At 72.2% G+C, this 57,671-nt stretch carries 47 protein-coding genes (1 of these 47 running past the window's edge); 31 read left to right on the forward strand and 16 right to left on the reverse strand.

Annotated elements, in window-relative coordinates:
* Positions 1 to 126: 126 nt before the first annotated feature.
* From ACWEK3_RS29170 to ACWEK3_RS29185, 4 genes are all read right to left on the reverse strand, one after another.
* A complete protein-coding gene (locus ACWEK3_RS29170; protein WP_453250969.1) occupies positions 127 to 2,463 on the reverse strand; it encodes a beta-xylosidase/alpha-l-arabinosidase in 2,337 nt (778 codons plus the stop codon).
* 84 nt (positions 2,464 to 2,547) lie between these two features.
* Positions 2,548 to 3,447, reverse strand: a complete 900-nt coding sequence (locus ACWEK3_RS29175) for a carbohydrate ABC transporter permease (RefSeq protein ID WP_453250970.1) — start codon at positions 3,445 to 3,447, stop codon at positions 2,548 to 2,550.
* A 4-nt stretch (positions 3,448 to 3,451) separates the two neighbouring features.
* Entirely contained in the window at positions 3,452 to 4,348 is an 897-nt protein-coding gene (locus ACWEK3_RS29180) for a carbohydrate ABC transporter permease (protein WP_450540862.1), read from the reverse strand.
* A complete protein-coding gene (locus ACWEK3_RS29185; protein WP_450540864.1) occupies positions 4,345 to 5,655 on the reverse strand; it encodes an ABC transporter substrate-binding protein in 1,311 nt (436 codons plus the stop codon). Before ACWEK3_RS29185 ends, ACWEK3_RS29180 begins: the two co-directional genes overlap by 4 nt.
* Positions 5,656 to 5,809: 154 nt before the next feature.
* On the opposite strand from ACWEK3_RS29185, the gene ACWEK3_RS29190 reads away from it, so the two are divergent.
* From ACWEK3_RS29190 to ACWEK3_RS29205, 4 genes are all read left to right on the forward strand, one after another.
* Positions 5,810 to 6,838, forward strand: coding sequence for a LacI family DNA-binding transcriptional regulator (locus ACWEK3_RS29190; RefSeq protein WP_376405472.1), 1,029 nt, complete (start codon positions 5,810 to 5,812; stop codon positions 6,836 to 6,838).
* A gap of 94 nt (positions 6,839 to 6,932) precedes the next feature.
* Positions 6,933 to 8,018, forward strand: a complete 1,086-nt coding sequence (locus ACWEK3_RS29195) for an LCP family protein (protein WP_453250971.1) — start codon at positions 6,933 to 6,935, stop codon at positions 8,016 to 8,018.
* A 118-nt stretch (positions 8,019 to 8,136) separates the two neighbouring features.
* A complete protein-coding gene (locus ACWEK3_RS29200; protein WP_376405469.1) occupies positions 8,137 to 8,493 on the forward strand; it encodes a YciI family protein in 357 nt (118 codons plus the stop codon).
* A 42-nt stretch (positions 8,494 to 8,535) separates the two neighbouring features.
* A complete protein-coding gene (locus tag ACWEK3_RS29205) occupies positions 8,536 to 9,792 on the forward strand; it encodes an RNA polymerase sigma factor (protein WP_450540868.1) in 1,257 nt (418 codons plus the stop codon).
* Between the two features lie 23 nt (positions 9,793 to 9,815).
* Here the strand turns inward: ACWEK3_RS29205 and ACWEK3_RS29210 are convergent, their stop codons facing one another.
* Positions 9,816 to 11,024: a class I SAM-dependent methyltransferase gene (locus ACWEK3_RS29210; protein WP_453250972.1), complete on the reverse strand. Its 1,209-nt coding sequence runs from the start codon at positions 11,022 to 11,024 to the stop codon at positions 9,816 to 9,818.
* Positions 11,025 to 11,114: 90 nt separating this feature from the next.
* Between ACWEK3_RS29210 and ACWEK3_RS29215 the strand changes: the two genes are divergently transcribed.
* The 7 genes from ACWEK3_RS29215 (at position 11,115) to ACWEK3_RS29245 (ending at position 18,272) form a co-directional block, all read left to right on the forward strand.
* Positions 11,115 to 12,059 carry a polysaccharide deacetylase family protein gene (locus tag ACWEK3_RS29215; protein WP_450540872.1) on the forward strand — a complete coding sequence of 315 codons (945 nt, stop codon included), beginning with the start codon at positions 11,115 to 11,117 and terminating at the stop codon, positions 12,057 to 12,059.
* The gene (locus ACWEK3_RS29220; RefSeq protein ID WP_450540874.1) at positions 12,056 to 12,901 is read left to right on the forward strand and encodes a polysaccharide deacetylase family protein; all 846 of its coding nucleotides are present in this window, start codon (positions 12,056 to 12,058) and stop codon (positions 12,899 to 12,901) included. Before ACWEK3_RS29215 ends, ACWEK3_RS29220 begins: the two co-directional genes overlap by 4 nt.
* A 350-nt stretch (positions 12,902 to 13,251) precedes the next feature.
* Positions 13,252 to 13,560, forward strand: coding sequence for a co-chaperone GroES (gene groES, locus ACWEK3_RS29225; protein ID WP_100569792.1), 309 nt, complete (start codon positions 13,252 to 13,254; stop codon positions 13,558 to 13,560).
* Between the two features lie 130 nt (positions 13,561 to 13,690).
* Positions 13,691 to 15,316 (forward strand): chaperonin GroEL, encoded by a 1,626-nt coding sequence (gene groL / locus ACWEK3_RS29230; RefSeq protein WP_361418660.1) that lies wholly within the window; start codon positions 13,691 to 13,693, stop codon positions 15,314 to 15,316.
* A 207-nt stretch (positions 15,317 to 15,523) separates the two neighbouring features.
* Entirely contained in the window at positions 15,524 to 16,303 is a 780-nt protein-coding gene (locus ACWEK3_RS29235) for a LamB/YcsF family protein (RefSeq protein ID WP_450540876.1), read from the forward strand.
* Positions 16,300 to 16,974: a 5-oxoprolinase subunit B family protein gene (locus tag ACWEK3_RS29240; RefSeq protein ID WP_450540878.1), complete on the forward strand. Its 675-nt coding sequence runs from the start codon at positions 16,300 to 16,302 to the stop codon at positions 16,972 to 16,974. Before ACWEK3_RS29235 ends, ACWEK3_RS29240 begins: the two co-directional genes overlap by 4 nt.
* A gap of 431 nt (positions 16,975 to 17,405) precedes the next feature.
* Complete coding sequence (locus ACWEK3_RS29245) at positions 17,406 to 18,272, forward strand: 5-oxoprolinase subunit C family protein (protein ID WP_450540933.1); 867 nt, start codon at positions 17,406 to 17,408, stop codon at positions 18,270 to 18,272.
* Between the two features lie 6 nt (positions 18,273 to 18,278).
* Here ACWEK3_RS29245 and ACWEK3_RS29250 read toward each other — a convergent pair whose 3' ends face one another.
* From ACWEK3_RS29250 to ACWEK3_RS29260, 3 genes are all read right to left on the reverse strand, one after another.
* Positions 18,279 to 18,986: an ester cyclase gene (locus ACWEK3_RS29250; protein ID WP_390727217.1), complete on the reverse strand. Its 708-nt coding sequence runs from the start codon at positions 18,984 to 18,986 to the stop codon at positions 18,279 to 18,281.
* Between the two features lie 126 nt (positions 18,987 to 19,112).
* The gene (locus tag ACWEK3_RS29255) at positions 19,113 to 19,886 is read right to left on the reverse strand and encodes an SDR family NAD(P)-dependent oxidoreductase (RefSeq protein WP_361418672.1); all 774 of its coding nucleotides are present in this window, start codon (positions 19,884 to 19,886) and stop codon (positions 19,113 to 19,115) included.
* Positions 19,887 to 20,006: 120 nt separating this feature from the next.
* On the reverse strand, positions 20,007 to 20,687 hold the full coding sequence (locus tag ACWEK3_RS29260) for an MOSC domain-containing protein (protein WP_450540880.1): 681 nt from the start codon (positions 20,685 to 20,687) through the stop codon (positions 20,007 to 20,009).
* Positions 20,688 to 20,768: 81 nt separating this feature from the next.
* On the opposite strand from ACWEK3_RS29260, the gene ACWEK3_RS29265 reads away from it, so the two are divergent.
* A complete protein-coding gene (locus ACWEK3_RS29265) occupies positions 20,769 to 21,677 on the forward strand; it encodes a LysR family transcriptional regulator (protein WP_361418679.1) in 909 nt (302 codons plus the stop codon).
* 94 nt (positions 21,678 to 21,771) lie between these two features.
* Here the strand turns inward: ACWEK3_RS29265 and ACWEK3_RS29270 are convergent, their stop codons facing one another.
* Complete coding sequence (locus ACWEK3_RS29270; RefSeq protein ID WP_402690267.1) at positions 21,772 to 22,101, reverse strand: WhiB family transcriptional regulator; 330 nt, start codon at positions 22,099 to 22,101, stop codon at positions 21,772 to 21,774.
* A gap of 381 nt (positions 22,102 to 22,482) precedes the next feature.
* On the opposite strand from ACWEK3_RS29270, the gene ACWEK3_RS29275 reads away from it, so the two are divergent.
* From ACWEK3_RS29275 to ACWEK3_RS29290, 4 genes are all read left to right on the forward strand, one after another.
* The gene (locus ACWEK3_RS29275; protein WP_003948568.1) at positions 22,483 to 23,094 is read left to right on the forward strand and encodes a response regulator transcription factor; all 612 of its coding nucleotides are present in this window, start codon (positions 22,483 to 22,485) and stop codon (positions 23,092 to 23,094) included.
* Between the two features lie 460 nt (positions 23,095 to 23,554).
* Positions 23,555 to 24,142: a sigma-70 family RNA polymerase sigma factor gene (locus ACWEK3_RS29280; protein ID WP_390727214.1), complete on the forward strand. Its 588-nt coding sequence runs from the start codon at positions 23,555 to 23,557 to the stop codon at positions 24,140 to 24,142.
* A gap of 163 nt (positions 24,143 to 24,305) precedes the next feature.
* Positions 24,306 to 25,808, forward strand: a complete 1,503-nt coding sequence (gene guaB / locus ACWEK3_RS29285) for an IMP dehydrogenase (RefSeq protein WP_361418683.1) — start codon at positions 24,306 to 24,308, stop codon at positions 25,806 to 25,808.
* A 105-nt stretch (positions 25,809 to 25,913) separates the two neighbouring features.
* Positions 25,914 to 27,038, forward strand: coding sequence for a GuaB3 family IMP dehydrogenase-related protein (locus tag ACWEK3_RS29290; RefSeq protein ID WP_365417072.1), 1,125 nt, complete (start codon positions 25,914 to 25,916; stop codon positions 27,036 to 27,038).
* Positions 27,039 to 27,267: 229 nt separating this feature from the next.
* Here the strand turns inward: ACWEK3_RS29290 and ACWEK3_RS29295 are convergent, their stop codons facing one another.
* Entirely contained in the window at positions 27,268 to 28,476 is a 1,209-nt protein-coding gene (locus ACWEK3_RS29295; protein ID WP_390727212.1) for a nucleotide sugar dehydrogenase, read from the reverse strand.
* A 300-nt stretch (positions 28,477 to 28,776) separates the two neighbouring features.
* Here ACWEK3_RS29295 and ACWEK3_RS29300 point away from each other — a divergent pair, with 300 nt between their 5' ends.
* The 8 genes from ACWEK3_RS29300 (at position 28,777) to ACWEK3_RS29335 (ending at position 44,599) form a co-directional block, all read left to right on the forward strand.
* Positions 28,777 to 30,483 carry a glycerol-3-phosphate dehydrogenase/oxidase gene (locus ACWEK3_RS29300; RefSeq protein ID WP_453250973.1) on the forward strand — a complete coding sequence of 569 codons (1,707 nt, stop codon included), beginning with the start codon at positions 28,777 to 28,779 and terminating at the stop codon, positions 30,481 to 30,483.
* 256 nt (positions 30,484 to 30,739) lie between these two features.
* Positions 30,740 to 32,863, forward strand: coding sequence for a protein kinase domain-containing protein (locus ACWEK3_RS29305; protein ID WP_450540885.1), 2,124 nt, complete (start codon positions 30,740 to 30,742; stop codon positions 32,861 to 32,863).
* A 177-nt stretch (positions 32,864 to 33,040) separates the two neighbouring features.
* The gene (locus ACWEK3_RS29310) at positions 33,041 to 35,797 is read left to right on the forward strand and encodes a protein kinase (RefSeq protein WP_453250974.1); all 2,757 of its coding nucleotides are present in this window, start codon (positions 33,041 to 33,043) and stop codon (positions 35,795 to 35,797) included.
* A gap of 160 nt (positions 35,798 to 35,957) precedes the next feature.
* Positions 35,958 to 37,586: a protein kinase domain-containing protein gene (locus ACWEK3_RS29315; protein WP_450540934.1), complete on the forward strand. Its 1,629-nt coding sequence runs from the start codon at positions 35,958 to 35,960 to the stop codon at positions 37,584 to 37,586.
* 74 nt (positions 37,587 to 37,660) lie between these two features.
* Entirely contained in the window at positions 37,661 to 39,319 is a 1,659-nt protein-coding gene (locus tag ACWEK3_RS29320) for a protein kinase domain-containing protein (RefSeq protein ID WP_453250975.1), read from the forward strand.
* A 69-nt stretch (positions 39,320 to 39,388) separates the two neighbouring features.
* A complete protein-coding gene (locus ACWEK3_RS29325; RefSeq protein WP_453250976.1) occupies positions 39,389 to 41,053 on the forward strand; it encodes a serine/threonine-protein kinase in 1,665 nt (554 codons plus the stop codon).
* Between the two features lie 124 nt (positions 41,054 to 41,177).
* Entirely contained in the window at positions 41,178 to 42,791 is a 1,614-nt protein-coding gene (locus ACWEK3_RS29330) for a succinic semialdehyde dehydrogenase (RefSeq protein ID WP_453250977.1), read from the forward strand.
* Positions 42,792 to 42,820: 29 nt separating this feature from the next.
* The gene (locus tag ACWEK3_RS29335) at positions 42,821 to 44,599 is read left to right on the forward strand and encodes a GMC family oxidoreductase N-terminal domain-containing protein (protein ID WP_450540893.1); all 1,779 of its coding nucleotides are present in this window, start codon (positions 42,821 to 42,823) and stop codon (positions 44,597 to 44,599) included.
* Between the two features lie 775 nt (positions 44,600 to 45,374).
* Here the strand turns inward: ACWEK3_RS29335 and ACWEK3_RS29340 are convergent.
* Positions 45,375 to 45,686 (reverse strand): chorismate mutase, encoded by a 312-nt coding sequence (locus tag ACWEK3_RS29340; protein WP_390727204.1) that lies wholly within the window; start codon positions 45,684 to 45,686, stop codon positions 45,375 to 45,377.
* 380 nt (positions 45,687 to 46,066) lie between these two features.
* Here ACWEK3_RS29340 and guaA point away from each other — a divergent pair, with 380 nt between their 5' ends.
* Positions 46,067 to 47,647, forward strand: a complete 1,581-nt coding sequence (gene guaA, locus ACWEK3_RS29345; protein ID WP_450540895.1) for a glutamine-hydrolyzing GMP synthase — start codon at positions 46,067 to 46,069, stop codon at positions 47,645 to 47,647.
* Between the two features lie 12 nt (positions 47,648 to 47,659).
* On the opposite strand, the gene ACWEK3_RS29350 is transcribed toward guaA, so the two are convergent.
* Positions 47,660 to 48,133 carry a pyridoxamine 5'-phosphate oxidase family protein gene (locus tag ACWEK3_RS29350; RefSeq protein WP_361418718.1) on the reverse strand — a complete coding sequence of 158 codons (474 nt, stop codon included), beginning with the start codon at positions 48,131 to 48,133 and terminating at the stop codon, positions 47,660 to 47,662.
* Positions 48,134 to 48,318: 185 nt separating this feature from the next.
* On the opposite strand from ACWEK3_RS29350, the gene ACWEK3_RS29355 reads away from it, so the two are divergent.
* From ACWEK3_RS29355 to ACWEK3_RS29365, 3 genes are all read left to right on the forward strand, one after another.
* A complete protein-coding gene (locus ACWEK3_RS29355) occupies positions 48,319 to 49,119 on the forward strand; it encodes a class II aldolase/adducin family protein (protein WP_453250978.1) in 801 nt (266 codons plus the stop codon).
* 193 nt (positions 49,120 to 49,312) lie between these two features.
* Complete coding sequence (locus tag ACWEK3_RS29360) at positions 49,313 to 50,584, forward strand: hypothetical protein (protein WP_450540900.1); 1,272 nt, start codon at positions 49,313 to 49,315, stop codon at positions 50,582 to 50,584.
* Between the two features lie 275 nt (positions 50,585 to 50,859).
* Positions 50,860 to 51,357 (forward strand): DoxX family membrane protein, encoded by a 498-nt coding sequence (locus ACWEK3_RS29365; protein ID WP_450540902.1) that lies wholly within the window; start codon positions 50,860 to 50,862, stop codon positions 51,355 to 51,357.
* Positions 51,358 to 51,382: 25 nt separating this feature from the next.
* Here ACWEK3_RS29365 and ACWEK3_RS29370 read toward each other — a convergent pair whose 3' ends face one another.
* Together ACWEK3_RS29370 and ACWEK3_RS29375 are read right to left on the reverse strand one after the other, a co-directional pair.
* The gene (locus tag ACWEK3_RS29370) at positions 51,383 to 51,622 is read right to left on the reverse strand and encodes a hypothetical protein (protein WP_450540904.1); all 240 of its coding nucleotides are present in this window, start codon (positions 51,620 to 51,622) and stop codon (positions 51,383 to 51,385) included.
* Complete coding sequence (locus ACWEK3_RS29375) at positions 51,609 to 53,195, reverse strand: PspC domain-containing protein (protein WP_450540906.1); 1,587 nt, start codon at positions 53,193 to 53,195, stop codon at positions 51,609 to 51,611. Before ACWEK3_RS29375 ends, ACWEK3_RS29370 begins: the two co-directional genes overlap by 14 nt.
* A gap of 223 nt (positions 53,196 to 53,418) precedes the next feature.
* On the opposite strand from ACWEK3_RS29375, the gene ACWEK3_RS29380 reads away from it, so the two are divergent.
* Together ACWEK3_RS29380 and ACWEK3_RS29385 are read left to right on the forward strand one after the other, a co-directional pair.
* Complete coding sequence (locus tag ACWEK3_RS29380; protein WP_450540908.1) at positions 53,419 to 54,708, forward strand: ATP-binding protein; 1,290 nt, start codon at positions 53,419 to 53,421, stop codon at positions 54,706 to 54,708.
* Entirely contained in the window at positions 54,708 to 55,427 is a 720-nt protein-coding gene (locus ACWEK3_RS29385; protein ID WP_376405414.1) for a LuxR C-terminal-related transcriptional regulator, read from the forward strand. The genes ACWEK3_RS29380 and ACWEK3_RS29385 overlap by 1 nt, the downstream gene beginning before the upstream one ends.
* Positions 55,428 to 55,526: 99 nt before the next feature.
* Here ACWEK3_RS29385 and ACWEK3_RS29390 read toward each other — a convergent pair whose 3' ends face one another.
* The gene (locus tag ACWEK3_RS29390; RefSeq protein ID WP_450540936.1) at positions 55,527 to 56,588 is read right to left on the reverse strand and encodes an NlpC/P60 family protein; all 1,062 of its coding nucleotides are present in this window, start codon (positions 56,586 to 56,588) and stop codon (positions 55,527 to 55,529) included.
* A 479-nt stretch (positions 56,589 to 57,067) separates the two neighbouring features.
* Here ACWEK3_RS29390 and ACWEK3_RS29395 point away from each other — a divergent pair, with 479 nt between their 5' ends.
* Positions 57,068 to 57,421, forward strand: coding sequence for a hypothetical protein (locus ACWEK3_RS29395; protein WP_453250979.1), 354 nt, complete (start codon positions 57,068 to 57,070; stop codon positions 57,419 to 57,421).
* Between the two features lie 3 nt (positions 57,422 to 57,424).
* Here the strand turns inward: ACWEK3_RS29395 and ACWEK3_RS29400 are convergent, their stop codons facing one another.
* A protein-coding gene (locus tag ACWEK3_RS29400) for a tellurite resistance/C4-dicarboxylate transporter family protein (protein WP_453250980.1) crosses the window boundary here: on the reverse strand, positions 57,425 to 57,671 show its end. The gene runs 719 nt beyond the window's last position; 247 of the gene's 966 nt are visible here — the last part of the coding sequence; the start codon falls outside the window, past its right edge; the stop codon is at positions 57,425 to 57,427.

Raw genomic sequence — 57,671 nt, forward strand, 5'->3', positions numbered from 1 at the left:
GTCCGGTGCGGGAGGTTGGCGCGGAGCGCCGCCTGCACTGCGAAACGGAAACCGCAGCCCCGCTTTCCCACCCTCCCACCCGTCTCGGTGAGTTGAGAGGTTTTGAAGCGGGGGTCCGGGCGGGGGTCAAGCCGTCGGTGCGGTTTCCGTTTCGCAGTGCAGGCGGCGCTCCGCGCCAACCTCCCGCACCGGACCCGTCAGGGTCAGGTGCGCCGTGTGGCGGACGTCCGACGCCGACGTGGCCAGCCGCAGTTCCAGGGCGCCCGGCTCCACCACCCGCCGGCCCGTGCGGTCGGTGAACGCCGACAGGTCCGCGTGGAAGCGGAAGGTCACCCGGCGGGACTCGCCGGGGTCCAGCTCCAGCCGCCGGTAGCCGATCAGGCGGACGTCCGGGCGGGTCACCGACGCCACCGGGTCGTGCAGGTACAGCTGCACGACCTCCGCGCCGGCCCGGTCACCGGTGTTGCGCACGGTCAGCGAGACGTCGTACGAGCCGTCCGTGCCGATCTCCGTGCCGGTCGCCGCGCCGGTCTCCGCGCCTTCGGCGCCCTGGAAGTCCGACCACTCGAACGTCGTGTAGGACACCCCGTGCCCGAACGGGTACAGCGGCGTCGGGTCCAGGCTGCTCACCTCGCCCGCCAGGCCCAGCGGCGGCTGGAGGTACGTCCACGGCTGGCCGCCGGGCCCGCGCGGCACGCTCACCGGCAGCCGGCCCGAGGGGTTCACGCGGCCCGACAGGACGCCCGCGACCGCAGGGCCGCCCTCCTCGCCCGGGAAGAACGCCTGCACGGCCGCGCCCAGCCGGCCGTCCCAGCGGCCGAGCGCGTAGGGGCGGCCGGTGAGCAGGACGAGGACGACGGGGACGCCCGTCTCCACCAGCGCGTCCAGCAGCGCGCCCTGCACGCCGGGCAGCGCGAGGTCCGCCACGTCGCAGCCCTCGCCCGACGTGCCCCGGCCGAACAGGCCCGAGCGGTCACCGAGGACCGCCACGCACACGTCCGCCTCCCGAGCCCGGGCGACCGCCTCCTCGAAGCCGGAGGCGTCCGGCTCGGAGACGCCGCAGCCCTCCGTGAACGTCACCTTCGCGTCCGGCAGTTCGCCGCGCAGGGCGTCCAGCAGGGTGGGGATCTCGATGCCCATGGGCACCTCGGGGTGCTGGGTGCCCACATGGGAGGGGAAGGAGTAGCAGCCCAGCATCGCCAGGGCGTCCGCGGCCCGGGGGCCGACGACCGCGATCCGGGTGTCGGGGGAGAGGGGCAGCACCCCGTCCGGGTTGGCCAGCAGCACCACCGACTCCTCGGCCACCCGGCGGGCCACGGCCCGGTTCTCCGCCGAGTCCAGGTCGATGGACTCGGCCGGGGCGTCCGCGGCCCAGTCCTCGTCCAGCAGGCCCAGTTCGCACTTCTGGAGCAGGACGCGACGGGCCGCGCGGTCCACCAGCGACTCCGGAACCGTGCCGTCCTGGACCGCCGCCACCAGTTCCTTGCCGTAGCACTTCAGCGTCGGCAGCTCGACGTCGATGCCGGCGGCCAGGGCCAGGTGCGCCGACTCGGCGGGGGTGCCGGCGACCCGGTGCAGGGTCCGCAGGAAGTCGATCGCGAAGTAGTCGGCGACCACCGTCCCGGTGAAACCCCACTGCTCACGCAGGAGTTCGGTGAGCAGCCGCGGGTCCGCGGAGGCCGGGACGCCGTCCGTCTCCGTGTACGCGGCCATCACCGAGCGCGCGCCGCCCTCGCGCAGCGCCATCTCGAAGGGCGGGAGCGTGACGTCGGCGAACTCCCGGGTACCGGCCCGCACCGGGGCAAGGTTGCGGGCGCCCGCCGAGGAGGCGTACCCGGCGAAGTGCTTCAGCGTGGACACGATCCCCGCCGACTCCAGGCCCCGCACGTACGCGCTGCCGATCGTGCCGACCAGGTACGGGTCCTCGCCGGCGGTCTCCTCGACCCGGCCCCAGCGGGGATCGCGGACCACGTCCAGGACGGGCGCGAGCCCCTGGTGCACGCCCACCGCGCGCATGTCCCGCCCGATGCGGCCGGCCATCTCCTCCACCAGCGCCAGGTCGAACGTGGCACCCCACGCCAGCGGGACCGGATAGGCGGTCGCGCCCCAGGCGGTGAAGCCCGCCAGGCACTCCTCGTGCGCGACCGCGGGGATGCCGAAGCGGCCGGCCTCGGCGATCCGGCGCTGGGCGCGGGCCAGTGCCTGCGCGCCCAGCGCGGGGTCCACGGGGGCGGTGCCGAAGGAGCGGGTGAGCTGACCGAGTCCGAGGGTGATCAGCTCGTCCCAGTCGTAGTCCGTGTTCATCTGCTGCTGGTGCGGAGCGACGCCGTCGCCGTCCGTCGCGGCACCCACCCACACGCCGTACAGCTGGGCGACCTTCTCCTCAAGGGTCATCCGGGAGAGCAGGTCGTCGACGCGGGCGGCGGCGGGCAGGGCGGGGTCGCGCCAGGGGGCGGTGGTCATGAAACTCCTGTCGGGTCTGGCGGGTCTGGCGGGTGTGTCAATGAGGGGGGATTCGGCTGCCGCGGGTCGGCCCCGGTCACTCGGTCACTTGCCGCCCACGCCCATCAGGCCGCCCACGAGGGCGCGCCGGGCCACCAGGTAGACGGCGAAGATCGGGATGCCGGAGAGGACGACGGAGGCGAGCAGCGCGGGGATGTTCACGCCGAACTCGCTGACGTAGTTGAACAGGCCGAGGGTCAGCACGCGCGGGCCGTCGGACTGGGTGAAGATCAGCGGGAAGAGGAAGCCGTTCCAGGCCTGGAGGGCGGAGTAGACGACGACCGTGCTGATGCCGCCCTTGGCCATCGGGATGACCAGCTGGAACAGCATCCGCGTGGGGGAGGCGCCGTCCAGCGCCATCGCCTCGTACAGCTCCTCGGAGATGTCCCGCAGGGTGCCGGTGAGGATGAGCGTCGAGACCGGCATCGCGAACGCCGCCGTCGGCAGGATGACCGCGAGCAGGCTGTCGTAGAGGTTCAGCTTGGCGATCATCAGGTAGAGCGGGACGACGACCGCCTGGGCCGGGATCGCGACCCCGAGCAGGAACATGCGGAAGGCCGCGCCCGACCAGAAGCTGCGGGTGCGGACGGCGACGTAGGCGAGCGGGACGCACAGGACGAGGACGATGGCCACCACCGCCGCCGCGACGGTCATCGTGTTGGCGAGGAGGTGGCCGAAGCCGCTGTGCAGGACGGTGTTGTAGTTCTCCAGGGTCGGGTGCCCGGGCGGGTCGAGGGCGTTGCCCAGCGCCTCGTCCTGCCGGGTCAGCGAGGTCGAGATCATCGCGTAGATCGGGATGATCACGACGATCAGCCAGGCGACCGAGCCGAGGCCGGCCAGCGGGTTCGGGCGCCTGGTCCAGTGGTGGCGGCGGTGCGTGGGGGCCGCGGTCACCGGCGTCCCGGGGGTGCGCAGCGGACGGCGTGGCAGCGTATCGTGTGACACCTCGTCACATTCCTTCCCTGGTGCTGCGCATGGCGCCGAAGCCGGTCAGCCGGACCAGCAGCAGCGACAGCGCGGTGGCGGCCACGACGAGGAAGGACGCGATGGCGCTCGCGTAGCCGAAGTCGTAGCTCTTGAAGCCCGCCTCGTACATCAGGTACGGCAGGATCGCGGTGTCCGTGCCGGGGCCGCCCTGGGTCAGGATCAGGACGGTCTCGAAGTACGTGAGCGAGCCGACGATCATCAGCACGCTGGACGTGGTCGCCGTGTTGCGCAACTGGGGCAGGGTGATCGAGAAGAACTGGCGGTAGCGGCCGGCGCCGTCGATGGCCGCGGCCTGGTAGAGGACCTCGGGGATCTGCCGCGCCCCGCCCTGGTAGATCAGGGTGTGGAAGGGGATGAACTGCCAGCCGCCGACGAAGACGATCGCCAGGAAGGCGCCGGACGTCGAGCCGAACGTGTCCCCGCGGATGATGCCGAAGTTCGGGTCGAGCAGGGAGTAGAAGAGCAGCGCGATCGCCGTCGAGGACAGCAGGAACGGCGTGAAGAAGATCGCGGACAGCACCGCCCGGTTGCGCTGGCGGCCCGCCGCCCAGACGCCCAGCAGCAGCGAGATCACCGTCTGGAAGGTCCAGCTGACCACGGTGAGCAGCACGGTCACCGTGATGGACTGGGTCAGGCGCGGATCGTTGAACAGTTTCTGCCAGTTGGCCAGGCCCGCCGGTTCGGGGTCGCCCAGGCCGTTCCACTTGGTGAAGGACAGGTAGAAGGCCAGGACCATCGGGGCGATGGCGAAGAAGGCGAAGAACAGAACGCCGGGCAGGGCCCAGGCGGCGTGCGGGCGACCGGCCCGCACGCCCTTCCCGGGCCTGCCCTTCGTTCCGGTGGAGACCGTCGAACTCACTTCAGCCCCTGGAGCGCGGTGACGAACTGGCTCGGGCTCGACTTGCCCACGAACAGCTTGTTGATCTCGGTGAGCATCGGCGTGGAGACGTTCGGGTCGACCGCCTGGTCCCAGCTCAGGGTGAACGCCGGGGCCTGCTGCACCATCTGGTACTGGAACTTGGCGAACTCGGGGTTGGGGGAGGCGTCCAGCAGGTTGGCCGCGTTGGACGTGGTCGGGATGTCGCCGTTGGCGATCAGGTCCTTGGCGTACTGCTCGGAGGCGCAGTCCTTCAGGAAGGCGATCGCCGCGTCCTTGTTGGACGTACGGGCGTTCACCGACCAGTAGTTGGTCGGGTTGCCGACCACGTTGCGGATGTCGCCGGCGCCGCCGTCGTACTTCGGGAACGCGCACCAGCCCAGGCTCTTCTTGGCGAAGTCCGGGAACTCGCCGAGCTGCGTGGAGTACTCCCACGAGCCCATCAGGTGCATGGCCGCCTTGCCCTTGGCGAAGACCGCCGGCGCGCCCTTGTTGGTGTACGCCACCGAGCTGAAGCCCTTGCCGAAGGCGCCGTCGTCGATGAGCTGCTTGACCGTCTCGGCGGCCTTGAGGACGGCCGGGTCGCCCCAGCCGGAGGAGTCGCCGTTCTTGATCTTGTCGAAGACCTCGGGGCCGCCGATGCGGTCGACCAGGTACTCCAGCCACATCAGTTCCGGCCAGATGTCGGCGCCGCCGAGCGCGAACGGGGTGATCTTCGCCTTCTTCAGCTTGGCGTTGATGTCGAGCAGCTGGTCCCAGGTAGTGGGCGGCTGGAGCTTGTGCTCGGCGAAGATGGCCTTGTTGTAGAAGAGCATCACCGGCTGCATGCCGCGCATCGGGATACCGAAGTTGCGTCCGCTGAGGGCGCCGGCCGCGAGTACGGAGGGCAGGAAGCCGTCCTTGAGGACCGGGTCGGACTCGATGGTGTCGGTCAGGTCGATCAGCTGGCCCGCGTCCTTGTACGCCTTGATGGAGCCGCCACCCCAGTTGAAGAACACGTCCGGGGCGTGGGGCGAGCCCATCGCGGTGCGCAGCTTGGCCGGGTAGTCCGAGCCGGGCACCTTCTCCAGCTTGATCCTGCCCTTCGCCTTCTTGGCCGCGGCGGAGGCGTTGAACCGGGTGACGGCCGCGGTCTGCACCTTCACCGCGTCGTCGCCGTACACCATCGCCGTGATCGTGCCGCCCGAGCCGCCGGAGCCGCTGCCGGAGCCGCAGGCGGTAAGTCCGGCGGCCGAGATGAGGGTGGTGGCGCCGGCGCCGAGAAACCAGCGCCTGCTGTAGGACTCCATGTGACGGCACCTCTCACGAATGTCGTGTTCCGAATGTTCGTCTGGCCGAACTGTTCGAGTGGCCGAATGTTTCGTATGGCACTTCGAATGTTCCGGGAACCTAAGGCGGTCGAGGGGGTTCGTCAAGAGGTCTCGCAGAGATACGATCGCGGCTATGAAGCCGACGAAGACCGCAGGAACGCAGACCGCCACGCTCGCCGAGATCGCCCGCGAGGCCGGTGTGTCGGCTCCGACTGTTTCGAAGGTTCTCAACGGTCGTGCCGACGTCGCCCCGACCACCCGCTCCCGGGTCGAGGAGCTGCTGCGGGCGCACGGCTACCGGCGCCGGCGGGCCGAGGCGACCCGCTCGCCGCTGATCGACCTGGTCTTCCACGAGCTGGAGAGCGCCTGGGCGATGGAGGTCATCCGGGGCGTGGAGAACGTGGCGCGGGACGCGGGGCTGAGCGTCGTGCTCTCCGAGAGCGCGGGCCGGCTCACCCCCGGGCGGACCTGGGCCGACCAGGTCGCCGCCCGCCGGCCGCACGGCGTGGTCCTGGTGCTGTCCGGGCTCGACGAGTCCCAGCGGGCGCTGCTGACCAGCCGTTCCATCCCGTTCGTGGTGATGGACCCGGCCGGCGACCCGGGCGCCGACGTGCCTTCGATCGGCGCCACCAACTGGCAGGGCGGGCTGGCCGCCACCCGGCACCTGGTGGAGCTCGGGCACACCCGTATCGGCGCGATCAGCGGGCCGTCCCGGATGATGTGCAGCCGCGCCCGGGTCGACGGCTACCGGGCCGCGCTGGAGACGGCCGGGCTGCCGGTGGACCCGTCGCTGATCATGACCGGCGACTTCCACCACGAGGCCGGCTACCGGCTGGGGCTGAAGCTGCTGCGCCGCGAGGACCGGCCGACCGCCGTCTTCGCGGGCAACGACCTCCAGGCGCTCGGCGTGTACGAGGCGGCGCGCGAACTGGGCCTGCGCGTCCCGGAGGACCTGAGCGTGGTCGGCTTCGACGACCTGCCGGTGGCGCGCTGGGTCGGACCGCCGCTGACGACCGTGCGCCAGCCGCTCACGGAGATGGCCGAGGCGGCGGCGAAACTGGTGCTGGACCTCGGGCGCGAGGAGGACTCGCCGGTGGCGACGAGGGTGGAACTGGCCACGAGTCTGGTGGTGCGCAGCAGTACGGCGGCGCCCGCGAAGTGAAGCTCAAGTGCCGAAAGTTTCGGGGAAGATGAGATTTTCCGAAGAATTCGGTCGTGGGCGCCTCGCTCTGTCGGGCTCCTCGTGAGTCGGACGTATGTTCCTCCCCGTGAGGGGACACAACAGGGGACATGACAGGGGACAGGACGACAGCGACAGCGAGGAGGCGGGCGGAGGGTCCGGCCGGCGGTCACGGGCTCTGAAGGCCGTGGGCCTCGGCCTGTCGGGCGTCCTGGTGCTGGGCGCCGCGGCGGCGGGCTTCGCGTACTGGCACCTGAACCAGAACATCAAGAGCGTCGACATCAACAGCGCGCTCGGGGACGACCGTCCGCCCGGGCCGCGCACGGGACCGTCGGCCGACACGGCCGCCCTGCCCAGAGGGGCCCTCAACATCCTGGTCCTCGGCTCGGACTCGCGCAGCGGCGAGCAGAACGAGGAACTCGGCGGCGGCGACAGCGAGGGCGCCCGCTCCGACACCGCGATGATCGTGCACATCGACGCCGGCCGGACCTCGGCCACCGTGGTGAGCATCCCGCGCGACACGCTGGTGACCCGCCCGCCCTGCCCGCTGGAGTCCGGCGGCTCCACGGCGGTGGCGAACTACACCATGTTCAACAGCGCGTACTCGGTGGGCGGACCGGTGTGCGCGGTCAAGACGGTCGAGACGCTCACCGGCATCCGCATGGACCACTACATCGAGATCGACTTCTCCGGCTTCGCGAAGCTGGTGGACGCGATGGGCGGGGTCACCGTCACCACCGAGCTGGACATCGACGACGACAAGAGCCATCTGCACCTGAAGGCCGGTACCCACCATCTGAACGGCACCGAGGCCCTGGCCCTGGCCCGCACCCGGTACGGCGTGGGCGACGGCAGCGACCTGGGCCGCATAGGCCTCCAGCAGACCCTGGTCAAGGCGCTGCTGGAGGAGATCTCCGACTCCGGCCTGCTGGACGACCCCGCCGGGCTCTACCGGGTCGCCGACGCGGTGACCGGCAGCCTGACCACCGACACCGGCCTCGACTCGCTGGGCGAACTGACGACCCTCGGCGAGAGCCTGAAGGGCCTGTCGGCGCAGAACGTGAAGACGGTGACCATGCCGGTGGTGGCGGCCCCGTGGAACCCCAACCGGGTGGTGGCGCAGGAACCGGACGCGGGCGACCTGTGGACGTCGCTGCGGTGAGCGCCCGCCGCGGAAAATCTTCGAGGAATTCCGGAGAGCGTGTCGATTCCGCGGTGTCCCGTTCGACGCACGGGTGAGAGGCGGGGAAAGGACCCCGCCCCGAACCGAGGAGTCACCGATGCCGCGTTACCTGTCGCTCGTGAAGATCGACGAGACCACCATGCCCGCCGAGGGCCCCAGCCCCGAGCTGATGCGGCGCATGGGTGAGCTGATCGAGGAGGTCACCAAGGCGGGCGTGATGCTCGACACCGCCGGGCTGACCCCGTCCGCGCAGGGCACCCGGGTGCACTGGGAGAGCGGGAGGATCTCCGTCACCGACGGCCCCTTCACGGAGTCGAAGGAGGTCATCGGCGGCTACGCGATCATGCAGTGCAAGGACATGGCCGAGGCGATCGAGTGGTCCAAGCGGTTCCTCAAGGTCCACGAGGAGTTCTGGACGGTGACCTGTGAGGTGCGCGAGATCGCCGAGGGCTGAGCGGTTTGGCCCCGGGCCGCCGGGGGTGTTCGATGGTGGACTGTGGAACAGCAGCCCAGCGGACCCTCCGGCGCCCTGGAGACCGTCTTCCGGCTCGAGTCGCCGCGTGTCGTCGCCGCCGTCGCCCGGATCGTGCGGGACGTCGGCATAGCCGAGGAGCTGACGCAGGACGCGCTGGTCGCGGCGCTGGAGCAGTGGCCCAGGGACGGGGTGCCGGACAACCCCGGCGCCTGGCTGATGACCACGGCCCGGCACCGCGCCGTCGACCTGGTGCGCCGCCGCGAGCGGTACGCCCGCAAGCTCCAGGAGATCGGCCGGGACCTTGGGACGGTGGCACCGCCCGAGGAGCCCTCCGCCCCGGACGACATCGACGACGACCTGCTGCGCCTGGTCTTCACCACCTGCCACCCCGTGCTGTCCGCCGACGCCCGCACCGCGCTCACCCTGCGGCTGCTCGGCGGTCTGACCACGGCCGAGATCGCCCGCGCGTTCCTCGCGCCCGAGCCGACGATCGCCCAGCGGATCGTGCGCGCCAAACGCACCCTGGCCAAGCGGAACGTCGCCTTCGAGGTGCCGTACGGCCCCGACCGCGAGGCCCGGCTCGGCTCGGTCCTGGACGTCATCTACCTGATCTTCAACGAGGGGTACGCCGCGACGGCCGGCGACGACTGGCTGCGCCCGGGGCTGTGCGAGGACGCGCTGCGCCTGGCCCGGCTGCTGGCGGGCCTGATGCCGAAGGAGGCGGAGGCGCACGCGCTGGCGGCCCTCCTGGAGTTCCAGGCCTCCCGCTCCGCCGCCCGCACCGGCCCGCACGGCGAACCGGTCCTGCTCAGGGACCAGAACCGCCGCCGCTGGAACCGCATGCTCATCGCCCGCGGCGTCACCGCGCTGGCCCAGGCCGAGGCCTCTGCCGCCGGCGGCCCCGGCCCGTACCTCCTCCAGGCCGCCATCGCCGCCTGCCACGCGCACGCGTACACCTACGAGGAGACCGACTGGCCGAGGATCGCGGCCCTCTACGGTCTGCTGGCCGCCCGGTCCCCGTCGCCCGTCGTCGAGTTGAACCGCGCGGTCGCCGTGTCGATGGCCGAGGGCCCGGCCCCGGCGCTGCGGATCGTCGACGCCCTCGCCGCCGAACCCGCCCTGCGCGACTACCACCTGCTGCCCAGTGTCCGCGCCGACCTGCTGGCCCGCCTCGGACGTACGGCGCAGGCGCGCGCCGAGTTCGAACGGGCGGCGGCCCTGGCCCGCAACGAGCGGGAGCGGGAACTGCTGCTGAGGCGGGCCGCGGAGTCCGGCTGAGTGTTCGTCGCGTTCCGAGGGCGTCAGCCCGCCCGGTGGCCGAGCAGCATGGTGGGGGCCCCGGCGACCCGGGTGAGGAACACCGTCGCCGCGTTCCTGCCGTGCGGCTTCGGAAGGACCTTCCTGCGCAGTTCCTCCGGCTCGACCGCAGAGCCCCGCTTCTTCACGGTCAGCGCGCCCACCTCGCGCTCCCGCAGCAGGGCCTTCAGCTTCTTGACGTTGAAGGGGAGCCGGTCGGTGATCTCGTAGGCGGTGGCGTACGGGGTGGGACGGAGTTCGTCGGCGGTCACGTACGCGATGGTCGCGTCGATCAGGCCGCCGTCGAGTTCCCGGGCGGCCTCGGCGACCAGGTGGGCGCGGATCACGGCGCCGTCGGGCTCGTACAGGTAGCGGCCCGGGGTGCGGACCGGAGGGTCGGGCAGGCCGCGGCCACGCAGGGTGCGCGGGCCGGGCAGCAGGGTGGCCCGGACCAGGCCCGGCTCGGTGCCGAACCACAGCACCGCCTCCTTCACGTCCCCGCCGTCGGAGATCCACTCGGCCTCGGCCTGGGGCGGGACCAGCTCGTGCGGGATTCCGGGGGCGATCTTCAGGGCCGCGCGGGGCGCCCGGAGCGCGGCGCCGACGGCCCAGGACAGCGGCGGCGAGTACGCCTCGGGGTCGAAGATGCGCCCGCCCGCGGCCCGGCCGCCGCCCCTTCCTCCGCCCGCTCTGCGGGCCGGGTCCACGAACACCGCGTCGTACGACGCCGTGTCGACCTCCGTGACGTCCGCCTCCCGTACCTCGATCAGGTCCGCCACCCCGAGCGCCTCGGCGTTCGCGCGGGCCGCGGCGGCGGTCAGCGGGTCCCGGTCCACGGCGAGGACCCGGATCCCGGCGCGGGCGAGGGCGATCGCGTCGCCGCCGATCCCGCAGCACAGGTCCGCGACCGAGGACACCCCCGACTCCCGCAGCCGGCCCGCCCGGTACGCCGCCACGCTCGCCCGCGTCGACTGCTCCACCCCGTTCGGCGTGAAGAACATCCGCCCCGCGTCCTCGGCCCCGAACTTCGCGGCCGCCCGCTGCCGCAACCGGGCCTGGCCGAGTGCCGCCGACACCAGTTCGGCGGGGTGCTCACGGCGCAGCCGGGTGGCGACCGCGAGTTCGTCGGCGGGTTCGGTGCCGCGCACCTCGTCGAGGAGGGCGCGGCCCTCGGGGGTGAGCAGCGAGGCGAAGGCGTGGAGGTGGTCGTTCACCGGGTCATTGTGGGCCAGTCGGTGGACGGTGTGCCTGCGGCCGCGGTGTCGCCCCGGGTTCCGGGCGGTGGCCTGCGAGGATCCGGCGCCATGAGGCAAGTAGTACAAAATGACAAAAAGGGCCCCGAAAGGGCCCCGAGTCACAGGACCCGGATCCGCGGTGGGCTCGCGGTGCTCGCTGTCGCCGCCCTCGCCTCCGGCTGCGCACAGCCGGAGGCGCAGGTGCGCCCGGCCCCCGGCCAGCAGCACCCCCAGGCGCCCCCCGCCCCCGCTGCCGCCCCCGGCTCCTTCGCCGATCGCCTGCACACCTCCTACGCGCAGCGGGCGGCCACCGCCAAGCGCTGGAGTCTGGAGCGGGTCCCGCTGATCCCCCCGCAGCCGCCCACGGCGAAGCCGAGGGCCACCGCCCGCGCCGGTTTCGAGGTGAAACACCAGAAGGACTGGAACCTGCCCCCGGTCTTCACCACGGTCCCCACCAAGGACAAGGTCGTCTTCCTCACCATCGACGACGGAGCGGAGAAGGACCCGGAGTTCCTGCGGATGATGCGGGACCTGAAGATCCCGTACACGGCGTTCCTCACCGACGACCTCATCAAGGGCGACTACGGCTACTTCTGGAAGATGCAGGGCTCCGGGGTCACCCTCAACAACCACACCCTGCACCACCGCTACCTGCCGGCCCTCTCCTACGAAGAGCAGAAGCGCGAGATCTGCGGCATGCAGGACATCATGGAGGAGCGGTTCGGCAAGCGCCCGAAGATGTTCCGCCCGCCGTACGGCAACTACAACCAGGACACCCTGCGCGCCGCCAGGTCCTGCGGCATCGAGTACGCGCCCATCTGGAACGAGGAGGTCTACGTCGACCACTGGGAGTTCCGCGAGGACGACCAGCGACTGCGGCCCGGCGACATCGTGCTCACCCACTTCCGGGGCCGCGGCGAGTGGAACGGCACGATGGCCGACGACATGCGCCGGTTCCTGAACAAGGTCACGGCCGACGGGTACGCGGTGGCCCGGCTGGAGGACTACCTGTGAAACCGCGGCCCGTCCGGCCGCGGCGCCTGGCCGCGGCTCTGCTCGCCGCCTCGCTGCTGACCGGCTGTGCCACGTCCGTCGACCCCCTCGAGCGGCTCGGCCGCAAGGCGGCGCAGGGCGTACGGTCGCAGAGCCCGACGGCCGACCAGGCCGACCAGGCCTACCGGCGCTGGGGGCTCAGGGCGCCGCTCGCCGCGCCGCCGAAGCCGCCGGACCGTCCGCCGCGGCTCGCCGGCGCCACCCCGTCCGGCGGCCTGCCCGAGGTCGTGGACCGCGTCGCGACCTCCGACCCGGTGGTCTTCCTCACTTACGACGACGGCGCGGAAAAGGATCCGCGGTTCGTCGACATGGTCCGTGAACTGCGGCTGCCGGTCAGCATGTTCCTCACGGACAGTGTCGTCGGACCGGGGTACGGGCACTTCGCGCACCTGATGTCGGTCGGCGCGGACCTCCAGAACCACACCCTGGACCACCCCTCGCTGCGCGGCCTGTCCTACGCGGGCCAGCGCGCCGAGATCTGCGGCCAGCGGGACAAGATCCGCTCCCGCTTCGGCGTCAGTCCCCGCCTCTTCCGCCCGCCCTACGGCAGATACGACACGACGACCCTGCGCGCCGCCGCCGACTGCGGGGTCTCGGCGGTCGCCCTGTGGCGCGGCGTCACGACCGACACCGGCCTGCGCTTCAGGCACGGCCCCCACGAACTGCGCCCCGGTGACATCCTCCTCGTCGCCTCGGACGACGACGACCTCGACGGCCCACCCCTACGCGACCGCACGACCCGCCTGCTCCGCAGAATCCAGAAGAAGGGCCTGACGGTGGGCCGGCTGCAGGACTATCTCTGAGCAGGGGTTCTCAGCCGAGTCCGGCATCAAGCAGCCCGTCCGGCGCTTGAGGACGAGGCCGTCCAGGCCGAAGACGGGGGTCCGGGGCGAAGCCCCCAGGGCCGTCCGCACAGACCCACAGCACCTTGAACAGACGTTCCCCCAAACGCACCCCACCCCCGACGCGCCACGAGGCAATTGGCACTCCGCTTGACCGAGTGCTAACGACGGTCATAGTCTCAGGTCTGGCACTCCCCCCTGGAGAGTGCCAACAAAGCGACGGGCAGGTCCGGCACCCGCGACGACGGATCCACCTGGTCGCCACCTCAGACAGTTAACCCCGTGAGATCTCCGAAGGGGGAGGTCGGATCGTGACGACCGCCAGCACCAAGGTTGCCATCAAGCCGCTCGAGGACCGCATTGTGGTCCAGCCGCTGGACGCCGAGCAGACCACGGCCTCTGGCCTGGTCATCCCGGACACCGCGAAGGAGAAGCCCCAGGAGGGCGTCGTCCTGGCCGTGGGCCCGGGCCGCTTCGAGGACGGCAACCGTCTTCCGCTTGACGTGAAGGTCGGCGACGTCGTGCTCTACAGCAAGTACGGCGGCACCGAGGTGAAGTACAACAACGAGGAGTACCTCGTCCTCTCGGCTCGCGACGTCCTCGCGATCATCGAGAAGTAGTTCACCCGCTTCTTCACCAAGACGAAGCAATTCTGCTTGAGCTGCGCCCCTGGCCCCCCGCGACCGATAAGAAGCCGGGCGCCCGGGGCGCAGTGTCTTTCCATCAGATTTCGAGAGGGCTCCCGCTGCCATGGCGAAGATCCTGAAGTTCGACGAGGACGCCCGTCGCGCCCTCGAGCGCGGCGTCAACAAGCTTGCCGACACGGTCAAGGTGACGATCGGCCCCAAGGGCCGCAACGTCGTCATCGACAAGAAGTTCGGCGCGCCCACCATCACCAACGACGGCGTCACCATCGCCCGTGAGGTCGAGATCGAGGACCCGTACGAGAACCTCGGCGCCCAGCTGGTGAAGGAGGTGGCGACCAAGACCAACGACATCGCGGGTGACGGCACCACCACCGCCACCGTGCTGGCCCAGGCGCTCGTGCGCGAGGGCCTGAAGAACGTCGCCGCGGGCGCCTCCCCGGCCGCGCTCAAGAAGGGCATCGACGCCGCGGTCAAGGCCGTCTCCGACGACCTGCACGCCTCGGCCCGCCCGATCGACGAGAAGTCCGACATCGCCGCCGTCGCCGCGCTGTCCGCCCAGGACCAGCAGGTCGGCGAGCTCATCGCCGAGGCGATGGACAAGGTCGGCAAGGACGGCGTCATCACCGTCGAGGAGTCCAACACCTTCGGTCTGGAGCTGGACTTCACCGAGGGCATGGCCTTCGACAAGGGCTACCTGTCCCCGTACTTCGTCACGGACCAGGAGCGTATGGAGGCCGTCCTCGACGACCCGTACATCCTGATCCACCAGGGCAAGATCTCCGCCATCGCGGACCTGCTCCCGCTCCTCGAGAAGATCATCCAGGGCAACGCCTCGAAGCCGCTGCTGATCATCGCCGAGGACGTCGACGGCGAGGCCCTGTCGACCCTGGTCGTCAACAAGATCCGTGGCACGTTCAACGCCGTGGCCGTCAAGGCCCCCGGCTTCGGCGACCGCCGCAAGGCGATGCTCCAGGACATGGCGGTCCTCACCGGCGCCACGGTCATCTCCGAGGAGGTCGGCCTCAAGCTCGACCAGGCCGGTCTGGACGTCCTCGGCTCCGCCCGCCGCGTCACCGTCACCAAGGACGACACCACGATCGTCGACGGCGCCGGCAAGAAGGGCGACGTGGAGGGCCGCATCTCCCAGATCAAGGCCGAGATCGAGAACACCGACTCCGACTGGGACCGCGAGAAGCTCCAGGAGCGCCTCGCGAAGCTGGCCGGCGGCGTGTGCGTGATCAAGGTCGGCGCCGCCACCGAGGTGGAGCTGAAGGAGAAGAAGCACCGTCTGGAGGACGCCATCTCCGCGACCCGCGCCGCGGTCGAGGAGGGCATCGTCTCCGGTGGTGGCTCCGCGCTCGTCCACGCCGTGAAGGTCCTGGAGGGCAACCTCGACAAGACCGGCGACGAGGCCACGGGTGTCGCGGTCGTCCGCCGCGCCGCCGTCGAGCCGCTGCGCTGGATCGCCGAGAACGCCGGTCTCGAGGGCTACGTCATCGTCTCCAAGGTGGCGGAGCTGGAGAAGGGCAGCGGCTACAACGCCGCCACCGGCGAGTACGGTGACCTGATCAAGGCCGGCGTCATCGACCCGGTCAAGGTCACCCGCTCCGCCCTGGAGAACGCCGCCTCCATCGCCTCCCTCCTGCTCACGACCGAGACCCTGGTCGTCGAGAAGAAGGAAGAGGAAGAGCCGGCCGCCGCGGGCCACGGCCACGGCCACGCCCACTGAGCACTCCGCTGAGCTGAACCGAACCACCGGTGCCCGGCACCCCTACGGGGGTGCCGGGCACCGTCGTCGTCGGCCCCATTGACGGTGGCCTGCGGCATGATGCGGGGGTGCGACGGCCGGGTGCGAAAAGGGACGCCGTCGCCGAGTACCGCGACCTGCACGGCGCATGATCCGTCCCGAGTGGCAGAACCGAGCTGCGGAGCGTTCATGATCGATCTCAACAGTGACCTCGGCGAGGGCTTCGGGCAGTGGCGGCTCGGTGACGACGACGCGCTGCTGTCCCTCGTCACCAGCGCCAATGTGGCCTGCGGCTTTCACGCCGGCGACCCCACCGTGATGCGCCGGACGTGCGAGCGGGCCGCCGAGCGCGGCGTCGCCATCGGCGCCCAGGTGGGCTACCGGGACCTGGCGGGCTTCGGGCGCCGCTTCATCGACGTCGACCCCGCCGAGCTGGTCAACGACGTCGTCTACCAGATCGCCGCGCTCGACGGCTTCGCCCGGCTCGCCGGCACCCGCGTCGCGTACGTGAAGCCGCACGGCGCCCTCTACAACACGATCGTCCACCACGAGGCGCAGGCCGCCGCCGTCGCGGAGGCCGTGCGCCGCTACGACCCGGAGCTTCCGGTGCTTGGCCTGCCGGGCAGTGTCTGGCTGCGCACCGCCGGCGCGGCCGGGCTCACCCCGGTCCACGAGGCCTTCGCGGACCGGGCCTACACCCCCGCGGGCACCCTGGTCCCGCGCCGCGAACCGGGCGCGGTGCTGCACGACTCGGAGGTGATCGTGCGGCGCTGTCTGCGCATGGTGACCGAGGGCGTGGTGGAGGCCGTGGACGGCAGCGACGTGCCGGTCTCCGTGCGGTCATTGTGCGTGCACGGCGACACGGCCGACGCGGTCGCGATCGCGCGCCGGCTGCGTGAGGAGCTGGAGCGGGCCGGTCTCGCCCCGACGTCGTTCGCCGTGCCGAAGTCGCTGACGGTGCCGGCGTGAGCGTCGGGATCCGCCGGGTCGGCAGCCACGCCCTGCTGGTCGAGGCCGACGGCCTGGAGCAGGTGCTGGCACTGCGCGGCGCGCTGGAGGCGGACCGCCCGTGCGGCGTCCGGGAACTGGTCGCGGCCGCCCGCACGCTGCTCGTCACCTACGACCCCGCGGTCACCGCCCACCCGGCCGTGGCCGCGGCCGTGACGGAGCACGCGGCGGCCCTTGGCCCGGCCGGGCAGTCCGCCCCCGGCACCCCTTCGGCACCAGCCGAGTCCGCCGAGCCGGCCGGTGAGCGGATCGTCACCCTCGCCGTCCGCTACGACGGCGAGGACCTGTCCCACGTGGCCGAGTCGACGGGCCTGGGCGTGGGTGAGGTGATCACCCGGCACACCGCACCCCTCTACACGGTCGCCTTCGCGGGCTTCGCCCCGGGCTTCGGCTACCTCACGGGCACCGATCCGCTGCTGTGCCTGCCGCGCCGGTCCGAGCCGCGCACCGCGGTGCCGGCGGGCTCGGTCGCCGTCGCCGGCGGTTTCACGGGGGTCTACCCGCGCTCCTCGCCCGGCGGCTGGCAACTACTCGGCACCACCGACGCCACGCTGTGGGACGAGCGGCGCGACCAACCGGCACTGCTGGTCCCCGGCAGCCACGTCCGCTTCGTCCCCGAGGAGCCACGGTGACGACGCCCGCAGCGAAGACGACGACCGACGTCCCGGCCACGAGCGCCCCGACGGCGAGCGCACCGGCCACGACCGACCCGGTGGCGAGCGCCCCGGTCGCGACCGACCCGGTGGTGAGTGTTCCGGTCGCGACCGACCCGGCCACGAGCGCTCTGGCGGCGAGTGGTCCGACTACGACCGACCCGACTACGACCGACCCGGCCACGGCTGACCCGGCCACGGCTGACCCGGCCACGGCTGACCAAGCGGCGACCGACCCGATGGCGAGCGCTCTGGCGGCGAGTGTTCCGGCGACGACCGCTCCGGCCACGACCGCTGTGGCCACGACCGTTCCGGCGTCGAGCGCCCCGGCCGCGACCGCCCTGGCGGCGAGCGCTTCGGCCACGCCCGACCCGGGCACAACCGCGCCGGCGACCGGTTCCTGCCTGGAGATCCTGGCGCCCGGTCCACTCGCCACGGTCCAGGACCTGGGCCGGCCCGGCTGGGCCCACCTCGGGGTGCCGGGTTCTGGTGCCGCCGACCGGGACTCGCTGGCCCTCGCCAACCGGCTCGTGGGCAATCCCCAGGACGCGGCCGGAATCGAGACCACCTTCGGCGGCCTGCGGGTGCGCGTGCACTGCCGTACGCCGTCCGGGGCGCCGTCGGTGCTGTACGCGGCCCTGACGGGGGCGCCGTGCCCGGCCACCGTGGACGGCCGGTCCGTCCCGGTCGACGCGCCGTTCCCGCTGCACGACGGACAGACGCTGCACCTGGGCGTGCCCGGCACGGGGCTGCGTACGTACCTCGCCGTGCGCGGCGGGCTCGACACGCCGCTGCTCCTTGGCTCCCGCTCCACCGACCTGCTCTCCGGCATCGGCCTGCGGCCCCTGCGCACCGGCGACCGGCTGCCGGTCGGCCGCCCCGTGCTCCCCTTCCCGGGCGTGGACCTGGCGCCGCGCACGGCACCGCCACGCGAGTTCACGCTGCGCGTGGTGCGCGGGCCGCGCGACGACTGGTTCGACGACGCCTCGTACGCGGCGCTGCTCGGCGCCCGCTGGGAGGCGACCAGCCGCAGCAACCGGATCGGCATCCGGCTCGACGGGCCGGCCCTGACGCGTGTTCGTGACGGGGAGCTACCGGCCGAGGGCATGGTGCCTGGCGCCCTCCAGGTCCCGCCGAACGGCAGGCCGGTGCTGTTCCTCACCGACCACCCCGTCACCGGCGGCTACCCGGTCATCGCGGTCGTCGACGCCGCGGACCTGCCCCTGGCCGGACAGATACCGCCGGGCGCCGCCATCCGCTTCCGCGCCACCAGGTGAGTATCGCTACTGCTCCAACTCGTCCAGCGCCCCCAACTGCTGTAGCAGTCCCAACTGGTCGTGCTGCCACCACAGCTCGGCGATCCTGCCGTTGCCGCCGAAGCGGAAGACGGTCATGCCGGTCATGGTGACCCGCCTGCCGGTGGGCGCGATACCGAGGAACTCGCCCTTGTGTGTGGCGGTCCAGCTCCAGCGGGCGCAGACCCGGTCGCCCTGCGCCATCAGGTCCTCGACCGTGAAGGAGGCGTCGAAGGCGTCGCGCCACATGCGGAAGTCGCGGTGGATGGCGTCCAGGCCGATGGTGACCTGGGGATTGACGGGATCGTGGCTGTGGCAGTCCTCGTCGAGCAGGTCGTTGAGCGGCGGCAGCTCACCGGCGGTCGTGAGGGTGCCGTAGAAACGGCGCACGGCGATCTCGCAGAGCTGCTCGTCCCGGACGACGTCCAGGTCCGTGAAGGTGGGCGTCTCGTCGCAGAGGGCGACCAGGCCCCGGAAGATCTCGTCGGTCTCCGGCAGGTTCGAGCTCCGCATCGCCTCCTCGTACGACGGGAACTCCACCAGCTCGACGACGTGGGCTCCGTCCGACCGGTCCTTGCCGACGACCGCGTGCGTCGCGGTCCGCCTGCCCCCGGTCTTCTCGACCCAGCTGTCCAGCAGCCGGTTCATCTCCTCGAACCGGCTCGTCCTGCAGTCGATGAGCTGTACGAAGGTCATGACGCGCCTCCGGTCCCCCGGCCTGGTCCGGCTCTCCGCCAAGGAGGTCCGGGAAGGAAGGATGTCCGAACAGCCCATTTTCCCACCGGAGCGCCGTCGTCACCTCCGTACGTCACCTCCGCGACGTCACTGCGGGCCGTACTTGCGGCCCGTCTTCGAGGTGATCCCGCCCAGCAGGCCACGCGGTGTCACCTTCACCAGGCCCATCAGCGCCTTGTACCGAGGGTCCGGGATGGACAGGGTCTTGCCGTGGGCCAGATCCGTCAGGGCCGCCGCGACCAGCTTGTCCGCGTCCAGCCACATCCAGTTCGGGATGTTGTCCGTGCCCATGCCGGCCCGCTGGTGGAACTCGGTGCGCACGAAGCCGGGGCACAGCGCCATCAGCCGTACGCCGCTGCCGGCCAGGTCGCGCGCCGCGCCCTGGGTGAACTGCACGACCCACGCCTTCGACGCACCATAGGTGCCGCGCGGCACGAAGGCGGCCACCGAAGCCACGTTCACGACCCCGCCCCGGCCGCGCTCGCGCATCGCCGCGGTCGCCGCCGACGTCAGCCGCAGCACCGCCTCGACGTGCACCTTGATCATCCTGAGCTCGTCGGGCATCGACACGTCCAGGAAACGGCCCTTGTTGCCGAAGCCCGCGTTGTTGACCAGCAGGTCCACGGGGTCCTTGCGGTCGCCCAGCCGGGCGGCGACCGCCTCGATGCCCGCGTCCGTCGCCAGGTCGGCCGTCAGCACCTCGGCCTCGATGCCGTGCCGGTCGTGCAGCTCGGTGGCCTGCTCCGTCAGGCGCGCGGTGTCGCGAGCCACCAGCACCAGGTTGTGCCCGTCGGCCGCCAGCCGCCGCGCGAAGGCGGCGCCGATGCCCGCGGTCGATCCCGTAATCAGAGCCGTTGTCATGCCGAAAGATTAGTGGTCCCCGGCGCGTTGTCCCGATCTCTGCACAGGCCCTCCCGATCGATGGTGTCCACGTGTTCGTCCCCCTGTCCGTCCACGTGCCGGCAGGGCGATGACGGCCGGTCAGCCCGCGTATTCGCGCGCGTACTTCCGGGCCGCCGCCAGCGTCTCCGGGTGCAGCGCCGCACCCGCCGCGAGCAACCGGAGCAGCAGCGGGCGCTCGGTCGTCATGGCCCGGAACTGCAGGCCCACGGTCACGTCGTGGTCCGGGCGGTGCACGATCTCGACGGTGTCGCCCGCCCGGATCTCACCGGCTTCGAGCACCCGCAGATACGCGCCCGGCGCCGCCCTGCGCGTGAACCGCTTCACCCACCCCTTCTCACCCAGATGGCCCTGGAAGGTCCGGCAGGGAATCCGTCCGCTGGTGACCTCCAGGAGCACCGAAGGACCGAGCGGCGAGCCGATGCGCCAGCGCTCGCCGATCCGCGCGCCGGTGATGTCCAGGCCGAGCGTGGTGAGGTTCTCGCCGAAGGCGCCGTTGGCCAGCGTCCGGCCCAGCTCGCGCTCCCATGCGTCGAGGTCCTCGCGCGCCACCGCGTACACCGCCTGGTCGTCGCCGCCGTGGTGCCGCGTGTCGCACACCGCGTCCCCGGCCAGCCCGCTCGCGCCGACCCCCTTGGGCCCGGGCGCCGCCACTTCGACCGGCCCGTCCACCGGCCGCTTGCCGATGCCGGTCACGCCCTCCGGCTGGTCGGTGTACGGCACGGCCTCCGGGCGGCCCAGGTTCACTGACAGAAGCTTCATGCCGGCACGGTAGGCGAGCGGTGGTCAAAGTGTCGACGCGATAATCCGCCGCTCGCCCAAGTTTCACTTATGCTCGGTGGTGTGATCGAGGCTCGTCATCTCCGTGTGCTGCGTGCCGTAGCCACCACCGGCTCCTTTTCCGCGGCAGGGCGTGAACTGGGCTGCACCCAGCCCGCCGTCAGCCAGCAGATGAAGGCCCTCGAGGCGGCCGTCGGCACCCCGCTGCTGGTCCGGGCCGGCCGCGAGATGCGTCTGACCCAGGCCGGCGAGGCGCTCGTCCGGCATGCCACCGGCATCCTCGCCGGGCTCACCGCCGCCGAGGAGGAGATCGCCGCCATCGCCGGTCTGCGGGCCGGGCGGGTACGGCTCGTCTCCTTCCCCAGCGGGAGTTCCACGCTCGTGCCCACCGCGCTCGCCGCGCTGCGCGCCGCGCACCCCGGCACCCGCGTGTCCCTGGAGGAGGCCGAGCCGCCCAGGTCCGTCGAACTGCTGCGCCAGGGCGACTGCGACGTGGCGCTCGCCTTCCGCTACGAGGGGGCCGCGGGCGCGGGGGAGGGCGCCGGGGAGTGGGAGGACCTGGTCGTACGGCCGCTGCTGACCGACCGGCTCGTGGGGCTGGTGCCCGAGCGGCACCGGCTGGCCCGCGCGGGATCCGTCGCCATCGGCGAACTCGCGGGCGAACCGTGGATCGCGGGCTGCCCGCGCTGCCGCGGCCAGCTGGTCCAGGTGTGCGAGGGCGCCGGCTTCACGCCCCGTATCGACTTCGCGACGGACGACTACCCGGCGGTGGTCGGCCTGGTGGGCGCGGGACTGGGGGTCGCAGTCCTGCCCCAGCTCGCGGTCGAGTCGGTACGGCCCAGGGGCGCGCGCACCGTGGAGCTGGAACCGGCGGTGCGGCGGGAGATCGTCGCCCTCACCCTGCCCGACCTGGCACAGGTACCGGCGGTGGCGGCGACGCTGGAGGAGCTGGTGCGGGCCGGGGCCCGCTGACACAAGCTGACACAAGGGGATCGGGTATCGCGAGGGCACGCGTGGCGCGTGCCCTGCTGCGGCTCAATGCGACCGGATAAGAAGAAACGTTCCTTCAGTTGTCCGAGGCGGTGTCCCCGCTGGTCGACGACGCCGTCACCAGCCGGTTCCGTGCCCGCCCCATGAGCTCTTCGCGCTCGTCCTCGGTCAGGCCTCCCCACACTCCGTACGGCTCGCGCACCGCCAGGGCGTGTGCCGCGCACTCCGCACGGACCGGGCACCTCATGCAGACCTCCTTGGCCGAGTTCTCTCGAGCACTCCGAGCCGCCCCGCGCTCGCCCTCGGGATGGAAGAAGAGCGAGCTGTCGACCCCGCGGCAGGCAGCCAGCAACTGCCAGTCCCACAGGTCCGCGTTCGGTCCGGGAAGGCGGGAGAAATCTGCCATTACGTGACCCCTTGTAGCCGTTCGTGGCGGATACGGTGCCAACGACCGTACATCTCCGATCTAAGGAGATGAAAATATGACTCATTGCGAATCTAGCTCCAGACACCTAGAAACGGGAACAAAAGGGGCTAAATGGGGCATAGCTTGTGATGAAAAGTTGAGGGTCTGACGTTCATGTCTGCTCTGTGTCCGTTCCCTCACGTAGAGTGCCGAAGACGGCGTACAGCCCCGTAACTCTTTCGAGTGACCGTCGTTGAGAGTGCGGAGGCGGTTGAGAACACAAGCGCTCGGGCGGGCGTCCGAGACGGTCGACCGCACAGGTGACGATTCCGTACCAGCCTGGAGGCTCAAGGTGACGCGCATCAGCTGCGGAGGACGGCCATGACATCCGTCCTCGTCTGCGACGACTCCCCGCTTGCCCGAGAGGCGCTGCGCCGCGCGGTCGCGACCGTGCCCGGCGTCGAGCGCGTGACGACGGCGGCCAACGGCGAGGAAGTCCTCCGCCGCTGGGGCGCCGACCGCTCCGACCTCATTCTCATGGACGTGCGCATGCCCGGACTGGGCGGCGTCGAGACCGTCCGGCGCCTGCTGTCCGCGGATCCCGGCGCGCGCATCATCATGCTCACCGTCGCCGAGGACCTCGACGGTGTGGCGCTCGCCGTGGCCGCCGGGGCACGCGGGTACCTGCACAAGGACGCCTCCCGTGCGGAGCTGCGGGCCACGGTGACGCAGGCCCTCGCCGACCCCACCTGGCGGCTCGCGCCGCGACGGCTGCGCTCGGCCGAGATGGGCGCCGCGCCCACGCTCACCGCGCGGGAGATCCAGGTCCTGGAGGGCATGAGCCACGGCCGCTCCAACGCGGAGATCGGCCGCGAGCTGTTCCTCTCCGAGGACACGGTCAAGACCCACGCCCGTCGGCTGTTCAAGAAGCTCGGCGCCTCGGACCGCGCGCACGCGGTGGCCCTCGGTTTCCGCTGGGGCCTGGTCCGCTAGGACCCGTGCGGATCCTGGACGGATCGCTCCGGTCCGGCGTACCGGCACGCGACGTCATCCCCACGCACGGCAACGAGCGTGGGGGGCGTCCGGTCTGCCGGTCGTGCGGCCGTGCCGCTCGTACGCCTCCGCACGGGCTCCGCTCCCCGGACTTCCCGGTCCCGGGCGGTCGGGAGGCGGCCGGCAGCCGTCGCGGCCCGGTGAGGACGTGGGCCCGGACCGCGGTTGACGTGCCATACCTCATCGCGGACGCCGGTGGCAAAGCGCCCCGCCGGGCGCCTGCTGCTCGTTTCGCCGCGGATGACGCATCCTTGAGGGTGTGGAGTTCCTCGCGGACGAGTTGGTCGAGCGGAAGGGGAGGGCGCAGGGGATGAGCTTCGGCGCACCTGCTCATAACGCTTCGGTGCACAACCACGAAGGCGGTGCCACGGAACAGACGACGTCAAGGCACCATGGACCGATGCGCGACGACCAGGCGGCACTTGCCCAAGGGGCGATCGGTGCGCTCGTCCACCGCGCCGTCGACGGCGACGAGCAGGCCACGCACGATCTGCTCGCCCGTGTGCATCCGCTGGCGCTGCGCTACTGCCGCACCCGGCTGTCGCGGCTCCCGGGCGATGCCCGGCACTTCGTGGAGGACCTCGCCCAGGAGGTCTGCGTCGCGGTCCTGCTGGCCCTGCCGCGCTACAAGGACACCGGGCGCCCCTTCGAGGCGTTCGTCTTCGCCATCGCCGCCCACAAGGTCGCCGACCTGCAGCGCGCCGCCATGCGGCACCCGGGCTCGACGGCCGTGCCCTCGGACGAGATGCCCGAGCGTCCGGACGACTCCCTCGGCCCCGAGGAGCGCGCCCTGCTCAGCAGTGACGCCGCGTGGGCCAAGAAGCTGCTGGCCAGCCTCCCGGAGAACCAGCGCGAGCTGCTGCTGCTGCGCATCGCGGTGGGGTTGACCGCGGAGGAAACGGGACAGATGTTGGGAATGTCACCAGGCGCGGTCCGGGTGGCCCAGCACCGGGCGCTCAGCCGGCTGCGCGCCCTGGCCGAACAGTAGGCGGCGGTCCCGCCCCGCACGCGGGGCTCCGGATGAACGCGCGTCAAGGCGGTTCCGTATGAACATACGAAGAACGGAGCCGCCCAGAACCGTGGAATGAGAGAGCCGCGCTTCCCGTTAGCATGGACATCCGCACCGATCAAGGCCATTTGGGGAAGGTGTCATGACTGCCAACGTCGACGGAGTGCCCGAGAAATTCGCGACACTCGGGCTGACCTACGACGACGTGCTCCTCCTGCCGGGCGCATCCGAGGTGCTCCCCAACGCGGTCGACACATCGTCCCGTATCTCCCGCAACGTTCGGGTCAACATCCCGCTGCTCTCGGCGGCGATGGACAAGGTGACCGAGTCCCGCATGGCGATCTCGATGGCCCGGCTGGGCGGCGTCGGCGTGCTGCACCGCAACCTCTCGGTCGAGGACCAGGTCAACCAGGTCGACCTGGTCAAGCGGTCCGAGTCCGGCATGGTCACCGACCCCATCACCGTGCACCCGGAGGCGACGCTCGCCGAGGCGGACGCGCTGTGCGCGAAGTTCCGCATCAGCGGCGTGCCCGTCACCGACCCGGCCGGCAAGCTGCTGGGCATCGTCACCAACCGTGACATGGCCTTCGAGACCGACCGCAGCCGCCAGGTGCGCGATGTCATGACGCCGATGCCGCTGGTCACCGGCAAGGTCGGCATCTCCGGCGTCGACGCCATGCAGCTGCTGCGCAAGCACAAGATCGAGAAGCTGCCGCTGGTCGACGACTCGGGCATCCTCAAGGGCCTGATCACCGTCAAGGACTTCGTCAAGGCGGAGCAGTACCCGAACGCGGCCAAGGACTCCGAGGGCAGGCTGCTCGTCGGTGCCGCGGTGGGCGCCAGCCCCGAGGCCCTGGAGCGTGCCCAGGCGCTCGCCGCGGCGGGCGTGGACTTCCTGGTCGTCGACACCTCGCACGGCCACAACAGCAACGCGCTGAGCTGGATGTCGAAGATCAAGTCGAGCGTGTCCGTCGACGTGATCGGCGGCAACGTCGCCACGCGCGACGGCGCGCAGGCCCTGATCGACGCCGGTGTCGACGGCATCAAGGTGGGTGTGGGCCCCGGCTCGATCTGCACCACGCGCGTGGTCGCCGGCATCGGCGTCCCGCAGGTCACCGCCATCTACGAGGCGTCCCTCGCCGCCCGCCCGGCGGGCATCCCGCTGATCGGTGACGGTGGCCTCCAGTACTCCGGCGACATCGGCAAGGCGCTCGCCGCCGGTGCCGACACGGTCATGCTGGGCAGCCTGCTCGCGGGCTGCGAGGAGTCGCCCGGCGAGCTGCTCTTCATCAACGGCAAGCAGTTCAAGTCGTACCGGGGCATGGGTTCGCTCGGCGCCATGCAGTCCCGCGGTCAGGCGAAGTCGTACTCGAAGGACCGCTACTTCCAGGCAGAGGTCGCCTCCGACGACAAGCTCGTGCCCGAGGGCATCGAGGGCCAGGTGCCCTACCGCGGCCCGCTGGCCAACGTCCTGCACCAGCTCGTCGGCGGTCTGCGGCAGACCATGGGCTATGTGGGCGCGGCCACCATCGAGGAGATGGAGTCCAAGGGCCGCTTCGTCCGGATCACCTCGGCCGGCCTGAAGGAGTCCCACCCGCACGACATCCAGATGACGGTCGAGGCGCCGAACTACAGCAGCAAGTAGGCGGCACGCCGTGCAGGGCGGCTCCGGAAGCCTCCGGGGCCGCCCTTGCCATGGGTGTCGGCGATACTGGAAGACGCTGCAACGCATCAGGGAAAGGCCACAGACGTGACTGAGATCGAGATCGGGCGCGGCAAGCGCGGCCGCCGGGCGTACGCCTTCGACGACATCGCCGTCGTCCCCAGCCGCCGTACGCGGGACCCGAAGGAGGTCTCGATCGCCTGGCAGATCGACGCCTACCGCTTCGAGCTGCCCTTCCTGGCCGCCCCCATGGACTCGGTCGTCTCCCCGGCCACGGCCATCCGCATCGGCGAGCTGGGCGGCCTGGGCGTGCTCAACCTCGAGGGCCTGTGGACGCGGTACGAGGACCCGCAGCCGCTGCTCGACGAGATCGCCGAGCTGCCCGCCGGGACCGCGACCCGCCGCCTCCAGGAGATCTACGCCGCTCCGATCAAGGAGGAGCTGATCGGCGCGCGGATCAAGCAGGTGCGCGACTCGGGCGTGGTCACCGCCGCCGCCCTCTCCCCGCAGCGCACCGCCCAGTTCTCCAAGGCCGTCGTCGACGCGGGCGTGGACATCTTCGTCATCCGCGGTACGACGGTCTCGGCGGAGCACGTGTCGTCCTCGCACGAGCCGCTGAACCTCAAGCAGTTCATCTACGAGCTCGACGTCCCGGTGATCGTCGGCGGCTGCGCGACCTACACCGCGGCCCTGCACCTGATGCGCACCGGCGCGGCCGGCGTCCTGGTCGGCTTCGGCGGCGGCGCCGCGCACACCACGCGCAACGTGCTCGGCATCCAGGTCCCGATGGCCACCGCGGTCGCCGACGTGGCCGCCGCCCGCCGCGACTACATGGACGAGTCCGGCGGCCGGTACGTGCACGTGATCGCGGACGGCGGCGTCGGCTGGTCCGGCGACCTGCCCAAGGCGATCGCCTGCGGTGCCGACTCCGTGATGATGGGCTCCCCGCTGGCCCGTGCCACCGACGCGCCCGGCAAGGGCCACCACTGGGGCATGGAGGCCGTCAACGAGGAGCTGCCGCGCGGCAAGAAGGTCGACCTGGGCACGGTGGGCACGATCGAGGAGGTCCTCACGGGTCCCTCGCACACCCCCGACGGCTCCATGAACTTCTTCGGCGCCCTGCGGAGGGCCATGGCCACGACCGGGTACAGCGAGCTGAAGGAGTTCCAGCGGGTCGAGGTGACAGTGGGGGACTCGCAGCACAAGCGGTAGCCCCACCGCGTCCACGGCCCACGCCAGGGGCCCGGTCACCCGCTCATACGGGGCGACCGGGCCCCTTCGCACGTGCCGGGCGTCCGCGCAGGTCAAGTGGGGGCGCGTAGTGCGGGACGGGGGGCGCATGGTCGTTTTGTGGGACCGCATCCGGCTTCGGCTGGAACAGCACCGGCTTCGGCCGGGGAAGTTCCGGAGGAGGTGGATCTTGCGTTCGCGCGCGCCCCTTTCACAACCGGTGCGCCGCCCCCGTGGGCGCGGCTCCCCGTGTGTCCAGCAGCAGCTGGGCCTTCACCGACAGGCCCTGGAGGTCGTACGTGCGGTGCTGCTGGAGCAGGATCGTCAGGTCGGCGTCGGCCACCGCCTCGTACAGGCAGTCCGCGCGGGGCACGGGCCGGTCACGGACGCTCCACGCGGGCACGTACGGGTCGTGGTAGCTGACCGAGGCGCCGAGGCCCGTCAGCCGGACGGCGATCTCCTCGGCGGGCGTGCCCTGGAGGTCGGCGAGGTCGGCCTTGTACGTCACGCCTAGCAGCAGGACCCGGGCGCCCCGCGCCGACTTGCCGTGCTCGTTCAGCAGGGCGGCGGCGCGCTGGACGACGTAGCGCGGCATGCGGCCGTTGACCTGCTCGGCGAGTTCCACCATGCGCAGCCCGCAGCCCGCGTGGCCGGCCAGGTCCTGCGGGAATCCGTGGCCGCCGATACCGGGGCCGGGGCGGAAGGCCTGGAAGCCGTACGGCTTGGTCTCCGCGCAGCGCACGACGTCCCACAGGTCGACACCCAGGTCGTGGCAGAGCACGGCCATCTCGTTGACCAGGGCGATGTTGACGTGCCGGTAGTTGGTCTCCAGGAGCTGGACCGTCTCCGCCTCCCTCAACCCTCGTGCGCGCACCACCTTGTCGGTCAGCCGTCCGTAGAAGGCCGCGGCCGACTCGGTGCAGGCCGGGGTGAGGCCGCCGATCACCTTGGGCGTGTTGGCCGGAGTGATCTCGCGGTTGCCGGGGTCGACGCGGCTGGGCGAGTAGGCGAGGTGGAAGTCGCGGCCCGCCAGCAGCCCCGAGCCCTTCTCCAACAGCGGGAGGAGGAACTCCTCCGTCGTCCCGGGGTGCGCGGGCGACTCCAGGATCACGGTGGTGTGCGGGCGCATCTGCCCGGCGAGCGTGCGGGCGGCGGCCTCCACCTGGCTCAGGTCGAGCCCGCCGTCCGCGCCCCGCGGGGTCGGTGCGCAGATCACCGCGGTGCGCACCCGGCCCAGTTCGGCCGGGTTGGTGGCCGGCCGGAAGCCCCCCGAGAGCATCCGGCGCAGTTCGGCGGGGCTGAGGGAGCCGGACTCGTTCCCGGTGCGGTACCCGAGGGTGGGGATGCCGGCGGAGACGGCGGCCTGGGCCAGGGGCAGGCCGAGCGGGCCGAGTCCGATGACGGCGAGATCTGCGGGCATGGCGTGGGCGGTCCTTCCCAATAACCGAGGCGTGGGAGGCACGCAAGTCCTGTGGACAGGACGAGCGAGCGCAATGTCAGACTAGGAGTAAATATGACCGTTATGTGGGATTGACCAGCGTGTTTCTCGGTGCGCCCGCGGAGTTGTCCACAGGCCGAGGGCGACTGGTGGCTGAACGCGGGCAACCCGGTCAGAATTTGGGCATGGGCAGGAGGCGGGGGGACACGCTAGAGGCATGGGGGATGGATGCGGGCTTCGCCCGACGGGTGCGGCCGGCGCGACCGACAGTGGGAGGCAGCGGTGAGGACAGCGACACTGGGGCCGGCGCAGCGCGCCGAGGCACTGGCGGCAATGGCCGAGCGGGAGCTGGACATCCTGGTCGTGGGCGGAGGCGTGGTCGGCGCCGGCACCGCTCTGGACGCCGTCACCCGCGGTCTGGCCACCGGCATCGTGGAGGCGCGTGACTGGGCGTCGGGCACGTCGAGCCGGTCCAGCAAGCTGATACACGGCGGACTGCGCTATCTGGAGATGCTCGACTTCGCGCTGGTCCGGGAGGCGCTGAAGGAGCGCGGCCTGCTGCTCGAACGCCTCGCCCCCCACCTGGTCCGCCCGGTGCCGTTCCTCTACCCGCTCCAGCACCAGGGCTGGGAGCGCCTGTACGCCGGGTCCGGCGTCGCCCTGTACGACGCCATGTCGATGGCCCGCGGCCACGGCCGGGGCCTGCCGCTGCACCGTCACCTGACCCGCCGTCACGCCCTGCGGGTGGCTCCCTGCCTGCGGAGGGACGCCTTGGTCGGCGCCCTTCAGTACTACGACGCCCAGATGGACGACGCCCGCTTCGTGGCCACCCTGGTGCGCACGGCGGTGTCGTACGGCGCGAAGGCCGCCAACCGCGCCCGGGTCACCGGTTTCCTGCGCGAGGGCGAGCGGGTCGTCGGCGCGCGGGTACGGGACGTGGAGGGCGGCGGAGAGTACGAGATCCGCGCCAAGCAGATCGTCAACGCCACCGGGGTGTGGACAGACGACACCCAGGCGATGGTGGGGGAGCGCGGTCAGTTCCACGTCCGGGCTTCCAAGGGCATCCACCTCGTCGTGCCCAAGGACCGCATCAACTCCTCCACCGGGCTGATCCTGCGCACCGAGAAGTCCGTGCTCTTCCTGATCCCCTGGGGCCGGCACTGGATCGTCGGCACCACCGACACCGGCTGGGACCTCGACAAGGCGCACCCGGCCGCCTCCAGCGCCGACATCGACTACCTCCTGGAGCACGTCAACCAGGTGCTCGCGGTGCCGCTCGGCCGCGACGACGTGCAGGGCGTCTACGCCGGTCTCCGGCCGCTGCTGGCCGGCGAGTCCGACGCCACCAGCAAGCTCTCGCGCGAGCACACCGTGGCCCATCCGGTGCCCGGCCTCGTCGTGGTCGCGGGCGGCAAGTACACGACCTACCGGGTGATGGCCAAGGACGCCGTCGACGAGGCGGTGCGCGGCCTCGACATGCGCGTCGCCGACTGCGTCACCGAGGAGATCCCGCTGCTCGGCGCCGAGGGCTACCCGGCCCTGTGGAATGCGCGGGCGCGCATCGCCGCCGAGACCGGCCTCCATGTGGTGCGCGTGGAGCACCTGTTGAGGAGGTTCGGGACGGCGGCGCGGGAGGTGCTCGCCCTCGTCGCCGAGGACGCGACGCTGGGCGCTCCCCTCAAGGCCGCCGACGACTATCTGCGCGCCGAGATCGTCTACGCCGCCTCCCACGAGGGCGCCCGGCACCTGGACGACGTGCTGACCCGGCGTACGCGCATATCCATCGAGACCTTCGACCGGGGCACGCGCAGCGCCCGGGAGGCCGCCGAGCTGATGGCGCCGGTGCTGGGCTGGGACAAGGACCAGATCGAACGCGAGGTCGAGCACTACGAGAAGCGGGTGGAGGCCGAGCGGGAGTCGCAGCGCCAGCCCGACGACCTGACCGCCGACGCGGCCCGGCTGGGAGCACCGGACATCGTGCCGTTGTGAACCGGCCGGGGCCCGGCCCACCGTCCCGCGCGAGACGCACGACACGTGCCACGGGGGTCCGGCGCAGATTATGGCCGGAATGGTCCGAAGGGTCGGCACCCATGGCTTCCTTGTTGTCACGGCCCGTCATTCCCACGCGTACCACGGGCCGTTCGGCTCCGCCCCCGGGGTGCTTTCAGGGGGCCCCTGGGCGTCGCGTGCTTGTCGGGTGAGAGACAATGGAGGCTCTGTCAGGGCGGGTTGCATGAGGGGACGCATGTCGGACGCGGAGCGGGCGGGCACACCCCGTCAGGACACTCGTCAGGACTCTCTGCAGGACAGGAGCGAGCGTCTTCTCGCCGGGCGCTACCGGCTGGGGAAGGTGCTCGGCCGCGGCGGCATGGGCACGGTGTGGCGGGCCGAGGACGAGACCCTGGGCCGGACCGTGGCCGTCAAGGAGCTGCGGTTCCCGTCGAACATCGACGAGGACGAGAAGCGGCGGCTGATCACGCGCACGCTGCGCGAGGCCAAGGCGATCGCGCGCATCCGCGACACCAGCGCGGTGACCGTCTTCGACGTGGTCGACGAGGACGACCGCCCGTGGATCGTCATGGAACTCGTCGAGGGCAAGTCCCTCGCCGAAGTCATCCGCGAGGACGGGCTGCTGGAGCCGCGGCGGGCGGCCGAGGTCGGGCTCGCGGTCCTCGACGTGCTGCGCTCCGCGCACGGCCAGGGCATCCTGCACCGCGACGTGAAGCCGTCCAACGTGCTCATCGCCGACGACGGCCGGGTCGTCCTCACCGACTTCGGCATCGCGCAGGTCGAGGGCGACCCGTCCATCACCTCCACCGGCATGCTCGTCGGCGCCCCCTCCTACATCTCCCCGGAGCGGGCCCGTGGGCACAAGCCCGGACCGGCGGCCGACCTGTGGTCGCTCGGCGGCCTGCTCTACGCGGCGGTGGAGGGCACACCGCCGTACGACAAGGGTTCGGCGATCGCCACCCTGACCGCGGTGATGACCGAACCGCTGGAGGAGCCCAGGAACGCCGGCCCGCTCAGGGACGTCATCCACGGCCTGCTCAACAAGGACCCGGTCGAGCGGCTCGACGACGCGGGCGCCCGGACCATGCTCAAGGCCGTCGTCAACGCGCCCGAGCCGAAGGACACCGAGCCGGAGCCGCCCGCGGACGCGACCAAGGTCGTTCCGCTGCCCGAGCAGCCGGACGGGCGTTCCCGCAAAGGCGGTTCGGGACGTTCCGGCTCCGGTTCGGGTTCCGGGAGCAGGCGGGGCGAGGATGCGGGCGAGCGGCTGCGCGGGGCGCTGCGCTCGGTGCGCAAGGCCGCCGTGGCGGCGGGGCCGAACCCCTCGGCGGCAGCCGGGGCCGGTGCCGACTCGGCGTCCGGCGACACGGGGCCGGCGGGCTCCGGCTCCGCGGACGGAGCCGGAGCGAAGGCGGCGGAGGCCCGGACGCAGGCCGCGTCCACTTCGGACAGTGGTGCCGGTGGTGCGCAGGCGGGGCGGCCCGGTTCGGGGTGGCCCGTGATGACCCCGCCGGACCTGGACCTGCCGTCGCGCCCGGCGCCCAGGGCGTCGCTCACCGACGTGGTGCCGCGGCGGACGCTGGTGATCGTCGCGGTGGTCGTGGTGCTCGCGGTGATCGGCACCGTGCTCGCCTTCACGCTCGGCGGTGACGACAAGGGCGGCGGCGACAAGAACGCGGCCGGCCGCACGGCAGCCACCGCCGGCTCGTCCGCGGGCGCCTCCACCAAGAAGGACGCGGGCGGCGAGCCCGCCACGGGCGGGGACCGGTCCGGCTCCGAGACGGAGGCCGACGGCTCCGGCGGCACACCGGCCACGGACACCGACACCGGGAAGTCGGGCAAGGGCTCCGGCGCGGGTTCCGATTCCGGATCTGGTTCCGATTCAGGTTCCGGCTCCGGCGGGGACAGGTCAGGGGACGACGGCGCCGCCGTGGCGTCGACGTACAAGGGTGCTCAGGGCTTCTCCATCGGGCTGCCCGAGGGCTGGAAGTACGCGAGCACCGACTCCGCGGGGGTCCGCTTCACCGGCCCCGACGGGCAGCGGCTGCTCGTCGCCTGGACCACCACGCCCAAGGGCGACCCGGTGACCGACTGGACCAACCAGGAAAAGGGCATGGTGCGCTCTCAGTACCAGAGGGTGCGCATAGAGGCGGTGGAGTACCGCGGCTGGAACACCGCCGACTGGGAGTTCACCTACGTCGACGGCGGGACCAAGTACCGCACCATAGACCGCGGGTTCGTGGTGAACGACCACCTCGGGCACGCGCTGATGTACAGCGCGAAGGCCGCGACGTGGGACAGCGACCTGCGCAAGAGCACCTGGAAGACGCTGACGGGGACCTTCCAGCCCAAGAAGTAGTGAGCGGATCGGTCCCGCCGTCCGTCCCCGGGGTTCCGGGTTCGGCGCGGCGAGATCTCGCATCCCGTCATTGCGGGTTGCCTCCGGCACGTATCGTGAGTGGTTGCGGACCGTAAGCATCGGGAACGGGACGCGTGGCGAACGGAATTGACCGACCGTGCGGCCGGGGGAGGCAATGTGGACGACTATGCGGGCCGGGTTCTCGCCGACCGCTACCGCCTGCCGCTGCCTCCGTCCGACGAGTACGAACTGACCGAGACCCGGGCCTTCGACACCTACAGCGGGCAGGAAGTCCTGCTCCGGCAGGTGCCGTTGCCGGAGGTCGTCGAGGCCGAGGTGCTCGACGCGGACGGGCTGCCCGACGGTTTCACCGCGCGCGACGGAGCCTTCCGGCCGGGGCCGGCCCGTACCGGGCGTACGGCGGGCGATGCCCGTGGTGCGCGTGAGGCGACGCGGCGGCCCACCGATCCGGCGGTGCGGCGGGCGGTCGAGGCCGCGCAGGCCGCGGCGCGGATCCCGGACCATCCCCGGCTGGACCAGGTCTTCGACGTGTTCGCGGAGGGCGGCTCGCTGTGGGTCGTCAGTGAACTGGTCGCCGCGCGGCCGCTGGCCGCACTGCTCGCCGAGAAGCCGCTGACGTCGTACCGGGCGGCCGAGGTCGCCTCCGACATCCTCACGGCGCTGCGCGTGCTGCACGCCCACGGCTGGGTGCACCGCAACATCACCGCCCGCACGGTCCTCGTCTGCGACGACGGCCGCGTGATGCTGACCGGCCTCGCGGTCGGCGCGGCGGAGGAGGCCCTGTGCGGGTACGACCCGGTCCCGGTCCAGGACACCGGGGACGAGGACCATCCTGACGGCGTGTCCGGCACGCCGGGCGGTTCCACGGCCCTCGGTGCCTCGGCTGGTGCGGCCGGCGGGCCGGGCTTCGGCGGATTCACCGAGGTCACGGGCGGCGTCGGCGGTTTCGGGGGCGGCGGGGGTGGTTTCGGGGGCGGCGCCGGCACTCCGCCGGCGGATCCCGAGGCCGCGCGGCGGGCCGCGATCGAGGCGCGGGCGGCCGGGCCGCTGCCGCTGCCGGGCCCCGACGCCGGGCCAGGCGCGCCGGGCACGCCCGCGCGGCGGACGCCTCAGACCGGCGGGGACATCAGGGCGGCGCGGGCCGGGGCGATCGCCGCGTACCGCGCCGGCGCGCGGGCGGCCGCCCGGGTGCAGGAGGCACAGCAGAGCGCACGCGCCGAACTGCCCGGCGCCCGCACACCCGTCGAGGGCGAGCCCCGGGCCGCCGGAACCGCCACCCCTCCGGGCCAGATCGCCGATCCCTACGGCGTCCAGGCCCCCACCCGGAACGGCACCGCCCCGTACCCCGGAGCAAGCACGGCGCTCCCACCCGCGACCCCCGACCGCCCCACCGACGACGAGCCCGGCCCGCAGCCGGCCCGCACCACAGGACTGGGAGTCCCGCCCGCCCTCGGCCCCGGAACCACCCCCGGCTCGGCACCGGACCACGGCATCGCGGGCTCGGGCCACGGCGGCCCGGCCGCTGGTCACGGCACTTCGGGCGCCGGGTACGTGGTGCCCGCACAAGGCCGGGCCGAGCCCGGTGCGGGCGCGGCGGATGGCGCCGGGCGCGTACCGGCCCGTTGGGGCGATCTCGCCGTCGGCGGTCCCGTGCGGCGGGGGCCCGCCACCGCGCTGGCCGCCGAGCGGGCGCGGCAGGCGCGGATGGCGGTGGTGGGCCCGGTGACCGAGCGATGGGCACCGGAGCAGGCCGGACCCGTGCACGAGAACTGGCAGCTGGCCGCGCCCATCGGCCCGGCGACCGACCTGTGGGCGCTGGGGGCACTGCTCTTCCGAGCCGTGCAGGGCCACGCGCCGTACCCGGAGGAGTCGACCGCCGAGCTGGTGCAGATGGTGTGCGCCGAGCCGCCCGCGTACGCGGAGGAGTGCGGGCCGCTGCGTCCGGTCGTGGAGTCGCTGCTGCGTCAGGACCCCACCGAGCGCCTCGACTTCGAGGAGCTGCGCGGCTGGTTGCGCTCGCTGGTGCGCTCCGCGCCCGAGCCGGAGGCCGGCGCGCACGTCATCGCCGCCCCGCCCGCCGATCCCAGCAGGCTGCCCGTCATACGGCGCCGCGGCGAACTGGTGCGCAGGCGGCGCGCCGGGCTGCCCGCCGCACACGCACGGCACAAACGGCAGACGGGTTCGCCGCGGCGCCTGGGCCGCACGCTGCTCCTGCTCATCCTGCTTCTGATGGCAGCCGCCGTCGCCTACGCGATGCTGTTCATGCCGAAGGCCGACCGTGACGGCGCGGCGGGCGGCGACCGCACCGGAACGGCCGGTGAGGCGAGCCCCGCCCCGACGCGCTCGGGCGGCAACGGTGGGAGCGGCGCCCCGCAACCCGGCCGGACCTCGTCCGCGGCGGACGACAGCCCTTCGAAGACGGCCGGTTCGGCAGAGGCGCAGACGACCGCGCCGGACGTCTCCGACGGCTTCACGCTGCGCAAGGACCCGGCCGGTTTCCAGGTCGCCGTAGCCAAGGACTGGGCGCGTACGCCCGGCAACGGGATGGGTCAAGTGATCTACTCCCAGGGTGGGTTCGAGCTGATCGTGGTGCCCGGACGGGACACCGCGGCCGAGTTCGGCAGCGACCCGATGGCGTACCAGCGGGAGAAGGAGCGCGAGTTGCAGGCCTACCGGGACTCCAGCTGGGCCACCTCGACGGGCCTGCGGACCACCCAGGTCGGCGAACGGATCATGTCCGAGGGGCAGTTCACCTGGACGGACTCGAGCGGGCGGCAGCTGTACGTGCGCAACCTGGCCATCCTGACCGACGGCAAGTATCACGTGGTGCAGGTACGGGGGCCCGAGGCCCAGCGGGACCGGGTGACCACGCTGTACGAGCAGGCTTCGGCGACGTACCGGTACACCGGCTGAACCGCCGTAACCGTCCGAACCGCCGGAACCGCCCGAACCGCACACTCCGGGGAGCGACAACCGTCACAGTGGGGCCTTCCTGGGACCCCGCCGGTTCCCAGCAGGCGTGCCGGTCCATACCCTGAGCCTGTCAAGACCACTGCGGGGAAACGTGAATCAGATGCAGGGCCTGCTCCTCTCGGGCCGCTACCGGCTCGCCGACGCCATCGGCAGCGGCGGCATGGGCCGGGTGTGGCGCGCACACGACGAGGTGCTGCACCGGGCCGTCGCCATCAAGGAGTTGACCGCCGCGCTCTACGTCGCCGAGAGCGACCAGGAGGTCCTGCTGGCGCGCACCCGGGCGGAGGCGCGCGCGGCGGCGCGGATCAACCACTCCGCCGTCGTGACCGTGCACGACGTACTGGAGCACGACGGCCGACCGTGGATCGTGATGGAGCTGGTAGAGGGCCGCTCGCTGGCGGACGCGCTCAAGGAGCGGGACCGCATGGACCCGGCGGAGGCCGCTCGCATCGGCATATGGGTGCTGCGCGCCCTGCGCGCCGCGCACGCCGCCGGGGTGCTGCACCGCGACGTCAAGCCCGGCAACGTCCTCCTCGGCCAGGACGGCCGCGTCCTGCTCACCGACTTCGGCATAGCCCAGATAGAGGGCGACACCACGATCACCCGCACCGGCGAGGTCGTCGGCTCGGTCGACTACCTGGCCCCCGAGCGCGTCCGCGGCCACGACCCGGGGCCGGCCTCCGACCTGTGGGCGCTGGGTGCCACGCTCTACACGGCGGTGGAGGGCCTGTCGCCGTTCCGCCGCACCTCGCCGCTGAGCACCATGCAGGCGGTCGTCGACGAGGAGCCGCGCGAGCCGCGGCACGCCGGCCCGCTCGCCCCGGTCATCACCGCCCTGCTGCGCAAGGACCCGGCCGAACGGCCGCAGGCGGAGCAGGCCGAGCAGATGCTCGCCGAGGCGGCCGAGGGCCGCAGGCCGAGCAGCGCGCAGGCGTACGTGCCCACGCAGGCGGCCGGCCTTCCCCCGGAGACCGCCGCGCACCCCGCCCAGGGGTCGTGGCCGCCGGCCACCACCCCGCACCCGGTGTCCCCGCCGACGGCCGCCGGACCCGCGCTGCAGCACCACCCGGCCCCGGTACCCAGGCGCCGCCTGCGCACCCTGATCCTGGTCGTGGCGCTCGCCGCGTTCGTCGGCGGCGGCACCGCCCTGATGCTGCAGAAGTGGGACCAGGACCGGCGGCAGGATTCCGGCACCTCCCAGTCGACCCCGCCGCCGGAGCCCACCACGCCCTCCCCGACCACCGACGGCTCCGGCGGTCTCCCGGACGGCTGGGTGCGCGTCCGCGACCCCTACGGCTTCAGCATCGCCGTGCCCGACAGGAGTTGGCAGCGGCAGGTGTTCGACGAGGCGACCCACCAGGTCGACTACACCCCCGACGGCGGCAAGCACTTCATCCGCGTCGCCGTGGACGACACGCCGGACTTCTCCACCGGCCACGAGCACCAACTCGACCTGGACCAGCGCCTCCAGAGGCTGGTCGACTACCGGCGGCTGAGCCTGGAGCCGAACACCTACCGCGACTGCCCCGGCTCTCTGTGGGAGCACAGCTGGACGGCCCTGGCGAAGGACACGCCGTTCCCCGGCCCGCGCCACGCCATCGAGGAGACGTACTTCTCCCGCGACGGCGTCGAGTACGCGATCTACATGTCCTCGCCGGAGGAGGACTGGACGCGGACGCGGCAGCAGTTCCAGGCCGTGCTCCGGGGCTGGCAGCCGACCGCCGGCTGACCCCCGCCGGAGGCCGCGTTGTTGGCCGATCGACGTCCCGGAGGGGGGCCGGACGATGCGGCATGATGGGGCGTATGGGGATCGAGGGGGACGACTTCCGTGTCATCGCGGGCCGTTACCGCCTGGAGGCGAGGCTCGGACGCGGGGGCATGGGCATCGTCTGGCGGGCGACCGACCAACTCCTCGAACGGCGGGTCGCGGTCAAGGAACTCGCGTTCGACGAGACCCTGTCCGCCGAGGAGGCCGCTCTCCAGCGGGAGCGCACCCTGCGTGAGGCCCGCGCGGTCGCCCAGTTGCGGCACCCGCACATCGTCGTCGTGCACGACGTCGTCGTCGAGGACGAACGCCCGTACATCGTTATGGAGTTGATCGACGGTGGCTCGCTGGCCGACCGGGTCGCCGCGCGCGGCCCGGTGGACGCCGCCGAGGGCGCACGCATCGGCGTCGCCCTGCTGAGCGCGCTGCGCACGGCGCACGCCGCCGGTGTCCTGCACCGGGACATCAAGCCGGCCAACGTCCTGGTGGAGCCGGGCACCGACCGGATCGTGCTCACCGACTTCGGCATCGCGCGGATGGCCGGCGCGACCACGCTCACCGAGACCGGGTCCTTCGTCGGCTCGCCGGAGTACACCGCGCCGGAGCGGATGTCCGGGGCCAGGACCGGACCGGAGTCCGACCTGTGGTCGCTCGGCGCGCTGCTGTGCACCGCCCTGAGCGGCGAGTCTCCGTTCCGGCGCGACTCGCTGGGCGGCATCCTGCACGCGGTCGTCTTCGACGAGATCCGGCCGCCCGAGCAGGCCGCGCCGATCCTGCCCGTCGTACGCGGGCTGCTGGAGCGCGATCCGGACCGGCGGCTGGCGGCGGCCGAGGCGCAGCGGATGCTGCGCGCCTTCCTGGAGTCGGGCCGCACACCGGAGCCGCCGGGCCCTTACACGCCGACGCAGCGCGGCGTGCCCGTCGCGCCCCACGCGCCCGGGCCGGCGCCGACGGCCGCCGCCTCCCCGGCTTCCGCCCGGTACCCCACCCGGAACGTGCTGATCGCCGCGCTGCTGGTGGCCGCCACGGCCGGGGCGGGCGTGTCCGCCGTGGCGCTGCTGATGCACGGCGGTGGCAACGGCGGCGGTACGCCGACGAGTCCGGCCCCGGACACCTCCGCGGGCACCCCGTCCGGCACCGCCTCCCCGTCGACCACGCCGTCAGCACCGCCCAGCTCGCCACCCGGTTCGCTCCCCGGCCCGGTCTCCACGGTCACCGTCACCCGTGCCGCCCCGCCCGCCGTCGACGGCACCACCGCGCCCTCGGGCTACCACCTGGTCCACGACGCGGCCGGCTTCTCCGTCGCCGTACCGGACGGCTTCATCCGCGAGCCGCAGGGCGAACGGATCTTCTACGTGTCGCCAGGGGAGGCCTTACGCCTCGGCATCAAGGTCACCGAACCGGGAAGCGGAGGCCCGCTCGCGGTGATGCGCCGCGCGGACGCCGCGGGACCGGACACCAACCCCGGCTACCACGACGGCCGGGTCACCGCCACCACCCACCGCGGACACCCGGCCGCCCTGTGGGAGTTCACCTGGGACGGCTTCAGCGCGGCGGAGGGCCCGCGGCACACCTACGACCTGTGCTGGGAGCAGGACGGGCGGATGTACGACGTATGGGTGTCGGCACCGGTCGGCGGGGTGGGCGAGGCCAAGGAGCAGTTCGACGTCGCGGTCGGCAGTTTCCACGCACGGTAGGTCACGGGTCGGTGACCGGATACGCCGCCTGCTGGAGTCGGCGGAGGCGGTCGCGATATGGATGGACCCATGAGCAACCACGGGGGTGCCCAGCACGGGGCCGACGATCCGACGACTTTCGCCTTGCAACAGCCGGACACGCAGGGACGGGTGCCCCATCCGCACAACCGGTACGCCGAGCCCGCACCGGGCGTCGGGGAAGGGCAGCCGCACGGCACCTCACCCGAACAGCCGCAGGATCCCGGCGCCGGTCGGCTGATCGGCGGGCGCTACCGGCTGCTCGCCAAGCTCGGGCACGGCGGCATGGGGACCGTGTGGCGGGCCAAGGACGAGACGATGGACCGTGAGGTCGCCGTCAAGGAGCCCAGCGTCCCCGACCACCTTCCCGAACGGGAACGTGCCAACACCTTCGAGCGTATGCGCCGTGAGGCCCGCGCCGCCGCCCGGCTCGACCACCCCGCGGTCGTCAACGTCCACGACGTGGCCGTCGTCGACGGGCAGCCGTGGATCGTGATGGAGCTGGTGCAGGGCCGCTCGCTCGGCGCCGCGCTCCAGGAAGGCACCCTGGACGCCCGCGAGGCGGCCCGGATGGGCCTGGAGGTGCTCGGCGCGCTCGAGGCCGCGCACGCCGCGGGCATCCTGCACCGGGACGTCAAACCGGACAACATCCTGCTCGGCCGGCACGAGAGGATCGTCCTCACCGACTTCGGCATCGCCCAGATCGAGGGCGAGACCAGCCTGACCGACACCGGTGGCTTCGTCGGCTCACCCGAGTACATCGCGCCGGAACGGGTGCTGGGGCAGCGCCCCGGCCCGGCCTCCGACCTGTGGTCGCTCGGCGTGGTCCTGTACGCGGCCGCCGAGGGCGTCTCCCCGTTCCGCCGCAGCAACACCCCGGCCACTCTCCAGTCGGTCCTCAACACCACGCCCGCCCCGCCGGCCGCCGCGCGGGGCCCGCTCGCCGAGGCCATCACCGGTCTGCTGCACAAGGACCCGGCGCACCGGCCGCCCGCCTTCCGGGTCCGTGCCCTGCTGGAGGCGGCCGCCGCGCCGCCCGCCCCGGCAGCCACGCGGGTGGTGCGGTACGCCGAGGGCGCTCCCGGCGGGCCGCGCGGCCTCCGGCTCGGGCGCGGGGCGTGGCTCGGGCTCGGCGCGGCGGCCGTCGCGGCCGCGGTGACGGCGTACGTCCTGATCGCCCACCCGTTCGCAGGCCCGCTGCCCGAGGGCTGGGCGACCCATCAGGAGAAGGACGTCGCCGCGACGATCGCCGTGCCGAAGGACTATCAGAGGCAGGTACCGGACCGGAAGAACGACAAGAAGCACTGGGTGACCTACAGCGACTGGAGCGGCAGCATCACGGTCGGGTTGCGCCTGCTGAGGAAGTCCGAGGAACCGGAACGCTCCATCAAGGACTCCGCGGCCGCCCAGATGTACGACGACAACGGCACCTACAAACAGTCCGGCAACTACGAACTCGGCATGCCCGAGAACCCGACGACCCACCCGAAGGATGCGACGTACCAGGACAGGAAGGCCGCCGAGAACACGATCGTCTACACCACCAACGACAGTACGCACCCGATGCCGCGCGAGGTGCGGATGTTCTACTACACGACCGCCGAGGGCGACCTGTACAAGCTCACCGTCGGCTACCCGGGCAAGGGCGACTTCACCGAACGCGGGCGTGAGGTGGCGCGCGCGGCGATCGCCAACCTGGACCTCGATCTCCTGTGACAACGTCCTGATCAGCGCATTCGTTGCCAGTGATCACTGGCGCGCTGTGAGCACTCGGTGAATCCCGTGAATCCCTATTACTGACGGGTACACAAAGCAGCCCGACCGGCATACCCTGCGCGTCATGACGGACGCGCAGGCCCCGGCGAAGACCGGCACCAATCCCCAGGCCCCCGCCCCCGAGGGGGCCCGTACCGCCGCCGACGTGGTGACCCCCGAACTGGTCGCGCGGCTCACCAAGGGCGTCGCCGGATCCGGCCGGACCGCCAACCACACGCCGTTCACCGGCGACAAGCTCGCCGACCTGCCCGAGTCCACCCCCGAGGACGTGGCCGGCGCCTACGAACGGGCCCGCGCCGCACAGGCGGTGTGGGCGCGGGTTCCGGTACGGCAGCGCGCGGCCGTCCTGCTCCGCTTCCACGACCTGGTGCTCGCCCGCCAGGCCGAGGTCCTGGACCTGATCCAGCTGGAGACCGGCAAGGCCCGCCTGCACGCGCACGAGGAGGTCCAGGCCGTCGCCGTCGCCGCCCGGCACTACGGCCGCCGCGCCGTCGCCTACCTCAAGCCCAAGCGGCACACTGGCGCCATCCCCACCCTCACGCGCGTCACCGAACTGCGCCACCCGCGCGGGGTGGTGGGCCAGATCGCCCCGTGGAACTACCCCCTGGAGCTGTCCGTCGGCGACGCGCTGCCCGCCTTCGTCGCGGGCAACGCGGTGGTGATGAAGCCCGACACCGAGACCTGCCTGACCGCGCTGTGGGCCCGCGACCTGCTCGTCGAGGCCGGGCTGCCCGCCGAGGTGTTCCAGGTCGTCATCGGCGAGGGCCCGGTCGTCGGCCCCGAGGTCGTCAAGCACGCCGACTACGTCTCCTTCACCGGCTCCACCCGCACCGGACGCGAGGTCGCCCAGAGCGCCGCCGCCCGCCTGGTCGGCGTATCCCTCGAACTCGGCGGCAAGAACGCCATGCTGGTGCTCCAGGACGCCGACATCGAGAAGGCGGCGGCCGGAGCGGTCCGCGCCTGCTTCTCCTCCGCCGGCCAACTGTGCATATCCATCGAGCGGTTGTACGTCCACGAGGCGGTCGCGGACACGTTCGTCGAGCGGTTCGCGGCCCGTACGCGGGCGATGCGGCTCGGCACGTCCCTGGCGTACGGCGCCGACATGGGCTCGCTGGTCGGTGAGCGGCAACTGGCGACCGTCACCCGGCACGTGGAGGAGGCCGTCGCCAAGGGCGCCAAGGTGGTGGCCGGGGGCGTCGCCCGCCCGGACATCGGCCCGTACTTCTTCGAGCCCACCATCCTCGACGGCGTCGAGGCCCCGATGGCCGTGTGCACGGAGGAGACCTTCGGCCCGGTCGTCTCCGTCTACCGCTTCACGAGCGACGACGAGGCGATCGAGAGCGCCAACTCCACTGCGTACGGCCTGAACTCGTCCGTCTGGACGAAGGACGCCCGCCGCGGCCGCGAGGTCGCCGCCCGGCTGCGAACCGGCACGGTCAACATCAACGAGGGCTACGCCCCCGCCTACGGCAGCGTCCAGTCGCCGATGGGCGGCATGAAGGACTCGGGGCTCGGCCGCCGGCACGGCTCCGAGGGCATCCTCAAGTACACCGAGGCCCAGACCCTGGCCCACCAGCGGCTGCTGCCCATGGCCCCGTCGCTCGGCATGGACGACGAGCGGTACGCGGCGTTCATGAGCCGCAGCCTGAGGCTGATGAAGGCGTGCCGTTTCCGCTAGCGGCACCCCGTTCCCGACAAGGAGAGCACGTGTCTCAAGACGGCTACGACTACGACGTCATCGTCGTGGGGTCGGGGTTCGGCGGATCGGTCTCCGCGCTCCGCCTGACCGAGAAGGGCTACCGCGTCGGTGTCCTGGAGGCGGGCCGCCGCTTCACCCGCGAGACCCTGCCGAAGAACTCCTGGGACCTGAAGAACTACCTGTGGGCCCCGAAGCTCGGCATGTACGGGATCCAGCGCATCCACCTGCTCGGCAACGTCATGGTGCTGGCCGGCGCGGGTGTCGGCGGCGGCTCCCTGAACTACGCCAACACGCTCTACATACCGCCGAAACCCTTCTTCGACGACCCGCAGTGGCGGGACATCACCGACTGGCAGGACGAGTTGGCGCCGTACTACGACCAGGCGCGGCGCATGCTCGGCGTGCGGCTCAACCCGACGACGACCCCCTCCGACGTCCATCTGAAGGCCGCCGCACAGCGGATGGGCGTCGGCGACACCTTCCACATGGCGCCGGTCGGGGTGTTCTTCGGCGACGGCGAGGACGCCGACGGCGCGACGACGGCGAAGGCGGGCGAACGGGTCGCGGACCCCTACTTCGGCGGGGCCGGACCGGACCGCAAGGCCTGCACCGAGTGCGGCGAGTGCATGACGGGCTGCCGGCACGGCGCCAAGAACACCCTGAACGAGAACTACCTGTACCTCGCCGAGAAGGCGGGCGCGGTGGTCCACCCCATGACGACGGTCGTGTCGGTCACGGACGACTCACGCGGCGGCTACGCGGTCGCCACGCTCCCCACCGACGACAAGAAGAAGGGCGCGGGCCGCCTGTTCACGGCACGCAGGGTGGTCCTGGCCGCCGGCACCTACGGCACCCAGACGCTGCTGCACCACATGAGGGAGAGCGGCCGGCTGCCCTTCCTCTCGCCCCGGCTGGGCGAGCTGACCCGCACCAACTCCGAGGCTCTGGTGGGCGCCCAGACCGACGACCGGCGCTACCGGAAGGCGACCGGGGAGCCGAAGGCGGACTTCACCCGCGGAGTCGCCATCACGTCCTCCATCCACCCGGACGAGAACACCCACATCGAGCCGGTCCGCTACGGCAAGGGTTCCAACTCGATGGGCGGCCTGTCGATCCTCCAGGTCCCGTACGCCGAGGGCTCGTCCAGGGCGGCGGCCTGGCTGGCCAACGCCGCCCGCCATCCCCTGCTCGTCCTGCGCTCCCTGTCCAACCGCCGCTGGTCGGAGCGGACCATCATCGGCCTGGTGATGCAGTCCCTGGACAACTCCCTGACCACGTACCTGAAACCGGACGGCATGGGCAAGGGGCTCCTCACGGCCCGCCAGGGGCACGGCGCGCCCAACCCCAAGCAGATCAGGGCCGCCACGGAGGGCGCCACCGCGCTCGCCGCCGAGATCAACGGCTTCGCCGGGTCCAACGTGGGCGAGCTGATGGGCACGCCGCTCACCGCGCACTTCCTCGGCGGCTGCCCGATCGGCTCCTCGCGCGAGACCGGCGTCATCGACCCGTACCACCGCCTCTACGGCCACCCCGGCATCTCGGTCGTCGACGGCGCCGCGGTCTCGGCGAACCTGGGGGTGAACCCGTCGCTGACCATCACCGCCCAGGCCGAGCGGGCGATGTCGTACTGGCCCAACGAGGGCGAGACCGACCCGCGCCCGCCGCAGGGTGCGGCCTACGAACGTCTGCGGCCGGTGGAGCCACGGCATCCGGCGGTTGCGGCGGACGCCTTCGGCGCGCTGCGGCTGCCGTTCCTGGGGATGCCGTCGGTGCCGCCGAGGAAGTAGGAACGGGGCCGGTGAACAGGCCCGGGCAAGAGAGAGGACCTGCACCCCCCTCCTGGCACAGGTCCTCCTCCGTCTGCTGATGTGACCCGGGGGGACCGTGAAAGGTTGCGCATTGGTCGGCAGGATTCCTGTGTGTCCTGTGTCACATTCCCGGAGGTCCCTGTCCGTGAGCGCGCAGGCGAAGGGCCCCGCAGCCTCGGGCCGCGGGGCCCTCTCTCGTCGGCACCGACGTCAGGGCGGCGCCGGTGCCTGGGGGCGGCGCCGGGGGATTGCGCCGCCTGCCGCTGCCGTGTGCCCTTCGCGCCTCGTGTTGCGTCGTCGTGCGCCCCGGCGCACGGGGGGCGCGCACCTGGTCTCGACCTCTGGCGGTCGGGTGGCGCACCACGGTGCTGCCGTCCGCGCGGGAGTTCGGAGCCGGGAGCTGTGTGGGCATCGTGCTGGACGAACCTGGCGTTCACAACCCTTTGGTCCGGCCTTGTGTGTTTTTCTGTTCCGCCGGCCGGCCCCGGGCGTCCCCGGAGCCGGCCGTTTATCTGGGTGACCGGGCTGCTGTCCCCTGCCGTCCGGTCACTTCCCTGGAGCGAGGTCCCACGACGCGCGGCATGATCCGCACGCCTCATCGCTCCGGAGATCCACGCGTGGTTCTTTCGGGCCCGCCCCTGGCTGGCACGGACACCGGAACAACGAGGCGGGCCGCGCGGCGGTCACGCGCCGTACGGGTGAGAGCGGTGGGGCATGGGAGCGGGGGCGGGTGGGGAGGGCGGCGGTGAGGGGGTCAGATCCTGCCCCGGCACAGCTCCAGCAGGGTCATCGCCAGGGTCGTGCCCGGCTTGCCCAGGGCGTCCCTGTAGTGGCCCAGGATCTCCATCTCGCGGGAGAGGTTCACCCGTCGGCCCCCGGAGGCGATCCGGGTCTCCTGGATCACTGCGGATACGGCCATCCGTTCCTGGATCAGGCCGATGATCCGGTCGTCGAGGGTGTCGATGCGCTCCCGGGCGCCGGTGATCACGTTCGTGGCCTCGTCGGTGCGGGCGCCGCTCGCGGTGGTTGCTGCCGGGGTCTGGGGCTGTGCTGCGGTGGCGGTCATGGCGGGGGCTCCTCGCTGGTCGGGTGCGGTGCCCCGGGTGACAAGGACCACAACGCCAGGCGCCCCGGACCTTGTCGGCCCGGGGCGCCTGGGAAGTCGCTTGTCAGTTGCTCAAGCAGCACGACCATGGCAGCCGGTGGGCCGGGTGCCATAGGTAAACACGAAGGTCGTCTGCGCGAGCATGCTGTCAGTATGCCTCGCCTGCCCGCGACCTCCAACACGGTTCACCTGATGAGACGGACGGTGGGCGGGCCCTGGATGGGATGCCCGGGGCGGGATGCCCCCTGGGCGGCGGTCGCCGAGGCGGCGGGGGAGGCACCCGCGACCACGTCGGTAGAATCGACAAACACAAGGACCCCCCGACCGCCGGAAGGCACCCCGTGTCATCAGCGACCCCCGCTGCCGCCGCCCCCGACACCGTCCTGGTCGTCGACTTCGGCGCGCAGTACGCCCAGCTCATCGCCCGTCGCGTCCGCGAGGCGCGGGTCTACAGCGAGATCGTGCCGAGCTCCATGCCGGTTCAGGAGATGCTCGCCAAGAACCCGGCGGCGATCATCCTCTCCGGCGGCCCCTCCTCGGTGTACGAAGAGGGCGCCCCCCGCCTCGACCGCGCGATCTTCGAGTCCGGCGTCCCCGTCTTCGGCATGTGCTACGGCTTCCAGCTGATGGCGCAGGTCCTCGGCGGCACCGTGGACAACTCCGGAGCCCGCGAGTACGGCCGTACCGGACTGGCCGTCTCCAAGCCCTCCTCCACCCTCTTCGAGGGCACCCCGGCCGACCAGGACGTGTGGATGTCGCACGGCGACGCCTGCTCCGCCGCCCCCGAGGGCTTCTCGGTCACGGCCTCCACGGACGTCGTCCCGGTCGCCGCGTTCGAGAACGACGAGAGGAAGCTGTACGGCGTCCAGTACCACCCGGAGGTCATGCACTCCACGCACGGCCAGCAGGTCCTGGAGCACTTCCTCTACCGCGGTGCCGGCCTCAAGCCGAACTGGACCACCGGCAACGTGATCGACGAGCAGATCGCCGCCATCCGCGAGCTGGTCGGCGACAAGCGGGCGATCTGCGGGCTGTCCGGGGGCGTGGACTCCGCGGTCGCCGCCGCGCTCGTGCAGAAGGCCATCGGCTCCCAGCTGACCTGCGTCTACGTCGACCACGGCCTGATGCGCAAGGGCGAGACCGAACAGGTCGAGAAGGACTTCGTGGCCGCGACCGGCGTGCAGCTGAAGGTCGTGGACGCCGAGGAGCGCTTCCTCACCGCCCTCAAGGGGGTCAACGACCCCGAGGAGAAGCGGAAGATCATCGGCCGCGAGTTCATCCGCGTCTTCGAGCAGGCCCAGGCGGAGATCATCGCGGACGAGGGCCCGGCCGTGGAGTTCCTCGTCCAGGGCACCCTCTACCCGGACGTCGTCGAGTCCGGCGGCGGCACCGGCACCGCGAACATCAAGTCGCACCACAACGTCGGCGGCCTGCCCGAGGACCTCGAGTTCAAGCTGATCGAGCCGCTGCGCCAGCTGTTCAAGGACGAGGTCCGCATGGTGGGCCAGGAGCTCGGCCTGCCGGACGAGATCGTCCAGCGTCAGCCCTTCCCGGGCCCCGGCCTCGGCATCCGGATCGTCGGCGAGGTCACCAAGGAGCGCCTGGACCTGCTGCGCGAGGCCGACGCCATCGCCCGCGAGGAGCTGACGGCGGCCGGCCTCGACCGTGACATCTGGCAGTGCCCGGTGGTCCTGCTCGCGGATGTCCGCAGCGTCGGCGTCCAGGGCGACGGCCGCACGTACGGCCACCCGATCGTGCTGCGCCCGGTCTCCAGCGAGGACGCCATGACCGCCGACTGGTCGCGGCTGCCCTACGACGTGCTGTCGAAGATCTCGACCCGCATCACCAACGAGGTCCGGGACGTCAACCGCGTGGTCCTCGACGTGACCTCGAAGCCGCCGGGCACCATCGAGTGGGAGTGAGCCCGCTCCGGTTCACGTCCGCCTGAGAGTCCGCACCGGCTCTCCGGGCTTCCAGACCTGGACGACCAGGAACGTGTCGTCCTCGACGCAGGTCCGTACGACCTCCGTCAACTCGGTGCGGAAGAGGTGGAACGGCTGCGGCGGTTCCACCTCTTTCACGTACGCGCCCTTCACCTCGGGGTCCTCCACCTCGACCGCCCGTCCGGAGATCCGCGCGTCACCGCCGGCCATCGCGGTGTCCGGCCCCGGGTTCGCCTGAAGCGCGAACCTCGGATCCCGGCGCAGATCGAGCGCCTTGAGCGAGCCCGGCATCATGCCGAGCCACAACTCGCCGTTCAGGAAGCGCACCTCCAGCCCCGCGGTGCGCGGGGAGCCGTCCGCGCGCAGAGTCACCAGGACGTGGTGCGGGAACGCCCTGAACCGCTGCTCGACGGTCGTGGCCAGGTCGGGTTCCGCCGCGGCAAAGGCCGCCCAGTTCGTCGCCATGCCGCGAGTGTGGCGCCGATACCCGACATCGCCTGTCGGGATTCGGAGGCATTCGGCGGCGTTCGGCGGCGTTCGGCGGCGGAGCCGGTGTGCTGCCGGTCATCTTCACCTCACCGCGCTCGTATCCCGGCCCGTTCGGCGGTAGCTTCCCGCCCGTACGTCGTCGATCCAGCGACGGAGGTGCCATGCACGGTCCCACCCCCACCCCGCCCCCGCCCCTGCCCACCGAGAAGCTGCTGTTCGCGATGCCGCCGATGCACGAGTCGGTGGACGACGAACGCCGGTACCGCAAGGAGCGGCTCGCGGGCGCCCTGCGGATCTTCGGCCGGTACGGCCTCGAGGACGGCGTCTCCGGCCACATCACCGCGCGCGACCCCGAGTTCAGCGACTGCTTCTGGGTCAATCCCTTCGGGATGCCGTTCAAGCACGTCACCGTGAGCGACCTGGTGCTCACCAACCAGGACGGGCAGGTGCTCGAGGGCCGCCACCACGTCAATCAGGCAGCGTTCACCGTGCACGCCCAGGTCCACGCCGCCCGCCCGGACGTCGTCGCCATCGCCCACTGCCACTCCGTGCACGGCCGCGCCCTGGCGGCGCTCGGTGACCTGCTGGACCCGATCACCCAGGAGAGCTGCGCCTTCTACGAGGACCACGCCGTCTACGGCTCCTACACCGGCGTCGCCGTCGACGCGGAGGAGGGCCGCCGGATCGCGGCGGCGCTGGGCTCGCGCAAGGCGCTGGTGCTGCGGAACCACGGGCTGCTGACGGTCGGCGACTCGGTGGACGCCGCCGCCTGGTGGTTCCTGGCCATGGAACGCTCCTGCCAGGTGCAGCTGACCGCCCGGGCGGCGGGCCGGCCGGTCCTGATCGACCACGAACTGGCGGTGGCGACCCGGGAGCAGCTCGGCGGCGACCTGGTGGCGTGGATCAACTACCAGCCCCTGTGGCAGGACATCAGCCGCAACGAACCCGACCTGCTGACCTGAGCCCTTCGGCACGCCGGACATCTCGCCCATACGGAGATTCCCGCCAACAGGTCAACGCCGTGTTCGCGGCTTCACCCACGCTGACCGGACCTGGCGAACGCGGGCGGGGCGGTATAGGGCACAATTCGCCTTCTGCGTAGGGGTGTTGTTGCCGCGGCCGGGCCGCGGGATCCGGGGAAGGCGGGCGTCGGGCGTGGCGGTGCAGGAGGCGAGAGGCGGCGTGGGCGCCCACGGGGGCGGCTGCACCTGCGGGGACTGCCCGCACGGGGCGCGTGCGGGACACCGGCAGGCCGTTGCCGCGTTCCTTCTCAAGCGGGACGAGTTCGCCGCGGGCCGGGGACTCCCGGTGGCCGTGGCGCACTCGGCGTCGGCCTCCCGGCAGTGGGTCTCGGAGGAACTGACGCAGTCCGCGGAACTCGTCGCCGAGCGGGGGCGGGCCGAGGGTGAGGCCTGGCTGGCACGGCTGTGGCGCTGGACGGCGTACACGGTGTGGTCGGCGGTCGTACTGCTGCTTCTGGTGCAGGCGTTGACGGCGGTCGGCGCGGGCTGGAGTTCCGCACGGACGGCGGGACTGCTGGCGGCCGTCCTGGTGGCCGGGGCGCTGACGGCCGCGTCCTGGCTCCACCGGGGGCGCGGCGGGGCACTCGCTCCGGTCATCGGCGAGGACAACCGGCTGTCCACCTCCCGCGCGGTGGCCGTGGGGTGGGTGCTGTTCGTGGCATACGCGGTGCTGGTGCTGGCGGGCCGGCTCGCCGCGGCCTCGAACCACACCGAGCGCGACGCGCTGATCTCCGGGCTGGACCTGGCGCGCGGCGCCGGTGTGGTCACGGTGCTCGCCGTGGTGTGCGGGATCGCGGTCCTCGTACGGCGGGTGGTCGGACTGCGGGTGCTGGGGCAGCGCATCCAGAAGGTGCGCGCGGACCGGCCGCGGGCGGCCGACCTGCTGACCGACGACTCAGGACGGGGCGCCTTCACGGACATCCAGTACGTGGTGATCAGCGCCGTCGCGCTGGCGTTCGCGGCGGTGCGGCTGGCCCGGCGCCCCGACCAACTGCCCGACCTGCCCTGGGGGCTGGCGGTGGTGGTGCTGGTGTCGGCGGCGACCTACCTGGCGGGCAAGTACGCCGACGGCGGCCGTCCTGTCGTCCTGTCGGTGGTCCGGGCCCGGGAGGCCGGTGACCTGGACGCGCCGATCCGGACGGGCGACGACATCGAGATCCGGGGCGCCGGGTTCGTCCCGCCGGGTGCGCAGGGGGCCGACCGGCTGGCCCGTATGAGGGTCCGCATCGGCGCGGTCAACGTGCACGTGCCCCTCGTCCCGGTCACGGGCGGCTTCAGCAATCCCACGGACACGGCACTGACCGTGCCCGTCCCGGCGGACGTGGAGCCGGGCCGGGTCGAGGTGCAGGTGGTGACGGCGGCGGGCGTGGAGACGAACCGGTACACGATCGACGTGACGGAGTAACAGAATTCCGGAGTGCCGGAGTGCCGGAGTGCCGGAGTGCCGGATTGGCGGCGGATGACACCTCCGGCGGATCGGGTGCGGATGGATTTGTGGAGGGCCGTCAGCACCCCGACGCCTTGGGACGCATGAGCCGAAGTCACGCGGAAACCGGAAAAACATCCCCCTGGGGTTGAGCGGGTCCCGCCCCGCGTACGTATGGTCGATTGAGGGGCACATACGACAGCGGTGAGAGGCGGCTCGCAGCGATGACCCAGGTTCGTACGGACACCCGACCCATGCATGCCGATCTGAGCCCAAGCCGGCGGGACACAGCGGGCCGATATGCCCTCCTGCCCCTCCGCATCTTCCTGGGCGTCACCTTTATTTACGCCGGTCTCGACAAGCTCACCTCCAGCGGCTTCATGCAGGACACCGGCCCTGGGTCGATCGGCGAGACGATGCGCGCGGTCCGCGACTCCTCCGCCATCCCGGCACTGGTCGACCTGGCCCTGAAGAACCCGGTCGGCTTCGGCTACGGCATCGCCTTCGCCGAACTGGCCGTCGGCCTCGGCACACTCCTCGGTCTGCTGGGCCGCCTGGCCGCGCTCGGCGGCGCGCTGATCTCCCTCAGTCTGTGGCTCACGGTCAGCTGGGCCACCACCCCCTACTACTACGGCAACGACCTCATCTATCTGATGGCCTGGCTGCCCCTCGTCCTCGCCGGCGCCCCGATGCTCTCCGCCGACGTCGCGCTGCGGGTACGGCGGCGGCGACGTGCGGGGGAGTACCGATAGCTCGGCACGGGGGAGTACCGGCAGCTCAGCCCGTTCCTCCCGTACCCGTCCCACCGAGGGCCGCGCGGGCGTCCCGGCGCCTGCGCACGGCCCTGTTCACCGCCGCCGCCGCGCCTCCCAGGCACAGGCCGCCGACGACCATCGGGGCCAGCAGGAACCACGGGGCCTGCCAGGCACCGGCCGCGTCGCCCGCGTAGACCACTCCCGCGCCGGTGAGGAAGACACCGGACACCAGCTTCCCCGGCTGGAACTCATGGCGCAGCACGGCTCACCTCCGCCTGTCCCATGCCGACCTGGAGCTTGATGTCCAGGGTCCCGGCGTCCTTGCCGCCCGCGGTCGCGGGCAGCGTGATCTTCTGGTGCCGGCCGGGCGCCACGTCCACGTCCTGTGAGGTGTCGCCCGGTAGCCGGATGTCGCCGATCCCCACCTCGATGTTCGCCCGCACGGTCACGCCCGCCGGCACGATCACCCGCAGCCGGCCCACGCCCACCTGAGCCTTCGTCGTCACCGTCGCTCCCTTGCCGGGGCGTATCCGGGTCAGGTCCAAGGTGCCCTCCCCGGTGCCGAGGTGGTACTCGGGCCGGACGCCCGCCGTCGCGGCGGGCTGCCAGGTCTGGTGCCCCCACTGCGTGGTGACGTCCTTCGGAAGCGCCGCGGAAGTGCCGAGGAGGGCCGCGGTGACCAGCGCCAGCAGTATCGAACCGAAGCCAGTCCGGCCCAGGAACGCGCTCACCACCATGCCCAGGCCGAAGACCGCGAGCGCGCAGGCGAGACCCGCTTGGAGGCTGGTGCCCAAGGCGTCGCCGTTCCAGGTCAGGCGGGTGCCGAGGACGCCGGCGAGCAGGGCCAGCAGGAAGACCCAGCCGCCGATCCCGCGCGGGCCGCGGGGGCGGGGGCGGGGCGGCTCGGTGCGCACCGGACGGGTGTACTCGCCGGCATGCGCGCCGAGGCCGATGCTGACGGCCGCGGCGACGTCCCGGCCGCGCGAGTCGCGGGGACCCCACAGATAGCCCGTGCCGCCGACGTGGGTGCCGTCCTTGACGATCGGGTCGCGCCACCAGGAGGGGTAGATCGCGGGCACCGGCGGTGCCTTGGCCTCCGGCGGGGCGTCGGCTGCCGCCTGGGCGGCCAGCGGGTCGGGGCCGGGGGCGCCGCGGTGCTGCGACCAGTACCCGGCGCCGGCGAGGAGCAGGGACAGGACGACGCCGAAGGACAGCACGCTGCCGTTGCCCAGCATGGACAGGAAGACCCCGCAGCCGACCAGCGCGAACAGCACGGCCGCGAGAGCCGGTCCGTCAACCCGGCCGGTGAGGAGCTTGCGCACCTCGTTCTCCTCCTCGTCGTCGTACGGCACGAAGAGCCAGGCGAAGCCGTAGAAGATGAGGCCTATGCCGCCGGTCGCGGCCAGCACGGCCAGCGTGATCCGGAAGATCACCGGATCCATGTCGCACTGCCGCCCCAGACCGGCGCAGACGCCGCCTATCATCCTGTGCGTCCGGTCCCGCCGGAACTTCGTCACCCCGTCGGTAACGCCCGCTCCGGTATCGGCCTCGGCGCGCGTCCCGGCAGCGGTGCCGGCTCCCGCCGTCCCGGTCTCCGGCCCGGCGGCCGGGTCCCGGTGTTCGGCCGCCCCCGTCGTGCCCGTCACGCTCTCCCCTCCCATCCCGTCGGCCGAGCCCGGCCGTCCGTCCGCGTGCGGCGCACCCGGCTGCCCGGGTGCCCGCGGCTGTTCACCCGCACTCGCGCCGGGCACGGCGTCCCGCGGCCCGGTGCCCGGGGACGGGCCCGGGCCGGAGCCGGGTTCCGGACCCCTCGCGGCGTGCTGGTGATTCGTCATGCGTCCATGGTGACGGGCGTGCGGTCGTGACGGGAGCCGGGACGACCCTGGGCGAACCCTGATTCGCCCCTGAGCCGTGGCCGGGGATACGTTCGACAGGCCGTCGGGCCGCGCCCCGGGGTCTTTTCGAAGAGCCTTTTCGAAGAGCGGATTCGAAGATCAGGGGAGTCTAGGGGGCGGACCCTGATGTCCCCGCACCGCCGGGCGTGTGACCATCAGTGGCATGCCGGAAGCCGCAGCAGTGCCCCTCGACGCCCCGCGGCCGCCGCGCAAGCTCTACCGCAGCAGCGACGGACGCTGGCTCGGCGGAGTGGCGCGGGGCCTCGCCGGGCACCTCGGGCTGCCCGTGGTCTGGGTGCGGCTCGTCTTCGTCGGCCTGTTCATGGCCGATGGGCTCGGCGCGCTGGTGTACGCGGCCTTCTGGTTCTTCGTGCCCCTCGGGGTCGGCGGCGTCGGCGACCAGAAGCCGCCGTCCCTCGTCACCACCGAGACCTCGCCGGACGGCCGCCGCAGAATCGTCGCCCGCAAGCCGGACAAGGGCCAGATCGTCGCCCTGCTCCTCATGGTCGTCGTGGCGATGGTCTTCGTCGGCAGCGTCAATCCGGGCAACGGCGCGAAGGCCTACCTCCTGCCGGCCGTCCTCGTCGCCGCGGGCGTCGCCCTGGTCTGGCGCCAGGCGGACAACGCCCGCCGGGCCCGCTGGGTCGAGGTCGGCCGCCGCCGCCGTACGCTCACCCTGGCCCGCGCCGGCGCGGGCGTCCTGCTGGTCACGGCCGGCGTCTCGGCCATCTTCGTGATGCAGGGGTCCGCCGCCCATCTCGGCTCGGTCCTCCAGGCGGCCCTCGCCGTCCTGGTCGGTATAACCCTGCTCGCCGGCCCCTACCTCGTGCGCATGACCCAGGACCTCTCCGAGGAGCGTCTGATGCGCATCCGCGCCCAGGAGCGGGCCGAGGTCGCCGCCCACGTCCACGACTCGGTGCTGCACACCCTGACCCTGATCCAGCGCAACGCGGAGAACGCGGGCGAGGTGCGCCGCCTCGCCCGGGCCCAGGAGCGCGACCTGCGCGCCTGGCTCTACAAGCCGGAGGGCAACGGCAAGGACGAGGCCGACGAGCCGGCCACCCTCGCCGAGGCGGTCAAGCGCAACGCCGCCGAGGTCGAGGACAAGCACGGCGTTCCCATAGAGGTGGTCGTGGTCGGCGACTGCCCGCTCGACGACCGGATCGGCGCTCAGATGCAGGCCGCGCGGGAAGCCATGGTGAACGCCGCCAAGTACGGTGGCGAGGGCGGCGCCGTCCAGGTCTACGCCGAGGTCGAGGGCAGGACGGTCTTCGTGTCCGTCCGGGACCGCGGCCCCGGCTTCGACCTCGACGCGATACCCGACGACCGGATGGGCGTCAGAGAATCGATCATCGGCCGTATGGAGCGCAACGGGGGGACGGCCCGGCTGCGGGCCGTGCCGGACGGCGGCACGGAGGTCGAGCTGGAGATGGAGAGGGCGGAGAACACGTGATGAGCGACCCGACCGAGACGAACGGTACGGCGGGAGCGGAGACGACGGGGGCGGGCGGGCGGCACGTACGCGTGGTCCTCGTCGACGACCACCGCATGTTCCGCACCGGGGTCCAGGCCGAGATCGGCCAGACCGAGCAGACGGGCGTGGAGGTCGTCGGCGAGGCCGCGGACGTCGACCAGGCGGTCACGGTCATCACCGCGACCCGGCCCGAGGTGGTCCTGCTCGACGTCCACCTGCCCGGGGGCGGCGGAGTGGAGGTGCTGCGGCGCTGCGCCGCCCTGACCACCGACACCGAGCGGCCCGTCCGCTTCCTCGCTCTGTCCGTGTCGGACGCGGCGGAGGACGTGATCGGCGTGATCCGCGGCGGAGCGCGCGGCTATGTGACGAAGACGATCACGGGCACCGACCTCGTCGACTCGATCTTCCGGGTCCAGGAGGGCGACGCCGTCTTCTCCCCGCGCCTGGCCGGCTTCGTCCTCGACGCCTTCGCCTCCACCGACGCCCCGCCGGTCGACGAGGACCTCGACCGCCTCACCCAGCGAGAGCGGGAGGTGCTGCGCCTCATCGCCCGCGGCTACGCGTACAAGGAGATCGCCAAGCAGCTCTTCATCTCCGTCAAGACAGTGGAGTCCCACGTCTCCGCGGTGCTGAGGAAGCTCCAGCTCTCCAACCGACACGAGCTGACCCGCTGGGCGACGGCACGCCGGCTGGTGTGACCTACCGGTAGGCACGCCTCCGCGATCGCGCCGTCCAGCAACGGCACGTCACCGCGGGGGCGGCGCCGGCCGCCGGAGGGCATCCCGGTCCGGACTCCCTCACGCCACCCGTGTCGCCCCCGCGAAGGGCATCTGGTCGACCGGGGCCAGGCGGACCGGGGCCGAGGGGTTCGGGGCGTGGATCATCTGGCCGTTGCCGACGTAGAGGCCGACGTGGCTGATGCCGGAGTAGAAGAACACCAGGTCGCCGGGGCGCAGTGCGGAGCGTGGGACACGTTGGCCCGCGCCGATCTGGGCGTAGGTGGTGCGGGGCAGCGAGACCCCGGCGGAGCGGTAGGCGGCCTGGATCAGGCCCGAGCAGTCGAAGGCGTTCGGTCCGGTCGCGCCCCACACATAGGGGCTGCCGAGCTTCCGGTAGGCGTAGGCGACGGCCGCCGCCGCGCGCGAACCGGGGGCGGTGACCGAGGCCGGGTCACCGAGTGGGTCCCTGGCCCCGGTGCCGTGGCGGGCCGCGTGCCCGGTGTCCCCGCCCGCGCCGATCGCCGTGCGCTGCTGCGGGGACAGCCCGGCCAGCAGCCGCCGGGCCTCGTCCAGTTTGGTGGTCACCGTCTTCTTCTGCCGGCGCAGTTCCGCCTGCCGCGACCGGAACGAGGTCAGCTCGACGCGCGCGTCCCCGCGCAGCCGGCCGATCTCCCTGAGCTGCCGGCGCACATCGGCCACGGCGGCCGTCTGCCGGACGCCCGCGCGCTCGGCGAACTCGGCCCCGTCCAGGTACCGCTGGGGGTCGTCGGACAGCATCAGCCGCACCACGGGGTCGATCCCGCCGTCCCGGTACTGCGCCGCGGCGATCGAGCCCAGCGTGTCGCGGGCGGAGTTCAGCTTCTCCTGCCTGCGGGCGGCCTCGTCGCCCAGTGCCTTCAGCCGCTGCTCGGCCGTGTCCGCCTTCTCCTTCGCGCCGTCGTACTTCTCGGTGGCGGTCTCCGCCTCCCGGTAGAGCCTGTCCACCGTGGCCTTGATCTGCTCCGGCGCCGGCCGCGGAGCGGCGTGCACGGTGCCGTCGAAGCCGGTCGCCGTCGCGGCGCCCGCGAGGGCGATCGTGGCGGCCGTACGGACGGTGCTCCCGCCGAGCGAGCGCTGTCGGAGCTTGCGGTGCGCTGCCACGAGGAGCGTCACGTCCCTTCTGCCGGCCGCGGAGGCGGGGCCCGGGTCCGGCGGCGGTCCGCACAGGGGAAGCAGCCCGCCGCCGGACTTCTCGGCGGTGGTGTCCGGCTGTCGCCCCTGGCCCGGGCGGCGGTGAAGCCGGTCACCTGAGGGAGGAGCTAAGCCGCTCGGTGAGCGCCGGGTGAGGTCATGTACGGAAGTGGCGGCAGGGGATCGCCGGGTGACCGTATGTGACCGCGATCCCGTTCCGGCGACGTCGCCTTCACGCGCTGCGATGACCGATGCGTGGATTTCCGGAGCGTTCGGGCTGGGCGAGGTGCTATGTGTCGCATATATGCGGCGACCGGCAGGCGTCCGCTTGTGTCCACCCGGGTCCTGTGTCCGCCTTCGTCCGGCGTCGGCGTGCGCGCGTCGGCGGGCGGCCGCCTGGGACGGGCCGGTGCCGGGGGCGGAAAGACCGCTGGTTAGGCTCACGACTCATGGACGTACCCATCCATCTCTTCGTCGGTCTGCACATCGTCGGTATCGCCGCGCTGCTCGGCGGCTTCCTCACCCAGATGAAGGCGATGGGCCGCGGCACGGCCCGTTTCGTGCCGGCGATGCTGCACGGCGCGCTGACGATGCTGGTCACCGGCGTGGTCCTGGTCGGCCTCAACCAGGCCCAGGGCCACCACGTCGACAACATCAAGATCGGCGTGAAGCTGGCGCTGCTGATCGTGATCCTCGGCCTGGTCTACGTCAAGCGGGACGACGAGAAGGTGGACAAGGGCCTGTTCGGCCTGGTGGGCTTGCTCACCACGGCGAACATCTTCATCGCCGTGCTGTGGACGTGACGGTCAGCGCAGCGCCCTGAGCTCCGCGCGCGCGTCCAGGACCGCGCCCGTGGCGACGGCCAGCCAGGCCGCCACCGCGACCCACAGCAGTACCTCCCCGAGCCCCCGCGACGGGACGTCCGCGGCGGCCGCGACGGACACGCTCGCCGCCGCCGTTATGCCCATCGGGAACACGGTCGACCAGCGGCGCACGTCGTAGCGCAGCCGGGGCCGTACCAGCTCGGCGACGACCAGGACGGCGTACCAGCAC

The sequence above is a fragment of the Streptomyces sp. NPDC004721 genome, assembly GCF_053601495.1.

Excerpts from the sequence above, each read along its gene's own strand:
- ACWEK3_RS29325 (WP_453250976.1), top strand. The coding sequence starts at position 39,389 with ATGAGCAACCACGGGGGTGCCCAGCACGGGGCCGACGATCCGACGACT.
- groL (WP_361418660.1), top strand. The coding sequence starts at position 13,691 with ATGGCGAAGATCCTGAAGTTCGACGAGGACGCCCGTCGCGCCCTCGAG.
- ACWEK3_RS29215 (WP_450540872.1), top strand. The coding sequence starts at position 11,115 with ATGAGGCAAGTAGTACAAAATGACAAAAAGGGCCCCGAAAGGGCCCCG.
- ACWEK3_RS29375 (WP_450540906.1), bottom strand. The coding sequence starts at position 53,195 with ATGACGAATCACCAGCACGCCGCGAGGGGTCCGGAACCCGGCTCCGGC.
- ACWEK3_RS29275 (WP_003948568.1), top strand. The coding sequence starts at position 22,483 with ATGACATCCGTCCTCGTCTGCGACGACTCCCCGCTTGCCCGAGAGGCG.
- ACWEK3_RS29190 (WP_376405472.1), top strand. The coding sequence starts at position 5,810 with ATGAAGCCGACGAAGACCGCAGGAACGCAGACCGCCACGCTCGCCGAG.
- ACWEK3_RS29235 (WP_450540876.1), top strand. The coding sequence starts at position 15,524 with ATGATCGATCTCAACAGTGACCTCGGCGAGGGCTTCGGGCAGTGGCGG.
- ACWEK3_RS29195 (WP_453250971.1), top strand. The coding sequence starts at position 6,933 with ATGTTCCTCCCCGTGAGGGGACACAACAGGGGACATGACAGGGGACAG.
- ACWEK3_RS29270 (WP_402690267.1), bottom strand. The coding sequence starts at position 22,101 with ATGGCAGATTTCTCCCGCCTTCCCGGACCGAACGCGGACCTGTGGGAC.
- ACWEK3_RS29340 (WP_390727204.1), bottom strand. The coding sequence starts at position 45,686 with ATGACCGCCACCGCAGCACAGCCCCAGACCCCGGCAGCAACCACCGCG.
- ACWEK3_RS29280 (WP_390727214.1), top strand. The coding sequence starts at position 23,555 with ATGCGCGACGACCAGGCGGCACTTGCCCAAGGGGCGATCGGTGCGCTC.
- ACWEK3_RS29330 (WP_453250977.1), top strand. The coding sequence starts at position 41,178 with ATGACGGACGCGCAGGCCCCGGCGAAGACCGGCACCAATCCCCAGGCC.
- ACWEK3_RS29255 (WP_361418672.1), bottom strand. The coding sequence starts at position 19,886 with ATGACAACGGCTCTGATTACGGGATCGACCGCGGGCATCGGCGCCGCC.
- ACWEK3_RS29320 (WP_453250975.1), top strand. The coding sequence starts at position 37,661 with ATGGGGATCGAGGGGGACGACTTCCGTGTCATCGCGGGCCGTTACCGC.
- ACWEK3_RS29365 (WP_450540902.1), top strand. The coding sequence starts at position 50,860 with ATGCATGCCGATCTGAGCCCAAGCCGGCGGGACACAGCGGGCCGATAT.
- ACWEK3_RS29395 (WP_453250979.1), top strand. The coding sequence starts at position 57,068 with ATGGACGTACCCATCCATCTCTTCGTCGGTCTGCACATCGTCGGTATC.
- ACWEK3_RS29380 (WP_450540908.1), top strand. The coding sequence starts at position 53,419 with ATGCCGGAAGCCGCAGCAGTGCCCCTCGACGCCCCGCGGCCGCCGCGC.
- ACWEK3_RS29170 (WP_453250969.1), bottom strand. The coding sequence starts at position 2,463 with ATGACCACCGCCCCCTGGCGCGACCCCGCCCTGCCCGCCGCCGCCCGC.
- ACWEK3_RS29315 (WP_450540934.1), top strand. The coding sequence starts at position 35,958 with ATGCAGGGCCTGCTCCTCTCGGGCCGCTACCGGCTCGCCGACGCCATC.
- ACWEK3_RS29295 (WP_390727212.1), bottom strand. The coding sequence starts at position 28,476 with ATGCCCGCAGATCTCGCCGTCATCGGACTCGGCCCGCTCGGCCTGCCC.
- ACWEK3_RS29200 (WP_376405469.1), top strand. The coding sequence starts at position 8,137 with ATGCCGCGTTACCTGTCGCTCGTGAAGATCGACGAGACCACCATGCCC.
- ACWEK3_RS29260 (WP_450540880.1), bottom strand. The coding sequence starts at position 20,687 with ATGAAGCTTCTGTCAGTGAACCTGGGCCGCCCGGAGGCCGTGCCGTAC.
- ACWEK3_RS29355 (WP_453250978.1), top strand. The coding sequence starts at position 48,319 with ATGCACGGTCCCACCCCCACCCCGCCCCCGCCCCTGCCCACCGAGAAG.
- ACWEK3_RS29350 (WP_361418718.1), bottom strand. The coding sequence starts at position 48,133 with ATGGCGACGAACTGGGCGGCCTTTGCCGCGGCGGAACCCGACCTGGCC.
- ACWEK3_RS29250 (WP_390727217.1), bottom strand. The coding sequence starts at position 18,986 with ATGACCTTCGTACAGCTCATCGACTGCAGGACGAGCCGGTTCGAGGAG.
- ACWEK3_RS29185 (WP_450540864.1), bottom strand. The coding sequence starts at position 5,655 with ATGGAGTCCTACAGCAGGCGCTGGTTTCTCGGCGCCGGCGCCACCACC.
- ACWEK3_RS29305 (WP_450540885.1), top strand. The coding sequence starts at position 30,740 with ATGTCGGACGCGGAGCGGGCGGGCACACCCCGTCAGGACACTCGTCAG.
- guaB (WP_361418683.1), top strand. The coding sequence starts at position 24,306 with ATGACTGCCAACGTCGACGGAGTGCCCGAGAAATTCGCGACACTCGGG.
- ACWEK3_RS29385 (WP_376405414.1), top strand. The coding sequence starts at position 54,708 with ATGAGCGACCCGACCGAGACGAACGGTACGGCGGGAGCGGAGACGACG.